General features: G+C 73.3%; 41 protein-coding genes. 19 read left to right on the top strand and 22 right to left on the bottom strand.

Going from position 1 to position 41,411, the window contains the following annotated elements; all coding sequences use genetic code 11:
• A partial coding sequence (locus tag ACTHLI_RS04345; RefSeq protein ID WP_440181747.1) for a cation:proton antiporter occupies positions 1-1,745 on the bottom strand: 1,745 nt, incomplete at its 3' end.
• Between the two features lie 32 nt (positions 1,746-1,777).
• On the bottom strand, positions 1,778-2,344 hold the full coding sequence (locus ACTHLI_RS04340; protein WP_440181745.1) for a TetR/AcrR family transcriptional regulator: 567 nt from the start codon (positions 2,342-2,344) through the stop codon (positions 1,778-1,780).
• Between the two features lie 83 nt (positions 2,345-2,427).
• On the opposite strand from ACTHLI_RS04340, the gene ACTHLI_RS04335 reads away from it, so the two are divergent.
• The 4 genes from ACTHLI_RS04335 (at position 2,428) to ACTHLI_RS04320 (ending at position 5,899) form a co-directional block, all read left to right on the top strand.
• A complete protein-coding gene (locus ACTHLI_RS04335) occupies positions 2,428-3,318 on the top strand; it encodes an NAD-dependent epimerase/dehydratase family protein (protein WP_440181744.1) in 891 nt (296 codons plus the stop codon).
• Between the two features lie 110 nt (positions 3,319-3,428).
• The gene (locus ACTHLI_RS04330; protein WP_440181743.1) at positions 3,429-3,731 is read left to right on the top strand and encodes a chorismate mutase; all 303 of its coding nucleotides are present in this window, start codon (positions 3,429-3,431) and stop codon (positions 3,729-3,731) included.
• Between the two features lie 63 nt (positions 3,732-3,794).
• Complete coding sequence (locus ACTHLI_RS04325) at positions 3,795-4,394, top strand: PadR family transcriptional regulator (RefSeq protein WP_440181742.1); 600 nt, start codon at positions 3,795-3,797, stop codon at positions 4,392-4,394.
• A gap of 56 nt (positions 4,395-4,450) precedes the next feature.
• Positions 4,451-5,899: a DHA2 family efflux MFS transporter permease subunit gene (locus ACTHLI_RS04320; RefSeq protein ID WP_440181748.1), complete on the top strand. Its 1,449-nt coding sequence runs from the start codon at positions 4,451-4,453 to the stop codon at positions 5,897-5,899.
• A 57-nt stretch (positions 5,900-5,956) separates the two neighbouring features.
• On the opposite strand, the gene purL is transcribed toward ACTHLI_RS04320, so the two are convergent.
• A complete protein-coding gene (gene purL / locus ACTHLI_RS04315; protein ID WP_440181741.1) occupies positions 5,957-8,269 on the bottom strand; it encodes a phosphoribosylformylglycinamidine synthase subunit PurL in 2,313 nt (770 codons plus the stop codon).
• Positions 8,270-8,436: 167 nt separating this feature from the next.
• On the opposite strand from purL, the gene ACTHLI_RS04310 reads away from it, so the two are divergent.
• Positions 8,437-8,721: a DUF2316 family protein gene (locus ACTHLI_RS04310; RefSeq protein WP_440181740.1), complete on the top strand. Its 285-nt coding sequence runs from the start codon at positions 8,437-8,439 to the stop codon at positions 8,719-8,721.
• 77 nt (positions 8,722-8,798) lie between these two features.
• Here the strand turns inward: ACTHLI_RS04310 and purQ are convergent, their stop codons facing one another.
• From purQ to purD, 5 genes are all read right to left on the bottom strand, one after another.
• Positions 8,799-9,497 (bottom strand): phosphoribosylformylglycinamidine synthase subunit PurQ, encoded by a 699-nt coding sequence (gene purQ, locus ACTHLI_RS04305; RefSeq protein ID WP_440181739.1) that lies wholly within the window; start codon positions 9,495-9,497, stop codon positions 8,799-8,801.
• Positions 9,494-9,760 carry a phosphoribosylformylglycinamidine synthase subunit PurS gene (gene purS, locus ACTHLI_RS04300; RefSeq protein ID WP_440181738.1) on the bottom strand — a complete coding sequence of 89 codons (267 nt, stop codon included), beginning with the start codon at positions 9,758-9,760 and terminating at the stop codon, positions 9,494-9,496. Before purS ends, purQ begins: the two co-directional genes overlap by 4 nt.
• Positions 9,761-9,769: 9 nt before the next feature.
• Positions 9,770-10,630, bottom strand: a complete 861-nt coding sequence (locus tag ACTHLI_RS04295; RefSeq protein WP_440181737.1) for a VOC family protein — start codon at positions 10,628-10,630, stop codon at positions 9,770-9,772.
• 88 nt (positions 10,631-10,718) lie between these two features.
• On the bottom strand, positions 10,719-11,564 hold the full coding sequence (locus ACTHLI_RS04290) for a phosphoribosylaminoimidazolesuccinocarboxamide synthase (protein ID WP_440181736.1): 846 nt from the start codon (positions 11,562-11,564) through the stop codon (positions 10,719-10,721).
• Positions 11,561-12,826, bottom strand: a complete 1,266-nt coding sequence (purD, locus tag ACTHLI_RS04285; RefSeq protein ID WP_440181735.1) for a phosphoribosylamine--glycine ligase — start codon at positions 12,824-12,826, stop codon at positions 11,561-11,563. The genes ACTHLI_RS04290 and purD overlap by 4 nt, the downstream gene beginning before the upstream one ends.
• A 41-nt stretch (positions 12,827-12,867) precedes the next feature.
• On the opposite strand from purD, the gene ACTHLI_RS04280 reads away from it, so the two are divergent.
• The gene (locus tag ACTHLI_RS04280; protein ID WP_440181734.1) at positions 12,868-13,239 is read left to right on the top strand and encodes a sterol carrier family protein; all 372 of its coding nucleotides are present in this window, start codon (positions 12,868-12,870) and stop codon (positions 13,237-13,239) included.
• Positions 13,236-13,586: a hypothetical protein gene (locus ACTHLI_RS04275; RefSeq protein WP_440181733.1), complete on the top strand. Its 351-nt coding sequence runs from the start codon at positions 13,236-13,238 to the stop codon at positions 13,584-13,586. The genes ACTHLI_RS04280 and ACTHLI_RS04275 overlap by 4 nt, the downstream gene beginning before the upstream one ends.
• 7 nt (positions 13,587-13,593) lie before the next feature.
• On the opposite strand, the gene ACTHLI_RS04270 is transcribed toward ACTHLI_RS04275, so the two are convergent.
• The 3 genes from ACTHLI_RS04270 to purF all read right to left on the bottom strand — a co-directional run bounded on the left by ACTHLI_RS04270 (position 13,594) and on the right by purF (position 17,100).
• Positions 13,594-14,376, bottom strand: a complete 783-nt coding sequence (locus ACTHLI_RS04270; protein ID WP_440181731.1) for an alpha/beta fold hydrolase — start codon at positions 14,374-14,376, stop codon at positions 13,594-13,596.
• 29 nt (positions 14,377-14,405) lie between these two features.
• The gene (locus ACTHLI_RS04265) at positions 14,406-15,320 is read right to left on the bottom strand and encodes a cation diffusion facilitator family transporter (protein WP_440181730.1); all 915 of its coding nucleotides are present in this window, start codon (positions 15,318-15,320) and stop codon (positions 14,406-14,408) included.
• Between the two features lie 310 nt (positions 15,321-15,630).
• Positions 15,631-17,100, bottom strand: a complete 1,470-nt coding sequence (purF, locus tag ACTHLI_RS04260; protein ID WP_440181729.1) for an amidophosphoribosyltransferase — start codon at positions 17,098-17,100, stop codon at positions 15,631-15,633.
• Positions 17,101-17,134: 34 nt separating this feature from the next.
• Between purF and purM the strand changes: the two genes are divergently transcribed.
• On the top strand, positions 17,135-18,277 hold the full coding sequence (gene purM, locus ACTHLI_RS04255) for a phosphoribosylformylglycinamidine cyclo-ligase (RefSeq protein ID WP_440181728.1): 1,143 nt from the start codon (positions 17,135-17,137) through the stop codon (positions 18,275-18,277).
• A gap of 151 nt (positions 18,278-18,428) precedes the next feature.
• Here the strand turns inward: purM and ACTHLI_RS04250 are convergent, their stop codons facing one another.
• Positions 18,429-18,599: a DUF3073 domain-containing protein gene (locus tag ACTHLI_RS04250; RefSeq protein ID WP_440181726.1), complete on the bottom strand. Its 171-nt coding sequence runs from the start codon at positions 18,597-18,599 to the stop codon at positions 18,429-18,431.
• A gap of 132 nt (positions 18,600-18,731) precedes the next feature.
• Between ACTHLI_RS04250 and ACTHLI_RS04245 the strand changes: the two genes are divergently transcribed.
• On the top strand, positions 18,732-19,928 hold the full coding sequence (locus ACTHLI_RS04245; RefSeq protein WP_440181725.1) for an NAD(P)-binding domain-containing protein: 1,197 nt from the start codon (positions 18,732-18,734) through the stop codon (positions 19,926-19,928).
• Between the two features lie 106 nt (positions 19,929-20,034).
• On the opposite strand, the gene ACTHLI_RS04240 is transcribed toward ACTHLI_RS04245, so the two are convergent.
• Together ACTHLI_RS04240 and ACTHLI_RS04235 are read right to left on the bottom strand one after the other, a co-directional pair.
• Complete coding sequence (locus tag ACTHLI_RS04240; RefSeq protein ID WP_440181724.1) at positions 20,035-20,937, bottom strand: hypothetical protein; 903 nt, start codon at positions 20,935-20,937, stop codon at positions 20,035-20,037.
• A gap of 205 nt (positions 20,938-21,142) precedes the next feature.
• On the bottom strand, positions 21,143-23,254 hold the full coding sequence (locus ACTHLI_RS04235) for an APC family permease (protein ID WP_440181723.1): 2,112 nt from the start codon (positions 23,252-23,254) through the stop codon (positions 21,143-21,145).
• 128 nt (positions 23,255-23,382) lie between these two features.
• Between ACTHLI_RS04235 and ACTHLI_RS04230 the strand changes: the two genes are divergently transcribed.
• From ACTHLI_RS04230 to ACTHLI_RS04210, 5 genes are all read left to right on the top strand, one after another.
• Entirely contained in the window at positions 23,383-26,550 is a 3,168-nt protein-coding gene (locus ACTHLI_RS04230; RefSeq protein ID WP_440181722.1) for an efflux RND transporter permease subunit, read from the top strand.
• Positions 26,551-26,771: 221 nt separating this feature from the next.
• Positions 26,772-28,658: a DEAD/DEAH box helicase gene (locus tag ACTHLI_RS04225; protein WP_440181720.1), complete on the top strand. Its 1,887-nt coding sequence runs from the start codon at positions 26,772-26,774 to the stop codon at positions 28,656-28,658.
• A 7-nt stretch (positions 28,659-28,665) separates the two neighbouring features.
• Complete coding sequence (locus ACTHLI_RS04220; RefSeq protein ID WP_440181719.1) at positions 28,666-29,289, top strand: DUF1684 domain-containing protein; 624 nt, start codon at positions 28,666-28,668, stop codon at positions 29,287-29,289.
• Between the two features lie 53 nt (positions 29,290-29,342).
• Positions 29,343-31,187: a DNA helicase RecQ gene (recQ, locus tag ACTHLI_RS04215; protein ID WP_440181718.1), complete on the top strand. Its 1,845-nt coding sequence runs from the start codon at positions 29,343-29,345 to the stop codon at positions 31,185-31,187.
• Positions 31,184-31,726, top strand: a complete 543-nt coding sequence (locus tag ACTHLI_RS04210; protein WP_440181717.1) for a GNAT family N-acetyltransferase — start codon at positions 31,184-31,186, stop codon at positions 31,724-31,726. Before recQ ends, ACTHLI_RS04210 begins: the two co-directional genes overlap by 4 nt.
• Positions 31,727-31,760: 34 nt before the next feature.
• Here ACTHLI_RS04210 and ACTHLI_RS04205 read toward each other — a convergent pair whose 3' ends face one another.
• From ACTHLI_RS04205 to ACTHLI_RS04195, 3 genes are all read right to left on the bottom strand, one after another.
• Positions 31,761-32,567 (bottom strand): aldo/keto reductase, encoded by an 807-nt coding sequence (locus tag ACTHLI_RS04205; RefSeq protein WP_440181716.1) that lies wholly within the window; start codon positions 32,565-32,567, stop codon positions 31,761-31,763.
• Positions 32,568-32,610: 43 nt separating this feature from the next.
• Positions 32,611-33,882 carry a M18 family aminopeptidase gene (locus tag ACTHLI_RS04200; protein ID WP_440181715.1) on the bottom strand — a complete coding sequence of 424 codons (1,272 nt, stop codon included), beginning with the start codon at positions 33,880-33,882 and terminating at the stop codon, positions 32,611-32,613.
• A 97-nt stretch (positions 33,883-33,979) separates the two neighbouring features.
• Positions 33,980-34,600: a PadR family transcriptional regulator gene (locus tag ACTHLI_RS04195; RefSeq protein WP_440181713.1), complete on the bottom strand. Its 621-nt coding sequence runs from the start codon at positions 34,598-34,600 to the stop codon at positions 33,980-33,982.
• 159 nt (positions 34,601-34,759) lie between these two features.
• On the opposite strand from ACTHLI_RS04195, the gene ACTHLI_RS04190 reads away from it, so the two are divergent.
• Positions 34,760-34,930: a CsbD family protein gene (locus ACTHLI_RS04190; RefSeq protein ID WP_440181712.1), complete on the top strand. Its 171-nt coding sequence runs from the start codon at positions 34,760-34,762 to the stop codon at positions 34,928-34,930.
• Between the two features lie 108 nt (positions 34,931-35,038).
• Here ACTHLI_RS04190 and ACTHLI_RS04185 read toward each other — a convergent pair whose 3' ends face one another.
• Entirely contained in the window at positions 35,039-36,289 is a 1,251-nt protein-coding gene (locus ACTHLI_RS04185; RefSeq protein WP_440181711.1) for an alpha-amylase family glycosyl hydrolase, read from the bottom strand.
• Between the two features lie 191 nt (positions 36,290-36,480).
• Between ACTHLI_RS04185 and ACTHLI_RS04180 the strand changes: the two genes are divergently transcribed.
• Entirely contained in the window at positions 36,481-37,086 is a 606-nt protein-coding gene (locus ACTHLI_RS04180) for a lytic transglycosylase domain-containing protein (RefSeq protein WP_440181710.1), read from the top strand.
• Between the two features lie 66 nt (positions 37,087-37,152).
• On the opposite strand, the gene ACTHLI_RS04175 is transcribed toward ACTHLI_RS04180, so the two are convergent.
• From ACTHLI_RS04175 to ACTHLI_RS04160, 4 genes are read right to left on the bottom strand one after another with little or no spacing between them, the layout of a single operon-like run.
• Complete coding sequence (locus tag ACTHLI_RS04175) at positions 37,153-37,380, bottom strand: ferredoxin (RefSeq protein ID WP_440181708.1); 228 nt, start codon at positions 37,378-37,380, stop codon at positions 37,153-37,155.
• Positions 37,377-38,570, bottom strand: coding sequence for an NADH-ubiquinone oxidoreductase-F iron-sulfur binding region domain-containing protein (locus ACTHLI_RS04170; protein ID WP_440181707.1), 1,194 nt, complete (start codon positions 38,568-38,570; stop codon positions 37,377-37,379). The genes ACTHLI_RS04175 and ACTHLI_RS04170 overlap by 4 nt, the downstream gene beginning before the upstream one ends.
• Complete coding sequence (locus ACTHLI_RS04165; protein WP_440181705.1) at positions 38,567-39,124, bottom strand: ferric reductase-like transmembrane domain-containing protein; 558 nt, start codon at positions 39,122-39,124, stop codon at positions 38,567-38,569. The genes ACTHLI_RS04170 and ACTHLI_RS04165 overlap by 4 nt, the downstream gene beginning before the upstream one ends.
• A gap of 1 nt (position 39,125) precedes the next feature.
• Positions 39,126-40,031 carry an FAD:protein FMN transferase gene (locus ACTHLI_RS04160; RefSeq protein WP_440181704.1) on the bottom strand — a complete coding sequence of 302 codons (906 nt, stop codon included), beginning with the start codon at positions 40,029-40,031 and terminating at the stop codon, positions 39,126-39,128.
• A gap of 57 nt (positions 40,032-40,088) precedes the next feature.
• On the opposite strand from ACTHLI_RS04160, the gene ACTHLI_RS04155 reads away from it, so the two are divergent.
• From ACTHLI_RS04155 to ACTHLI_RS04145, 3 genes are all read left to right on the top strand, one after another.
• The gene (locus ACTHLI_RS04155) at positions 40,089-40,328 is read left to right on the top strand and encodes a hypothetical protein (protein ID WP_440181702.1); all 240 of its coding nucleotides are present in this window, start codon (positions 40,089-40,091) and stop codon (positions 40,326-40,328) included.
• Positions 40,329-40,555: 227 nt separating this feature from the next.
• Positions 40,556-41,230: a response regulator transcription factor gene (locus ACTHLI_RS04150; RefSeq protein WP_440181701.1), complete on the top strand. Its 675-nt coding sequence runs from the start codon at positions 40,556-40,558 to the stop codon at positions 41,228-41,230.
• A partial coding sequence (locus ACTHLI_RS04145; RefSeq protein ID WP_440181699.1) for a hypothetical protein occupies positions 41,227-41,411 on the top strand: 185 nt, incomplete at its 3' end. The genes ACTHLI_RS04150 and ACTHLI_RS04145, both read left to right, overlap by 4 nt.

Here is a 41,411-nt window from a genome sequence, read left to right as displayed (position 1 = left end):
GTCTCCTCGAGATCGAGCAGCGCCTGCGCGCGGTCCTCGATGCGCGGCGGGTACACCCCGAGCCGTCTGAGCTCCAGCAGGTGCTCCCGCTCCGCCTCCACGACGGCCAGCCGGAGGCGCCGGAACAGCCGGTGCGGCGTGGCCTCGAGCGGCAGCCCCTCGCTGTGGCCCCGCTCCCACGCGGCCTCGGCCCGCAGGTAGGAGGTCTGCCGCACGCGCTCGATGATCTCCGGGTCCACGTCGGTCATGCCCGCGACGGAGGAGCCGGGGTCGTCGAGCACGGCGAGGCCGTGGAAGCTCAGCTCGTCGAGCAGCGCGGCGAGCTGGCGCTGGTCGGCCGCCTCGTCGATCCCGTCGATGCGCAGCACGCGGATGAGCGCGGGCAGCGTCGCCCCCTGCAGCAGCAGGCTGGCGACGGCGACGATGAAGGCGATCAGCACGAGCTGCGGTCGGTAGGGGACCTGGCTCGGCAGCGACTGCGCCGCCGCGAGCGTCACCACGCCGCGCATGCCGCTCCACCCGAGCACCACCCCGCTGCGCCAGTCCAGGGTCTGGCTGCGCAGCTGCTCGAGGTCCGCGCGGCGCCGGGCGTACCGCCGTCGGAGGAGCGTGATCCTGCGGCGCACCCTGCCGTGCGTCGACTGGGTCAGCCGATGCTGGAGGAAGAGCAGCGCGCGGAGCGTCGACGCCTCGGCGTGCTGCTCCCGAAGCCGGAGCAGCAGGATCAGCGGCCCCACCCAGAGGAAGCGCAGCGCGATGAGCAGCGCGGTGGCGAGCAGCCCGATGACGACCGTCTCCTCGAGGGACATCGAGGGGTCGGCGTTCACCGCCTCCACGAGCCTGCGCACCTGCAGGCCGACGAGCAGGAAGACCGCGTTCTCCAGGATGAACTGGATGGTGCTCCAGTTGATCCGGTCGCTGGTCCGCGTGACGACCGAGAAGGAGCCCGGGTTGGCGTAGCCCGTGTAGAGCCCCGACACCACGACGGCGAGGACACCGGAGGCGCCGGCGGCCTGCGCGGGCGCGAAGGCGAGGAAGGGGACCGCGAGTGAGATCGCTGTCGCGAGCACCGGGTCCTCGAGGCGCGAGCGGACGGCGACGGTGACGAACCCGACGAGGAGCCCGATCCCCACGGCGACCACGACGGCGAAGCCGAAGTCGCCCGCGATCATCAGCGGGTCGCCCTGCTGGGTGCCGATCGCGATCGCGCTCGCGGTGCTGAACAGCACCAGCGCCGTCGCGTCGTTGACGAGCCCCTCGCCCTCGAGCACCGTGAGGATCCTCGGAGGCAGGCCGAGGCGCCGGCCGACGGCGGTGGCGGCGACCGCGTCGGGAGGGCTGAGCACCGCGCCGAGCGCGATGCCGGCCGCGAGGTTGAGGTGGGTGAGCACGTCGTACAGCGCGAACCCCGTGCCGAAGGCCGTCACGACGACGAGGACCACGGACAGGCTGACGATCGTGCCGATGTTGCGGCGGAAGTCGACGAAGGGCAGCCGGATGGCCGCCGCGTAGAGGATCGGCGGCAGCAGCAGGTCGAGCACGAACGCCGGCTGGACCTCGATGGCGGGCAGTCCGGGTAGGTAGGAGAGCCCGACGCCCACGAGGACCAGGAGGATCGGCGCCGCGATGCCGAGGCGGCGCGCGAAGGCGGCGACGGTGACGATCACGGCGATCGCGACCACGCCGACGACCTCGTAGAGGGGGACGACCTCGTGGAGGGGGAGGTCGTGCAGGACGGCCTTCACACCACCAACCTACCGGGGGCACCTCCGCGCGCTCAGGCGGGGACGATCGCCGTGAGCCGGTCCAGCACCTCCTGCTCGACCTCGAGCAGGGTGCGCTCCTCGCCCTCCGCGATCCACTGCGTGAAGGCCGTGTGGAACACCACGACGCCCGTCTCGGCGGCGAGCCGGGCGTCCGGGTCCTGCACGCCGCGGTCGCGCAGCGCCCCGGCGATCGCCTCACCCAGCGCGGCGCGCTTGAGGGACTCGCGTTCGAGCAGCGCCGGATTCGCGTCGATGACCCGCTGCCGCTTGCGCGACCACGGACGGCGCTCGGGCGCGAAGAACCCCGCCGCGGCGGTGAGCGCGGCCCGCACGTAGTCGAACGCGCCGAGCCCATCCGGGGCGTTCAGCACGCCGTCGACGAAGGTCGCCCGGTACTCCGCGCCGCCGGCGAAGAGCACCTCGCGCTTGTCGGCGAAGTGCCGGAAGAAGGTGCGCTCGGTGAGGCCCGCCGCAGCCGCGATGTCCTGGACCGTCGTCTGCTCGTAGCCACCCTCGACGAACAAGTCGAGGGCGGCGACCTGCAGCCGCTCCTTCGCCCCCGGCTCCCAGCGCACCATGCGGCCAAGCGTACTCACGACAGTCCCTGACATCAGGCGTATGGTGATGGCAGTTCCTGACATGGACTGGAGAAGGAGAACTCATGCGCGTGTTCCTCACCGGAGCATCCGGATGGATCGGATCGGCCGCCGTCGACGCCCTGCTCGAGCGGGGGCACGAGGTCGTCGGCCTCGCGCGGTCGGAGGCCGCTGCGGCGTCGATCGAGGCGAAGGGCGCCACCGCGCGCCGCGGCGACCTCGACGACCTCGCTGCGCTGCGGGCCGCGGCCATCGAGGCGGATGCGGTCGTGCATCTCGCCAACAAGCACGACTGGAGCGACCCGGTCGGCACGGCCCGCGCCGAGCGCGCCGCGGTCGAGACGTTCGCGGAGGCGCTGTCGGGCACCGGGAAGCCGTTCCTGCTCGCGTCGGGCGTCGCGGGGCTCGCCGCGGACCGTCCGGCGACGGAGTCCGACCGCTCCCCCTTCCGGGGGCCCGAGTCGCCGCGGGGCGGTACCGAGAACCTCGCGCTCGACGCGGTGCCGGAGCTGGCCGCCGTGAGCCTCCGCTTCGCGCCGACGGTCCACGGCACAGGCGACCACGGCTTCATCGCGGTCATCGCGCAGGCCGCGCGCGAGCACGGCTTCGCCGGGACGATCGGGGACGGGACCAACGCCTGGGCGGCGGTCCACGTCTCGGACGCAGGCCGGGCCGTGGCGCTGGGGCTGGAACGGGCTCCCGCCGGCACCGCGCTGCACATCGTCGCCGAGCTCGGCGTGCCGACCGCCGAGGTCGCCGCGGCGATCGGGCGAGGGCTCGGTGTGCCGGTCCGGCAGGTCGCACCGGAGGACGCCGAGTCGGCGTTCGGCTGGATCGGCCGCTTCTGGGGCCTCGACATGCGCGCGGAGAGCGCGGCGACGCAGCGCCTGCTCGGCTGGACGCCGACGGGGCCGACCCTGCTCGACGACCTGGCGTCCGGCGCGTACACCTCCTGACCGCTCCGGAGGCCCCACGCGGCTGTCGGGGCGGTGCGCGCCGCCCCGACAGCCGCGGAGGGCCCCCGCAGCGTGCATGGCGGCTTCGGGCCTGCCCGTAGGGTCGGAGCATGACCGAGGACGAGGCCGCCGAGCTCCAGTCGCTGCGGGCCAGCATCGACAACATCGACGCGGCGCTCGTGCACCTGCTCGCCGAGCGCTTCAAGTGCACGCAGCGGGTCGGGCACCTGAAGGCGACGGCGGGGCTGCCGCCCGCGGATCCGGCGAGGGAGCGCGAGCAGATCGACCGCCTCCGCGCCCTCGCGGAGGAGTCCCACCTGGACCCGGCGTTCGCGGAGGCGTTCCTCGCGTTCATCGTCGCCGAGGTGATCCATCACCACGAGCGCATCGCGGAGGACGCCGCCCGGCGCTGACGCCCTTGCGGGTCGCGTCCTCATCGGTATTATTCCAGGTGGAATAATCGACGTGGAGGATGTGTGGCGCTCTCGACGCTCGCGGTCGCCGCGCTCGGGTTGCTGACCGAGCGGGCGATGCATCCCTACGAGATGTTCCAGCTGCTCATCGCGCGGGGCGACGACCAACGGGTCAAGGTGCGGCCGGGCACGCTCTACCACACGGTCGATCGCCTCCGAGAGCGGGGGCTCGTCCGCGCGACCGGCACGGAGCGGGCCGGCAACCGCCCCGAGCGCACGACCTACGAGATCACCCAGGACGGCCGGGCCGAGCTGCAGCAGTGGGTGCGCAGCGCCGTCGCGGTGCCCCAGAACGAGTACCCGACGTTCCGCGTCGCGATCGCCGAGATGCACAACCTGCCGGCAGCGGAGGCGATCGCCCTCGTCGAGCGACGGATCGTGCAGCTCCGCGGCGACGAGGCGGCGATGACGGAGGCCCTCGAGCGCACCGCCGCCCGCTCCGTCGCCGAGCGCTTCGTCATCGACCTCGACTACGAGCGCGCGACGCTCGCGGCCGAGCGCAGCTGGCTCGAGGACCTGATCCGCCGCATCCGCGAGCGCGACATCGACTGGCCGGACCCCGCCGGGCCGGCTTCCAACACGGAAGGAACCCCTGCGTCGTGAACGACACCGACGTGAAGCCGTGGCCGGCCCTGTGGTCGCTCATCATCGGCTTCTTCATGATCCTGATCGACAGCACCATCGTGTCGGTCGCCAACCCCGCGATCCTCCGCGGCCTCCACACGGACATCGACTCCGTCATCTGGGCGACGAGCGCCTACCTGCTCGCCTTCGCCGTCCCCCTTCTGATCACCGGGCGGCTCGGCGACCGCTTCGGTCCGAAGCGGCTCTACCTCGCGGGGCTCGTGATCTTCACGCTCGCGTCGTTCTGGTGCGGGTTCGCCGGGTCGATCGGCGCGCTGATCGCGGCGCGCGCGGTGCAGGGCTTCGGCGGCTCGCTCATCTCGCCGCAGAGCATGGCGGTCATCACGCGCATCGTCCCGCCCGAGAAGCGCGGCGCGGCGCTCGGGCTCTGGGGCGCGACGGCCGGTGTGGCCACCCTGGTCGGGCCGATCGCCGGCGGCCTGCTCGTCGACGGGCTCGGCTGGGAGTGGATCTTCTTCGTGAACGTCCCGATCGGCGTGATCGGATTCGTCCTCGCGCTGCGGTTCGTCCCGAACCTGCCGACGCACCCGCATCGGTTCGACCTGCTCGGCGTCCTGCTCTCCGCGGTCGGGCTGTTCCTGCTCGTGTTCGGGCTGCAGGAGGGAGAGACCTACGACTGGGGGGTCATCGCCGGTCCGATCTCCGTCTGGGGCCTGATCGTGACGGGAGCCGTCGTGCTGGTGGCCTTCGTCGTGCAGCAGCGCTTCACGCGGCAGGAGCCGCTCGTGCCGCTCGAGCTCTTCCGGGACCGCAACTTCTCCCTGGCGAACATCGCGATCAGCGCGCTCGGCTTCACCGTGACGACCTTCTCGCTGCCGCTCGTGTTCTTCTTCCAGGTGGTCCGCGGCATGACACCGACGCAGTCCGCGCTGATGCTGGCCCCGATGGCCGTCGTCAACATCGGGCTCGCCCCGGTCGTCGGGCGGCTGGTCGATCGCGTCCACCCGCGCCTGCTCGCCGTGTCGGGGCTCGTGCTCTTCAGCGTGGCGACGTTCCTGTACGCCGCGCTGCTCGACCCGGCGGTGCCGTGGGGCGTCCTCCTCCTGCCCTCCGTCGTGCTCGGGCTCGCGAACGCGCTCACCTGGTCGCCCGTCTCGAGCACCGCCACCCGCGGCCTGCCGCAGCGGCAGGCCGGCGCGGGTTCGGGCATCTACAACACGACCCGTCAGATCGGCGGCGTCATCGGCAGCGCCGCCATCGCGGTCCTCATCCAGGCGCGGCTGGCGGCGGATCTGCCAGGAGGAGAGACCGGCACCGGAGGGCTGTCCTTCGCCGGTCGCCTGCCCTCCGCGCTCCAGGCGGGCTTCACGCACGCGATGGCGCAGTCGCTGCTCCTGCCGGCGATCGTCGTCCTCGTGGGTGCGGTCGCGGTCGCGTTCTTCGTCCGACCCCGGGCAGCCGCCTGGTCGGCGCCGCAGCACCAGGCTCCGGCGGCGCCGACCGGCGTCACCTCGGGCGCCTGAGGTCCCGCCCCGGAGGTGGGAGGCCCCGACGTCCTCCCACCTCCGGAACCCGGCGGATCAGGCGCCGACGCGCGGCCCCAGCGCCGCGGGCAGCGTGCCCTCGTAGGTCTCCCGCAGCTCGGCGATCGGGATCTCGAACTCGTCCTGCACCTCGAGCACGCCGCTCTCCGCGTCGGTGACGCCGATCCGCAGCGCCGGGACGCGACGGCCGGCGCACAGCCCGACGAACTTCACGTCCTCCTCCCGCGGCACGGCGACGAGCACGCGGGCCGTGGACTCGCTGAAGAGCGCGGTCGCGGTGTCCACGCCGTCGCGCTCCTCCACGTCGCCGAGCCAGACCCTGGCGCCCACGCCGAAGCGGAGCACCCCCTCCGCGAGCGTCTGGGCGAGGCCGCCCTCGCCGAGGTCGTGCGCGGCGGAGACGAGCCCCTCCTCGGCTGCGGCGGCGAGCAGCCCGGCGAGGTCGCGCTCGGCCTCGAGCCGCGGGGCAGGGGGCCGGCCGCCCAGGTGCTCGTGCACGACACCGGCCCACGCCGAGCCGTCGAGCTCGAGTGCGGTGACGCCGAGCAGGTACAGGTTCAGGCCGTCGTCCTGCCACCCGGAGGGGATGCGTGCCGCGACGTCGTCGATCGTGCCCAGCACGCCGACGACCGGCGTCGGATGGATCGCGGTCGAGCCGGTCTGGTTGTAGAGCGACACGTTGCCGCCGGTCACGGGCACCTCGAGCGCGAGGCACGCGTCGGCCAGCCCGTCGACCGCCTCCGCGAGCTGCCACATCACCTCGGGGTTCGTCGGTGCGCCGAAGTTGAGGCAGTCGGTCACCGCGAGCGGCGTCGCCCCGGTGACGGCGACGTTGCGGTACGCCTCCGCGAGCGCGAGCTGCGCCCCGACCCGCGGGTCGAGCAGCGCGTACCGGCCGTTCGCGTCGGTGGCGATCGCCACCCCGCGGCCCGTCGTCTCGTCGACGCGGATCATGCCGCCGTCGTCGGGGAAGGACAGCGCGGTGTTGCCGAGCACGTAGCGGTCGTACTGGTCGGTGATCCAGCCGGGCGAGGCGAGGGAGGGGGAGGCGAGGACGGCGAGCAGCTGCTCGCGCAGCTCCGGGCCGTCGTTCGAACGGGCCAGCGCCGCCGCCGTATCGGCCTGCAGCGCGTCGATCCAGGCCGGGCGCTCGACGGGCCGGTCGTACACGGGGCCGTCGACGGCGACCGTCGTGGGGTCGACGTCGACGATGGTCTCGCCGCGCCAGGTGATCTCCAGGCGCCCGGTGTCGGTGACCTCGCCGAGCACGCTCGTCTCGACGTCCCACTTGCCGGTGACGGCGAGGAAGCCCTCCAGCTGCTCGGGGCGGACGATCGCCATCATCCGCTCCTGGCTCTCCGACATGAGGATCTCCTCCGCCGTGAGCGTGGGGTCGCGCAGCAGCACCGCGTCGAGGTCGACGCGCATGCCGCCGTCGCCGTTCGCGGCCAGCTCGCTCGTCGCGCAGCTGATGCCCGCGGCGCCGAGGTCCTGGATGGCCTCCACGAGACCGCCGTGGAAGAGCTCGAGGCAGCACTCGATGAGCACCTTCTCTGCGAACGGGTCGCCGACCTGCACGGCCGGTCGCTTCGTCGGGCCGCCGGCGGAGAAGGTGTCGGAGGCGAGGATGGAGGCGCCGCCGATCCCGTCGCCTCCGGTCCGCGCGCCGAACAGCACGACCTTGTTCCCGGCGCCCGTCGCGTTCGCGAGCCGCAGGTCCTCGTGCTTCAGCACCCCGACCGCGAGCGCGTTCACGAGCGGGTTGCCCTGGTACACCGGGTCGAACACCGTCTCGCCGCCGATGTTCGGCAGGCCCAGGCAGTTGCCGTAGTGGGCGATGCCCGCCACGACCCCGTGGACGACGCGCAGCGTGTCCGCCTCCGCGAGGTCCCCGAAGCGCAGCTGGTCCATCACCGCGACCGGGCGCGCGCCCATCGCGATGATGTCGCGCACGATGCCGCCGACCCCGGTCGCCGCGCCCTGGAAGGGCTCGATGTAGGAGGGGTGGTTGTGGCTCTCGACCTTGAACGTCACCGCCCAGCCGCCGCCGATGTCGACGACGCCGGCGTTCTGGCCCATGCCGACCATGAGGTGCTCGCGCATCTTCGGCGTCACCTTGTCGCCGAAGATGCGGAGGTACTTCTTGCTCGACTTGTACGAGCAGTGCTCGCTCCACATGACCGAGTACATGGCGAGCTCCCCCGACGTGGGGCGCCGGCCGAGCAGCTCCCGGATGCGCGCGTACTCGTCGTCGGTGAGCCCGAGCGCCGCATACGGCTGCTCCCGATCGGGCGTCGCCGCCGCCCGCTCGATCGAATCGACGTGTCCCGCGGGCGCCTCGCTCGTCACGTCCACCGAGCCTACGGGGCCCCGCAGCCCTCCTGTGCGGCCTCCGCCTCGCGCGGCACCCCCGCCGCGCCCCGCGGTGCCTCCACCGGCCCGCGGGAGGTCCGCCCATCCCGGAGGGGTAAGAAGGACCGCGTGACGTCGAGCGACGCCGCAAGGGAGGGACGACGATGTCCTTGAGCGCCGAGCAGCGGCACCGCACCGCGGAGGAGCTGCGCGCGAATCTGCAGCTGGCGGGCGTCACCGAGTCCCACCTGCGCGCCGACACCGACCTCGACGCGCACGAGTTCCGGGAGGCGATGCACGTCTCACCGCGGTCGCGGCCGGAGGACGTCTGGCTCCTCCGCGACCGGCTGGTGGTGCTGGTGCGCGCTGCGGGACGGCAGCCCGTGCCGTTCACGGTCCTGACCGACGAGGCGCGCGCGGCCGCGTCGCCCTGGTTCCCGCTGCCCTGATCCACCGCTCGAGGACTGCTCCACCGGCTCGAGCGGGTGGAGCAGTCGCGCGGGGGTGGACTTCGCGGGAGCGCGGGTCAGGCGGCGAGCACGGACTCCAGCGCGGAGCGGAAGACGCGGAGGCCGTCGACCCCCGAGCGCATCGCCTGGGCCGTGTCCGGGCCGAAGCCCGGCTCGACCGCGTGCTCCGGGTGCGGCATCAGGCCGACGACGTTGCCGCGCTCGTTCGCGATGCCGGCGATGTCGCCGACCGAGCCGTTCGGGTTGACGCCTACGTAGCGGAACACCACCCGACCCTCGCCCTCCAGGCGCTCGACGGTCTGCGCGTCCGCGACGAAACCGCCCTCCCCGTTCTTCAGGGGGACCACGATCTCCTCGCCCGCGGTGAAGGCGCCGGTCCACGCCGTGCCGGTGTGCTCGACGCGGAGGCGCTGATCCCGGCACACGAACGCGCCGTGATCGTTCCGCACCAGGCCGCCCGGCAGCAGGTGCGCCTCGGTGAGCATCTGGAAGCCGTTGCAGATCCCGAGGACCGGCAGACCCGCCTCCGCCGCCTGGACGACCTCCGTCATGATCGGCGAGAGGGCGGCGATCGCACCGCAGCGGAGGTAGTCGCCGTAGCTGAAGCCGCCGGGCAGCACCACGGCGTCGACGTCCTGCAGGTCGTGGTCGCCGTGCCAGAGCCGCACCGGCTCCGCACCGGCCAGCCGCACCGCACGGCGCGCGTCGCCGTCGTCGAGCGAACCGGGGAAGGTGACGACCCCGACCCTGGTCACGCGGGCACCTCCGCGTCCTGCTGCTCGTAGACGGCCACGACGTCCTCGATGACGAGGTTGGCGAGGAGGTGCTCCGCGACGTCGCGGGCGTCCGCGAGCGCGGCCTCGGTCACCGGCCCGTCGACGTGCAGCTCGAAGCGCTTGCCGACGCGCACGCCGGTGAACCCGGTCCTGCCGAGCCGCTGCAGCGCTCCAGCGACCGCCTTCCCCTGGGGGTCCAGCAGTTCGGCTTTGGGCATGACCTCGACGACGATCACCGGCACGCCGCGAGCCTACCGATCGCCTCGGGCGGCCGTGGCGCGGACCGCGTTGCGCCACGGGTCGGCGAAGACGAGCTCCCGGCCGTCGTCCTGCACGGCGATCCCCGCCGTGCGGAGCCGATCGCCGAGGGCGCCGAGCGCATCGGCGTCGGGCAGGCGCATCGCGACCTGGCCCAGGCCGAGCGCGGGCGTCCGGGGGCCCGCGCCGAGGCTCTGCCAGGTGTTCATGCCCACGTGGTGGTGGTACCCGCCCGCCGACACGAACAGCGCCTGCTCGCCGAAGCGGGCCGTCACCGCGAAGCCCACGACGTCGACGTAGAACCGCTTCGCGGTGGCGATGTCGCCCACCTTCAGGTGCACATGGCCCACCTCGGCCGTGCCGGCGGGCGGCGCCTCCTGCTGCAGGTGCTCCCGGAGGAACGCGTTCGGGTCCAGGGGCAGCGTCGCCATCCGCACCGCCCCGCCGTCCCACCGCCACTCGGCGCGGGGCCGGTCCCAGTAGAGCTCGACGCCGTTCCCCTCCGGGTCGTCGAAGTAGAACGCCTGCGAGACGAGGTGGTCGCTCGATCCGGTGAAGGACGCGGGGTACGCGGTCGCGACGGAGGCGACCGCCGCGGCGAGGGCGGACCGCGAGTCGAACAGCACGGCGGTGTGGAACAGGCCCGCTGCGGAGCGCGGTGCATGTCGCAGCGCGGCCGCGTGCCGGAGCACGAGCGACGGCACGCCGCCGCGTCCGACGACCACCTCGCCGGGTCCGGTCGCGATGACCTCGAGCCCGATCCCGTCGACGTAGTAGCGCGTCATCGCGTCGAGGTCCGCGACGTCGAGCGTCACCGCGCCCATCGCGGTCGCGGCCGCGAGCCCATCCGTCATCCCAGAAGTATGACGCATCAACAACCTCCTTCGTCGTTCAGGAGAAACGGCCGCGATCGGCGCGAATCTCCTGAACGACGAAGGGGCGTCAGGGGGAGGTGATGCGGTCGACGAGCTCGCGGTAGCGGTCGGCGGTGCGCTGCACGATCTCGTCCGGCAGGTCGGGCGGCTCGCCGTGCCCGTCCCAGTGGGCGGAGAGCCAGTCGCGGATGATCTGCTTGTCGAAGCTGACGCCCCGGCGGCCCTCCGCGTACGCGGCCGCGTCCCAGTACCGGCTCGAATCCGGCGTCAGGACCTCGTCGGCGAGCGTGAGCCGGCCAGACTCGTCGTCGCCGAACTCGAACTTCGTGTCCGCGAGGAGGACGCCCTTCGCGTCCGCGACGGCGCTCGCCCTGCGGAAGATGTCGAGCGACGTCTCCCGGAGCGCTGCGGCCGTGCCCGCCCCGACGAGCTCCACCACCCGCTCGAACGGGATGTTCTCGTCGTGCGCACCGAGCTCGGCCTTGTACGCGGGCGTGAAGATCGGCTCGGGCAGCCGGTCGCCGTCCTCGAGCCCCGCCGGCAGCGGCACCCCGCTGATGGCGCCGACCCGCCGGTACTCGGCGTAGCCGCTGCCCGTGACGACCTGGCGCACGACGCATTCCACCGGGTGCATGGAGAGCCTGCGGACGAGCATCGCCCGCTCCGCGACCTCCGGAGGCACCGCGACCTCGCCGTCGGCCAGGTGGTTCGGCACGTCGGGCAGCTGCTCGAACCACCACCGGGTGAGCCGCGTGAGCAGCGCGGCGCGGCCAGGGACGGGCCGCGAGAGCACCTGGTCGAACGCGCTGACCCGGTCGTCGGCGACGAGCAGCAGCAGGTCCTCCCGCCCATCCGGCGCGTAGAGGTCGCGGACCTTGCCCGCGGTGACGAAGGTGTAGCCCGGCAGCTTCATGCGATCCCCTCGGCGATGTCGGTCCGCAGCTGCGCGCCCGGGAACCCGATCGCCGCGACGCCCCGGTAGGCGGCCGCCCGCGCAGCGGCGACGTCCTCGCCCGTGCCGACGACGCTGAGCACCCGGCCGCCGGAGGCGACGAGCCGGTCCCCATCGAGCGCGGTCGCCGCGTGGTCGACGTGGACGCCGGGCAGTGACTCCGCCTCGTCGAGCCCCGTGAGGACCGCGCCGGTGGTCGGCTCGTCCGGGTAGCCGGCGCTCGCCAGCACCACGCCGACCGCGGCGTCCGGCAGGAACGCCGGTGCCGGCACGTCGCCGAGCGCCCCGATCGCCGCTCCGCGCAGGAGGGGGGAGAGGGGCGAGGCGAGGCGGGGGAGCACGATCTGCGTCTCGGGGTCCCCGAACCGCGCGTTGAACTCGATGACCTTGACGCTCGTGCCGTCCACCACGAGCCCGCAGTAGAGCAGGCCCTGGAACGGGGTGCCCTCCGCGGCGAGCCGAGCGATCACCGGCTCCGCGACGGTGGCCCGCACCTGCTCGACGAAGGCCGCCTCGGATCCGAACGCCGCCTGCAGCCACGGGAGGGGGGAGTAGGCGCCCATGCCGCCGGTGTTCGGCCCCACGTCGCCGTCCTGCAGGCGCTTGAAGTCCTGCGCCGGGCTGAGCGGCAGCGCGACGGTGCCGTCGCTGATGAAGAAGAGCGAGACCTCGCGCCCCCGGAGGAACTCCTCGAGCAGCACCGGTCCGGTCTCGAGCCACCGGAGCGCGTGCGCGCGGGCGGCGGCCCGGTCCTCGGTGACGAGCACGCCCTTGCCCGCGGCGAGCCCGTCGGCCTTGACCACGTAGGGGGACCCGGTGGCGTCGAGGGCCGCGTCGAGCGCGCCGGCGGTGAGCACGTCGACCGCGCGCCCGGTCGGGACGCCGGCCGCCGCCATCACGCGCTTGGCGAAGGCCTTGCTGCCCTCGAGCGCGGCGGCCGCGCGGTCGGGCCCGAACACCGGGATGCCGCGTTCCCGCAGCGCGTCCGCGACGCCCGCGACGAGCGGAGCCTCCGGGCCGATCACGACGAGCTCGGCGCCGATGCGCTCGGCGAGCGCGACGACCGAGGCGGGCTCGGTCGCGGCGACCGGCTCGAGCCGGGCGATCGCGGCGATGCCCGCGTTGCCGGGGGCGACGACGAGGTCGTGCCCGTCCTCCTCGGACGCGAGGGCGCGAGCGATCGCGTGTTCCCTCGCACCGGAGCCGATGATCAGGATCCGCACGGCGCCGAATCTACCCGTGAGGCCGCGTACCGTTCTCGTCTGTGGCGCGAGCACGGATCCAGGACGGCGAGGGCGACCAGGCGGTCACCGCCGCGGTCGCGGGGGACGCGGACCGCTCGGTGACCGCGACGGCGGTCCGGTACCTGCTGCAGGTGTTCGCGGAGCGGTACCCCGGCGGTGCGGTGGAGGTGCGGGTGCCGCCGTACGGCGCCGTCCAGTGCATCGAGGGGCTGCAGCACACCAGGGGCACGCCGCCGAACGTCGTCGAGATGGCGCCCGCCGTCTGGCTCCAGGTCGCTACCGGACGCCGCGGGTGGTCGGACGCGGTCGCCGCGGGCGCCGTGCAGGCGTCCGGATCCCGCGCCGACCTGTCCGGTCGGCTGCCCGTCTGGCGTTCGAGGGTGGCCCGATGAGCGAGCCGCAGCGTCGTCAGGTCCGGGTGCGCCGCAGCCCGAAGATCGGCGTCTTCCTCCTGCTTGGCGCCGCGCTCGGCGCCATCGCCGCGATCGTCGCGGTGAACGCGACGCCGGCGGACGCGACGATGCCGAAGGCACAGGCGATCGGGTTCCTGATCCTGATCCTGGCCCCGCTCGGTGCGCTCCTCGGCGGCGTCGTGGCCCTGGTGCTCGACCGCGTGTCCGAACGTCGCGCCCGAGTGGTCGACGCCGAGCGGACGGGTTCGGAGCGGCCGCAGGAGGCGCAGGAGCCCGCGCCCGAACCGGACGCCGTCCACCAGCCCACGGAGGACCGCTCCTCCTGAGCGCCGCTCAGCCCGCCCGGAGGAACTCGAGCGCGCGGGTGCGGAACGTGCCCGCCGTCGGGGCGTTGAAGTGGTTCCTGCCCGGGATCGCGAAGAACTCGCCCTGCGGCGCGGCGGCCGCGAGCCGCTCGGAGGCCGGGAGGATCGGGTCCAGGGCGCCGGTCGCGAACAGCACGGGCTGCTGCGGCGGGTTCGCCGGGTCGGGCTGCTCGCCCCCGCGCATCCCCGCCACGAGCGCCACGAGCGCGGTCAGGTCGTTGCCGGGGATCCCCTCCGCCATCGTCAGGTAGGCCCGCGTCAATCGGTCCCGCACCGGCTCGCCGTGCTCCACGTACGCCGTCGCCTCGTCGACCCGGAAGCGGGTCAACGGGTCACCGTCGGGGATGCCGCCGAGCACCGCGCGCGTGATCGTGCGCTCGCCGCCGAGCGCCGCGTGCCAGCCGACGCGGGCGCCGAGCGAGTAGCCGACGTACGCCGCCTCGTCGACCAGGTAGGTGTCGAGCACCGTCTGCACGTCCTGCACCAGCAGGTCCATCGAGTACGCGGCCGCGTCGTGCGGCTTCCCGCTGTCGCCGTGCCCGCGCTGGTCCAGGGCGAGCACCCGGTACCCGGCCCGGTTCAGCTCGCGCACCCACCCCGTCGCGATCCAGTTCGCGTACGCCGACGACGCGAACCCGTGCACCGCCACCACCACCGGCGCGTCCTCCTCGCCCAGGTCGTACGTCGCGATCGGCACGCCGTCGGGCGCGATCACGCGCTTCGGCCTGGCGGCGGGCGGCAGGAGGCTCACAGCGCCCGATCCTCCCTCACCGCCCGCGCTCACGCGTGGGTGTCGGCCTCGTGCTCGGTGTGCGCGGGCGGCTCGAGCTGGAACGTCGAGTGCGTGACGGAGACCGGGAAGTGCGCCGCCACGCAGTGCTGCAGCGCGTCGAGCACCGCGGGTGCCGAGCCGTCGCGGAAGCACCCGGAGTCGACGACCACGTGGGCGGACAGCACCGGCAGGGAGGAGGAGACGCGCGTGACGTGCAGGTCGTGGACGGCGAGCACGTGCTGCTGCTCGAGGAGGTGGGTGCGCAGCTCGTCGAGGTCGAGGCCCCTCGGCACGGACTCGAGCAGGACGTCCACGGCGTCCCTGAGCAGCAGCAGCGTGCGGGGCACGATGAGCGCGCCGATGACGAGCGCGGCGACGCCGTCGGCTCGGGTCCAGCCCGTCAGGGCGATCACGACGCCCGCGACGAGCACGCCGATCGAGCCGAGCGCGTCGTTCAGGACCTCGAGCCGCGCCGCGCGACTGTTCAGGTCGGCGGCGCCCGCGTGGCGGAGCACCAGGAAGGAGGCCGCGTTGCCCGCCAGTCCGATGACGCCGAAGACGAGCAGCGCCGGACCGGGGACCTCCGCCGGTGCGACGAAGCGCTGCACGGCCTCGACGGCCACGAACAGCCCGACGCCGAGCAGGACGGCGGCCTGCGCGGCCGCGCCGAGCACCTCCGCCCTGGCCCAGCCGTAGGTGCGCCGCGGTGTCGCGGCGCGTCCCGCGAGCCGGGCCGCCGTGAGGGCGAGCCCCAGGCCGAGCACGTCGGTCAGCACGTGCGCGGCGTCGACGAGCAGCGCGAGGCTGCCGGTGAGGGTCGCGCCGACGACCTCCGCCACGAGCACGGCGGTCGTGATCCCGAGCACGACCGCGAGCGCCCGGACGCCGGCTCCGGCGCCGTGCGCGTGCTCGTGATCGTGCATCGCCCAAGTCTGCGGCAGCAGGACGGCGATCGGCACCGGTTCAGGAGGCGCGCCCTGCGCGCACGGAAAGACGCCGGGCAGCGTTGCGGGGGAATCGCTGCCCGGCGTCATCATCCGGGAGACCTCGGCGCGGACCCATGCGGGGGAAGTCGGGTCCTGCCGGCCCGCGCGCCCCGGGGGATGGGCGCTCGGACCTGTCGGTCATCGGGTAGTGCGACGGTGGGTACCGCCGCATAGACCATAACACCGGTCGGGGACAGAACGACCTGTCTGTCCCCGTGTTTCCCTCCCCAGAACGGGTGACGGCGCGTCAGGAGAGCTGGTTGGCCTCCACCCAGCGCAGGTACTCGTCGTCGACGGTGCCGGTCACGTACTCGCCCGTGAAGCAGCTCATCTCGAGCTCGGTGAGCCCCGAGCCCTCGAGGATCGCGTCCCGCATGTCGTCGACCTCCGGGTAGATGAGGTGGTCGGCGCCGAGCTCGCGGGCGATCTCCGGGATCCTCCTGCCCGAGGCGATGAGCTCGCGCCGGGTGGGCATGTTGATGCCGTAGACGTGCGGGTAGCGCACCGGAGGGGCGGCGGAGGCGAAGGTGACCTTGTTGGCCCCCGCGGCGCGCGCCATGTCGACGATCTCCTTGCTCGTCGTGCCGCGCACGATCGAGTCGTCGACGATCAGGATGTTCTTGCCCTTGAACTCGGTGCCGAGCGCGTTCAGCTTCTGCCGCACGCTCTTCTTGCGCACGGCCTGTCCGGGCATGATGAACGTCCGGCCGACGTACCGGTTCTTGTAGAACCCCTCCCGGTAGGTGATCCCGAGGCGCTGCGCGAGCTGCATGGCGGAGGGCCTGGCCGAGTCGGGGATCGGCATCACTACGTCGATGTCGCCCATGGGCGTGTACTGCGCGACGGTGTCCGCGAGCCGGTCGCCCAGGCGGAGGCGTGCGTCGTAGACGGAGATGCCGGACATCGTCGAGTCAGGGCGGGCGAGGTACACGTACTCGAACGAGCACGGCACCAGCCGGGGGTGCTCGGCGCACTGCTGCAGGTGCAGCTCGCCGTCGGGCGTGATGAACGCCGCCTCGCCCGGTGCGATGTCGCGCACGATCTCGTACCCGTTGCTCTCGAGCACGAGGGACTCGGAGGAGACCATCCACTCGTCCCGCTGGACCCCCGGCAGGTGGTCCGCACTCCTCCTGCCGAGCGTCAGGGGCCGGATGCCGAACGGGTCGCGGAAGGCGAGCAGGCCGCGGCCGGCGATCAGGGCGATCGCGGCGTAGGAGCCCTCCACCCGCTCGTGCACGCGGCGCACGGCCGTGAAGACCTGCTCGGGGTCGAGCTCGAGGCCCGACAGCTGCGACTGCAGCTCGTTCGCGAGCACGTTCACGAGCAGCTCGGTGTCCGAGTCGCTGTTGAGGTGGCGCCGGTCGACGTGGAACAGGTCCTGCTGCAGCTCCCGCACGTTCGTGAGGTTGCCGTTGTGCACGAGGAGGATCCCGTAGGGGGCGTTCACGTAGAAGGGCTGCGCCTCCTGCTCGCTCGCCGCGGAACCGCGGGTCGCGTAGCGGACGTGCCCGAGCCCGGTGCTGCCGAGGAGGGTGCGCATGTCGCGGGTGCGGTAGGCCTCCCGGACCTGGCCCTTCACCTTGACCATGTGGAAGGAGCCGCCCTCATCGGTCGCGATGCCAGTCGAATCCTGACCGCGGTGCTGCAGCAGCAGCAGCGCGTCGTAGATGAGCTGGTTGACCGGCTGGGCGGCGGAGACGCCGACGATGCCGCACATTCGGGTAGAGATCCCCCTGGCCTAGGCTCGAGTGGTGCAGCCGCCATCCTCCCACCCGGCGGTCGGGCCTCGTGCCGAGACCCACCTCGACCGGTACGCCGCCGCCGGGGTGGACACCCGCGCGGGCGACACCGCCGTCGAGCTGATGAAGCGCTCCGTCGCCGCGACGCACGGTCCGCAGGTGCTCGGCGGGGTCGGCGGGTTCGCCGGCCTCTGGGACGCGTCCGCGCTGCTGCGGTACACGAAACCCGTGCTCGCCACCTCCACCGACGGCGTGGGGACGAAGATCGCGATCGCCCAGGCGCTCGACAAGCACGACACCATCGGGCAGGACCTCGTGGGCATGGTGGTCGACGACATCGTCGTCGTCGGGGCCGCGCCGCTCTTCATGACCGACTACATCGCCTGCGGGCGGGTGGTCCCGGAGCGCATCGCGGCGATCGTCGACGGCATCGCGCGCGCGTGCGCCGCGACGAGGACGGCGCTGGTCGGCGGGGAGACCGCGGAGCACCCCGATCTGATCGCGCCGGACGACTACGACGTCGCGGGCGCGGCCGTGGGCGTCGTCGAGGCGGACCGCCTGCTCGGCGCAGGCCGGGTCCGGGCGGGCGACGCGGTGCTCGCGCTCGCGTCCTCCGGGCTGCACAGCAACGGCTACTCGCTCGTCCGCCGCATCGTGCGGGAGGCGGGGCTCCGCTACGACACCCGGATCGAGGACTACGGCACCTCGCTCGGAGAGGCGCTGCTCGAGCCGACGAGGCTGTACACGGCGGATCTGCTCGACGTGCTCGACGGGCCGCAGGGCGGTGCGGTCCACGCGCTCGGTCACGTGACGGGCGGCGGGCTCGCCGCGAACCTCGCCCGCGTGCTGCCGCAGGGCGTCCGCGTGGACCTCGACCGATCGACGTGGACGCCGCCTCCGGTGTTCTCCGTGCTCGCCGACCTGGGCGGGTTCCCGCTCGGGGACGTGGAGGGCGCCTGGAACCTCGGTATCGGCATGTTCGCCGTCGTCGCGCCGGAGGCCGCCGCCGCGGTCGCCGCGGGCCTGACCGCGGCGGGCGTCCGCACCTGGCAGGTGGGCGAGGTGGGGACCGGCGAGGCCGACGACTCCTACGTGCACGGCGCGAAGGGCGTCGAGGGCGGCGCGGTGCGCCTCGTCGGCGCCTACGCCGCCTGAGTCCAGCACCTCAGCAGGCTGCACTCGCTTCGGCAGGCCATGAGGGCGGCGAGGAGCCTGCCCGAGTGCGATCGGCCTGCCGACGTGCTCTCAACGCACTGGAGCGAGCCGTTCCCGCTGGTCGACGCGCGAACTCGAGGCCGGCCCGCGATCAGCGGTGCGAGTCCTCTTCGGCGAAGTCGTCCTCGGACCAGCCCGAGTGGGCTTCGGAGGAATGTCCGGACAACTCGCGCTCGAGGTCGTTGTAGTTCGTGTCCGGGCTGAAGTACTTCAGCTCCCGGGCGACCTTCGTGTGCTTCGCCTTCTGACGGCCGCGCCCCATGCGTGACCCCCTCACATTGACGTCGCCGCGTCGGGTGAGCTGGCGGCGGAATTGCGAAAACTGGCCATCATCGTAACACGCACCCTTACGGCAGGATGGTGACGGCGCTCGCGCCGGGGGAGGGGGACGACCGTGGTCGCGGTACCCGCTGGGGTCGACGTGGTGGTGATCGGTGGAGGCCAGGCCGGCCTGTCCGTCTCGTACTACCTGCAGCGGCTCGGCGTGCGCAGCGGCGTGGACCAGGTCGTGCTCGACCGCGGGCCCGGCCCTGGCGGCGCCTGGCAGCACCGGTGGGAGGCGCTCCGCCTCGGATCCGCCCATCGGGTGCACGACCTGCCGGGCATGCGGCGCGCGGGCATCACCTTCGAGACCGCCGACCGGAGCCGCCCGGCCCGGGACGTCGTCGCCGAGTACTACGGGCACTACGAGCGGTTCTTCGGTCTGGACGTGCGTCGACCGGTCGCGGTCGCGGCCGTCTACGACCGGGGCGCCGAGCTGGTCGTGCGCACCACCGCGGGTGAGATCGCGACGCGCGTCGTGGTGAACGCGACCGGCACCTGGGGCGCGCCGTTCGTGCCGTACTACCGCGGCATCCGCGACTTCACCGGGCGGCAGGTGCACACCTCCACGTACCGGGACGCGAGCGATTTCGCCGGCCTCCGCGTGCTCGTGGTCGGCGGCGGCACGTCCGCGATCGGCTTCCTCCTCGAGCTCGAGGGCGTCGCCGCCAAGACCTTCTGGGCGACGCGGCGCCCGATCGACTACCTCGACCAGGGCACGCTCGACCTCGAGGCCGCGGTGAACGCGGTCGAGCAGCAGGACGCGGCCGCGCGCACCGGCCGCGCGCTGCCCTCCATCGTGTCCGGCACGGGCGTGCAGAAGACGCGCCGCATCGCGGCGGCGATCGAGCGCGGGGTGCTGGCGCCCCGGCCGATGTTCGACCACCTCGAGCGGGAGGCGGTCGTCTGGCCGGACGGCTCGAGGGAGCGCATCGACGCGATCGTCTGGGCGACCGGGTTCCGCCCCGACATCCGGCATCTCAGCCCCCTCCGCCTCCACGAGAAGACGGGCGGCGTGCAGGTCACGAGCGGTGCGGCGGAGCGCGACCCGCGCATCTTCTTCGCCGGGTACGGCCCGACGGCGAGCACGATCGGCGCGAACCGCGCCGGGCGGACGCTCGCCCGGCAGGTCTTCGCCGCGCTCGGCGAGACGACGATGCCGGTCGAGGCGACCCCCGACTCCGCGCCGACCGTGCTCGAGGTGCCCCGCGAGCCGGACCCGCAGGACCACGTCGCGCAGCTGATGGCCCGCTTCTTCACCGACGCCTGACCTTCGCGGATCCGGTGTCCTCCCGCGGATCCGGAGATCCTCGGCGACACGCCGAGCGCACGCCCCCTCCCGACGGCGTGTCGCGGACTTCTTCCGGATCCGCGAATCATCGACCGCGGCGCCAGACCTGCTCGATCACGTCGCCGACGTAGGCCGTGTCGCGCACGGCGGCGTTGTGCGTGAACCGGAGGGGCGGCGTGCCCAGGTATGCGATGACGGCGTCGCGCTCACGGTCGCGCACGACGGCCTGCCCGGAGTGGTGCTTGACGCCGTCGGACTCGACCGGGAGCCATTCGTCGACGAGACCGTCCGTCCGGTACAGCTGCGTGATCCACGCCTGGCTCCGCCACGGCATGCGCCGGTCCAGGGTCTCGAGGCGGAGGAACGTCTCACCGACGGACTCGGCGAGTGCGTCGCTGCGGTCGACCGCGGCGACCGCGCTCGCCGGCAGCGCCGCGCGGAGGGTCGCGGTCGACGCCGGCGTCATGACGCTCGGACCCCCTGCCGCATTCCGAGCCGAGTCGACCGCCGCGGTGAGCCAGCGGGTCGAGGTGCAGTGGGCCATCTGCCGGATGGCGTCCGCGGGCGACACCCGCCACCCGCGGGTCGGCTCGATCCTGGCCTCCCAGTGCAGTCGCACAGCGGGGTCGTCCCCGGCGTGCACGTGCCGCGAGGCGTCCGTCGAGCGGCGCATCCGGGTGATGTCCGGCGGCAGGCTGACGTGGATGCGCGCCTCCATGCCCTCAGGGATGAAGATGCCGTAGGACTCGGCTGCGGAGACGCAGCCCAGCAGACCGCCGGTCCGGACGGCGAGCACTGCGGTCGCCGGCGCAGCGGGATCCAGGTACCAGCCGATGCGCGGCCGCAGCAGCACGCCGAGGTGCCGGAGCCTCCCGACGTCCGGCCCTGTCAGGCCGGCCGCGACGAACGCGCGGAGCGGGGCCAGCCCGTCGTGCCGGCGCAGCACGTCGTGGGCGATCGCGATGAGGAGGGCGGCGTCTCGGGCCATCGCCGAGGACTCTGGAGCACGCGTCGCGCGCCGGCGCGTGGCTCTCCTGTGGAGGAGCCGCCGATGGCCCGGGAGCTCGCGGATCCGGAAGAAGTCGCCGACACCCCGACGCGAGCCCTTCCGCCGCGGCGTGTCGCGAAGGAACTCCGGATCCGCGAAGGAACTCCGGATCCGCGAACGGCGCGGACGGGAGGGGCGGGCGGGGTCAGCGGGGGGTGAGGTCCTTCTGCTGGTCGAGGGGCTCGGTGTGCAGCTCCTTCGCCGCATCGGCCCCGCCGTGCGCGACACGGCCCTCGGACTCCCGCACGTGCCGCCGCGCCGGCATCCGCGGCCGCACCGGCTCGCCGCGTCGGTCCTGCCCGGGGATGGGGCGGGAGCGGCGGCCGTAGATCAGCTGCGAGGAGTCGAGCAGCCACGGCACGATCGCGAGCGTCACGCCGTGCACGAGCATCAGCTTCTGCCGGATCCGCCTGGCCTTGTGGTTGTGCAGGAGCTGCTCCCACCAGTGGCCGACGACGTAGACCGGGGTGTAGATCGTCACGACCTCGGCGCCGTGGGTCGCGCGGTGCGCCTTCACGTACTTGATCAGCGGCACGCTGATGTCGCGGTACGGGGACGGCACGACCGTGAGCGGCACCGCGATGTTCATCGTCGCCCACTCGTCCTCGAGCCGCTTCGTCGCGGCGTCGTCGATGGAGACGTGGACGGCCTCCAGGGAGTCGTGCTTCGCGGCGATGGCGTAGTCGAGCGCCTTCAGCACGGGCTTCTGCATCCGGCCGACGAGCACGATCGCGTGGTCGCCTTTCGCGCCGAAGGTGGTGTGCGGGTCGACCTCGATCTCCTTCTCGACGTCGCGGTAGTACCGGTTCACGCCGAGCATGAGGAACCACAGGATCGGCATGATCACGAAGACGAGCCACGCGCCGTGCGTGAACTTCGTGATGGTCACGATCACCAGCACCGTCGCCGTCATGGTCGCCCCGACGAGGTTGATGACGAGGCTGCGGATCGTGTTGCTGCGGTCGGGGGCCTTCCTCCGCAGCAGCCCGATCCAGTGCCGCACCATCCCGGTCTGCCCGAGGGTGAACGAGACGAACACGCCGATGATGTAGAGCTGGATGAGGTTGGAGACGCTCGCCCGGTAGATCAGCAGGAGCAGTCCGGCGACGAGCGACAGGACGATCACGCCGTTGCTGAAGATGAGGCGGTCGCCGCGGGTGGACAGCGCCCTCGGCGCGTAGCCGTCGCGGGCGAGCACGCTGCCGAGGAGGGGGAACCCGTTGAAGGCGGTGTTCGCGGCCAGCAGCAGCACGAGCGCGGTCGCCGCCTGCACGAGGTAGAAGAGGGGCGAGGTGGCGCCGAACGTGGCGCCCGCGACCTGCGCCATCAGGCTCGGCTGCGGCGCGCTCGCGCACGCGGTCCAGCCGATGAGCGAGCAGGGCTCCTCCGCGTAGTGCACCCCGGCGATGAGCGCCACGGCGAGCAGGCCGACGAACAGGCAGATGGCGATGAAGCCCATCGCGGTGAGGGTCTTCTGCGCGTTCCTCACCTTCGGGCGGCGGAACGCGGGCACCCCGTTCGCGATCGCCTCGACCCCCGTCAGGGCGGAGCAGCCGCTCGCGAAGGCGCGCAGGACGAGCAGCACCATGCCGACCTGGGTCACCTGGTCCGCGTGCACGGTGTAGCGCGCGCTCTCGGCGACGGGAGGCTGCCCGAGCAGGGTCCTGGCGAGCGCGACGACGACCATGAGCGCGACCGAGGCGATGAACACGTAGGTCGGCAGCGCGAACGCCTTGCTCGACTCCCGCACGCCCCGCAGGTTCACCGCCGCGAGCACCACCACGATCGCGAGCGCCATCTCGACCCGGATCCCGGCGAGCTGCGGCAGGGCGGAGATCACGTTGTCCACACCCGAGGCGACCGACACCGAGACGGTGAGGATGTAGTCGACGAGCAGCGCCGAGGCGACCACGAGCGCGGGGCGCTCCCCGAGGTTCTTCTGCGCGACCTCGTAGTCACCGCCGCCCGACGGGTAGGCCTTGATGAGCTGCCGGTAGGACAGCACCACCACCGTGAGCAGCAGCACCACCACGGCGGCGACCCATGGCGCGAAGGAGAGGAATGCGGTGCCGCCGAGCAGCAGGATGAGCAGCAGCTCCTGCGGTGCGTACGCGACCGACGACAGCGGGTCGGAGGCGAAGATCGGCAGCGCGAGGTGCTTCGGGAGCAGCTGATCCTCGAGCTTGTGCGAGGGCAGTTTCTCGCCCAGGATCAGGCGTTTGACGCCACGACTCTCCCCGTCGGCCGCCGAAGTCACGGGGTGAGAGAGTACTCGCGGGCCCGGGCGTGTCAACACGGGCGCCCGTACCGCCGGAGGTGCCTCCGGGGTCGCTGGGGACCTCGTCCCGCCGCAGCGTTGACCGATCGGTCAGGGATACTGGCTCCGTGCACCTCTTCGCTGCGTTCAGTCTCCGCAACCGCGCGCTGATCGCCCTGGTCACGGTCGTGGCGGCGTTCTTCGGCGTGCTCGCGACGACGGGGCTCAAGCAGGAGCTGATCCCGTCCATCCAGCTGCCCCAGCTCGCCGTGATCTCCACCTACCGGGGCGCCTCGCCGACCATCGTCTCGGAGCGGGTGAGCAAGCCGATCGAGCAGGCCGTGCGCGGCATCCAGGACGTCGACACGACGTCCGCGCGGTCGTCGACGGGCACCTCGACCGTCAGCATCAGCTTCGCGTACGGCACCGACCTGAACTCCGCCGAGCAGAAGGTCAGCGCCGCCATCAACGCGCTGCAGTCCTCCCTCCCCTCCGGCGTCTCGCCGCAGGTCGTCGCCGGGAGCCTCGACGACCTGCCGATCGTCGCCCTGTCCGTCACCGGAGACGCGTCCACGACCGAGCTCGCGACCGCCGTGCAGGACTCGGTGCTCCCGAAGCTCGAGAAGCTCGCCGGGGTCCGCGCGGCGTCACTCTCCGGTGCGCCCGGCACCCGCATCACGATCACGCCGAAGAACGCGCTGAAGGACCACGGGCTGCAGCCGTCGGTCATCTCGCAGACCCTGCAGGCGTCCGGGGCCCTGGTGCCGGGAGGCAGCCTCACGCAGGACGGGCGCACCCGCTCGATCGAGATCGGCACGGAGCTCGGCGGCGCGAGCGACATCGCCGCGCTGCCCCTCGCCGGGGTCACGCAGCAGCAGTGGAACGCGCGGGGCGGTTCGCTCTCCCGCCCGCCGCGCATCGGAGACGTCGCGTCGGTGCAGCAGGAGCACGACCCGGTCACCACGGTCGCGCTCGTGAACGGCAAGCCCGCCCTCACGATCTCGGTGACGAAGCTGCCCGCCGCGAATACCGTCCAGGTCTCGAAGGAGGTGGCGGACGCGCTGCCCGGCCTCCGGGGCGCGCTCGGCCCCGGCGGGACGTTCACGCCGGTGTTCGATCAGGCGCCGTTCATCACCCAGTCGATCGACTCCCTGCTGCAGGAGGGCGGACTCGGGCTGCTGTTCGCCGTCGTCGTGATCCTGCTGTTCCTGCTCAGCGTGCGGGCGACCCTGGTCACCGCGATCAGCATCCCGACCTCGGTGCTGATCACGCTCGTCGGGATGCAGGCGGCGCAGTACTCCCTGAACATCCTCACCCTGGGCGCGATCACGATCGCGATCGGGCGCGTGGTCGACGACTCGATCGTCGTCACGGAGAACATCGCGCGGCACTTCCGGGAGGAGTTCCCCGGGTTCGCGAACAACCGCGAGGACCGGGCGCGGATCGCCCCGGACGCGCGGCGACGCGTCGTCCTCGAGGCGGTGCGGGAGGTCGCCGGCGCGGTCACCGCCTCCACGGCGACCACCGTGGCCGTGTTCCTGCCGATCGCGTTCGTCGGGAGCACCGCGGGCGAGCTGTTCCGGCCGTTCGCGCTCACCGTCACGATCGCGCTCGCGTCCTCGCTGCTGGTGGCGCTGACGATCGTCCCGGTCCTCTCCTACTGGTTCCTCCGGCCGGGACGCAGCAAGCGGGAGTCGGCGAAGCGCCTCCCGCCGCTCCAGCGCGCGTACCGCCCGATCCTCTCGGGCACGCTGCGTCACCCGTGGGTGACCGTGCTCGCGGCGCTCGTCGTGCTCGGGCTCACCGTCCTCCTCCTGCCGCGGCTGCAGACGAACTACCTCGGCTCGACGGGGCAGAACACGCTCACCGTCACGCAGACCGTGGCGGACGGCACGAGCCTCGACGTCCAGACCGCCGATGCGCGCGCGGTGGACCGCACCCTCCGCTCCATCGACGGCGTCCGGGTGGTCAGCGCCACGATCGGCACGAGCGGCAACGCGGCCCGCGACGCGTTCGTCGGCGGCCAGGGCTCCAAGATCACCTACTCCGTGACGACCGACGAGAACCAGGACCAGGACGCGCTGCAGCAGCGGATCCGCACCCGGCTCGGCGGCGCGCAGGGCGAGTACCAGGTGACCTCCGGCCAGGGCTTCGGCGCGTCCAGCGACATCACGGTGGACATCACCGCGGGCAACCCGGACGCCCTGAGCACCGCGGCAGGACGCATCCTCACGAAGGTGCGGAGCCTCTCGTCCGTCTCGCAGGCCACGAGCGACCTGACCGCGACCCAGCAGTACCTCGCCGTCCGCGTGGACGCGGACAAGGCCGCGCAGGCGGGCTACACGGAGGCCTCCCTTGCGCAGTACGTCGCGGCGCAGACCCAGCCGACCGACATCGGCTCGATCACGGTCGGCAACGACAGCATCACCGTCTACCTCCAGGCGCAGGATCCGCCCACCACCCTCGACGCGCTGAAGCGGCTGGACGTGCCGACCCCGACCGGCACGAAGCAGCTGTCGAGCCTCGCGACCGTGTCGCTCAGCACCGAGCCCGCCGCGATCACGAGCACCGACGGCGCCAGGAGCGCGACGGTCACCGCGACGCCGAAGGGCACGAACACGGGCGCCGCGATCGCGCAGGTGCAGCGCGCGATCGACGGCCTGTCGCTGCCGGGCGGGGCCTCGGCGACCCTCGGCGGCGTCGCCTCCGATCAGACGACCGCGTTCCAGCAGCTGTTCCTCGCGCTGCTCGCCGCCATCCTGATCGTCTACACGATCATGGTCGCGACGTTCAGGAGCCTCCGGCAGCCGCTGCTGCTGCTCGTGTCGGTGCCGTTCGCGGCGACCGGCGCGATCCTGCTGCAGCTCGTCTCGGGGATCCCGCTCGGCGTCGCGTCGGTGATCGGCCTGATCATGCTCGTCGGCATCGTCGTGACCAACGCGATCGTCCTCATCGACCTGGTCAGGCAGTACCGGGAGAAGGGCGAGACGGTGCGGAACGCGGTGCTCGACGGCGCGTCCCGCCGGCTGCGCCCGATCCTGATGACCGCGCTCGCCACGATCTTCGCGCTCGTGCCGATGGCCTCCGGGTTGACCGGGCACGGCGGCTTCATCTCGCAGCCGCTCGCGATCGTGGTGATCGGCGGCCTCGTCTCCTCCACGGTGCTGACGCTGATCGTGCTGCCGACCCTGTACTTCCTGGTGGAGGGGCGGCGGGAGCGGCGCGACGAGCGCCGATCCCGGAAGGACGCACCGGCTCCCGCCCGGGACCGCGAACCCCTCCCCGCCGGCCGCTGAGAGCACGTCAGCAGGACTGAGGAGCACGAGCAGGACCCAGGCGGCGATCCTGTCCTGCCGATGCTCGTGGGTCCTGCTGTCGTGCTCGATCGGCGCGGCGGTACCATGGAGGGTCGGCCCGGACCGCTCGTGGTGTCCATCGGCCGAATGTCGCGTCGCACCCGACGCGCTCACCCGGCCCGCCGCCTTCGCGCAGCGCCCTGATCGGACGGATCATCCGCATGCCCGCACGCCCTCGTGACAACCGCACCCCCGACGGCGCGAAGCGCCGCTGGACCCCGGAGGAGCGGGCCGCCCGCGGTCGGTCCTCCGGGTCCCCCCGCGGCGCGAGCGCCGACGGCGGCCGGGCCGCGAAGCGCGCCGAGCGCTTCGGCGAGCAGGGCGAGGAGCGGCGCACCGGCAAGGGCGTCGACTGGTACCCGGGCCCGCGCACGAACCCCAAGCGAGGCGACCAGCGCCCAGGTCGGCGCTTCGGCGACCGCGATGAGCGGCCGCGTCGGGACGATCGGGCGGGGCAGGGACGCTTGGGTGCTCGCGATGAGCGGCCGCGCAGGGACGACCGCGACGCGGGACGGCCGAACCGCCACGCTCGACCCGAGCGCGAGCTCCGGCCGAGCCGCGCGGCGAGCGACCGTCCGTCGCGCCCGGACCGCAGGCCGTCCGACCGCACCGAGCGCCCGCAGCGCCGCGTCGTAGACCGGGCCTCGGGCCGTCCCGTGCGGAACGACCGGAACGACCGGAACGACCGGTTCGACCGGAACGACCGTCGCGCCCCGCGCCAGGACGAGCGGCGCCCGCAGCGCGACGAGCGGCGCGAATCCCGCTTCTTCGGCGGTCAGGATCGGGCGAGCCGGTTCGAGCCCCAGGAGGACGTGGTGCTCGACCGGCTGCAGGGCGAGGTCGTCACCGCCGAGCAGGTCGCAGGGCGCAGCTTCGCCGACCTCGGCCTCGGGGAGCAGATCACGAAGGCGCTCGCCGAGCTCGGCGCGACCGAGCCGTTCCCGATCCAGGCCGCGACGATCCCCGCGGCGCTCGCGGGCCGCAACGTGCTCGGGCGCGGACGCACCGGTTCGGGCAAGACGATCGCGTTCGGCGCCGCGGTGGTCGAGCGGCTGCTGCGCAACTGGGCGGCGGCCGGCCGCACGGGATCGGGGCGCCGCACCGGCCGGCCCCCGCGTGCGCTGATCCTCGCGCCGACCCGGGAGCTCGCGCTGCAGATCGATCGCACCGTGCAGCCGATCGCCCGCGCGGTCGGGCTCTACACGACGCAGATCGTCGGCGGGGTGCCGCAGGCGCGGCAGGTCGGCGCGCTCGCCAAGGGCGTCGACATCGTGATCGGCACGCCGGGACGCATCGAGGACCTGCTGGCGCAGCGGCGCCTCGATCTCGGCGCGATCGAGATCGCCGTGCTCGACGAGGCGGACCACATGGCGGACCTCGGCTTCCTCGAGCCGATCCAGCGCCTCCTGCGGCAGGTGCCGGCGGAGGGGCAGCGCCTGCTCTTCTCCGCGACGCTCGACGCCGCCGTGACCGAGCTCGTCGACGAGTTCCTGCCCGACCCGGACGTGCACGAGGTCGCGGAGGCGGAGGGGTCGACGACCGCCGACCACCGGGTGCTCGTGATCGAGCAGGGCGAGAAGCTGTCCGTGCTGGCCGCGCTCGTCGGCTCGGTCGGGCGATCGCTCGTGTTCGCGCGCACCCGCGCGTTCGCGGAGCAGCTCGCGGACGAGCTCGACGGGGAGGGCGTGCGGGCCGAGAGCCTCCACGGCGACCTCAACCAGGCCAGACGCACCCGGAACCTCGCCCGCTTCAGCGAGGGGAAGGTCGCGGCCCTCGTCGCGACCGACGTCGCGGCCCGCGGCATCCATGTCGACGACGTCGAGCTCGTCGTGCACGCGGACTCGGCGGAGGACTACAAGACCTACCTCCACCGCTCGGGACGCACCGGCAGGGCCGGCGCCTCCGGCACGGTCGTGACCCTCATCACCGCGCGCCGCAGGAGGCGCTTCACCGAGCTGCTCGAGCGCGCCGGGATCGAGGCCGAGTTCACGGTGCTCCGGGCGGGCGAGGACCCGGTCGCCGCGCTCGCGGGCGCCAGGAGGGGATGATCGCCTGATGGTCGACCTCGCAGCTGCCTTGGACGTCGCCGACTGGCGACGCCGCACCCACGCCGAGTACCGGGAGGTGCAGGAGGCGAGGGACCCTGCCGCCGCGTGGTCGGCGTGGCGCGCGAGCCGGGACGGCCTCTTCCGCGCCCACCCCGCCTCCCCGCTCCTGCCGGAGGACCGGGCGACGTTCGACGGCCTGCGATTCCCCGACTACGACCCCGCATGGCGCTTCGAGGCGCGGATCGAGGCGGCGGAGCCCGCGCACCTGGACGTGCCGACCGGCACGGACGGCGTCGTCCCGTTCGACCGGGTCGGTGTGGTGCGGCTCGGTGACGCCGGCACGCTCGACGTGTGGTGGCTCGGCTCCTACGGCGGCGGCCTGTTCATCCCCGTGAAGGACGCCTCCGCCGGCAGACCGGGCGGCACCTACGGCGGGGGCCGCTATCTGATCGACACGGTGAAGGGCGCCGACCTCGGCCGCTCGGCCGCCGGGATCGTGCTCGACCTCAACTTCGCCTACAACCCCTCCTGCGCCTACGACCCGGAGTGGGCGTGCCCGCTCGCCCCGCTCGGCAACACGCTGCGCGTCGAGGTGCCGGTGGGCGAGCGCACCTTCCACGACGAGCCCTGACGGGTGTGGAGGAGGGGGCGGCGGTGTCCGAGCGAGCGACTAGCCTCCCGGCCGTGACCGACGTCCTGCGCGCCCCCGCGAGCCCCGCGCTCGAGGTGCTGCACCGGGTCTTCGGGTACGAGTCGTTCCGTGGGCGGCAGGCGGAGGTGGTCGACGCCGTCGTCGCCGGCGGGGACGCGGTCGTGCTCATGCCCACGGGTGCCGGCAAGTCCCTCTGCTACCAGGTGCCCGCGCTCGTGCGGCGCGGGACCGGGCTCGTCGTCTCGCCGCTGATCGCGCTCATGCACGACCAGGTCGACGCGCTGCGCGCCGCGGGCGTGCGCGCGGAGTTCCTCAACTCGACCCAGTCGCTCCCGGAGCGCGCGGAGGTCGAGCGGGCGCTGCTCGCCGGCGAGGTCGACCTGGTCTACATCGCCCCCGAGCGCCTGTCGTCCGACTCGGTCCGAAACCTGCTCGATCGGGTGGCCGCCGGCCCGGGGCTCTCGGTGTTCGCGATCGACGAGGCGCACTGCGTGTCCCAGTGGGGGCACGACTTCCGGCCCGACTACCTCGCGCTCGCGGACCTGGTGGGCCGGTGGCCCGGCGTGCCGACGATGGCGCTGACCGCGACGGCCACGGAGGCGACGCACCGCGAGCTGACGGCGCGGCTGCACCTCGAGAACGCGCTGCACGTCGTCGCGAGCTTCGACCGGCCGAACATCCAGTACCGCATCGTGCCGAAGGACGACCCGAAGCAGCAGCTCCTGAAGCTCATCCGGGAGGAGCACCGGGGGGACGCGGGCATCGTCTACGCGCTCTCCCGCAACTCGGTCGAGCAGACCGCCACCTGGCTGGCGCAGCACGGCGTCGACGCCATCCCGTACCACGCGGGTCTCGACGCGCGGATCCGGGCCGCGAACCAGTCGCGGTTCCTCCGCGAGGACGGCGTGGTGGTCGTGGCGACGATCGCGTTCGGCATGGGCATCGACAAGCCCGACGTCCGCTTCGTCGCCCACATCGACGTGCCGAAGTCGGTGGAGGGCTACTACCAGGAGACCGGTCGTGCCGGCCGGGACGGGCTGCCGTCCACGGCCTGGCTCGCCTACGGGCTGCAGGACGTCGTGCAGCAGCGCCGGTTCATCGACCAGAGCGTCGGGGACGCCGCGCACAAGCGCAAGCAGTCGGCCAACCTCGACGCGATGCTCGCGCTCTGCGAGACCGTCGGCTGCCGGCGCCGTCAGCTGCTCGCCTACTTCGGGCAACCCACCGACCAGGACTGCGGCAACTGCGACACGTGCCTGAACCCCGTCGACACCTGGGACGGCTCGGTCGCCGCGCAGAAGCTGCTGTCGACGATCGTGCGGCTGAAGCGCGAGCGGAACCAGCAGTTCGGCGCCGGCCACATCATCGACATCCTCCGCGGCAAGCGCACCCCGCGCACCGAGTCGAACCGGCACGACGACCTGAGCGTCTTCGGCGTCGGCGCCGACCTCTCGGAGCGCGCGTGGCGGAGCGTCGTCCGGCAGCTCATCGCGCAGGGGGTCGTCCTGGTCGCCGACGACTACGGCACGCTCGGCCTGGGCCCGCACGGGCCCGCGGTGCTGAAGGGCGAGCAGCCGGTCCGGCTCCGGCACGACCTCGAGCGGGCGTCGACGGGCGGCGGCCCGCGGCGCGCGAAGCCGGTCGCCGCGGACCTCGATGCCGATGCGCAGGAGCTGTTCGAGCAGCTGCGGCAGTGGCGGGCCGATCAGGCGAAGGAGCAGAGCGTGCCGGCCTACGTCGTCTTCGGCGACGCGACCCTCCGGGCGCTGGCGACCGAGCGGCCGCAGACCGAGACGGCCCTCGCCGGCATCAGCGGCATCGGGGCGGCGAAGCTCGAGCGCTACGGCGAGGACGTGCTGGCCATACTGGCGCGGTGACCGAGTTCTGCTCCTCCCGCCTCCTCCTCCGGCACTGGCGGGAGGAGGACCGGGAGCCCTTCGCGGCCATGGGCGCGGACCCCGAGGTGATGGAGCACTTCCCCGCGCGGCTGTCGCACGCGGAGTCGGACGCGTTCATCGACCGGGCCGGCTCGACGCTCGAGGACCGCGGCTGGGGGCTCTGGGCGGTGGAGGAGTTGGCGACGGGGCGCTTCATCGGCTTCACCGGGCTGAACGTCCCGGGTTTCGAGGCGCCCTTCCTCCCGGCCGTCGAGGTCGGCTGGCGGCTGCGCCGCGACGCGTGGGGCCACGGCTACGCCACGGAGGCGGCGCGGGCCGCGCTCGCGGTGGCGTTCGACGACCTCGAGCTGCCCGAGATCGTCTCCTTCACGGCCGTATCGAACATCCGATCGCAGGCGGTCATGCGGCGACTGGGCATGACGACCGACCCGGCGGAGGACTTCGACCATCCGGCCGTGGCCGTGGGCAGCCCGGTGCGCCGCCATGTCCTCTACCGCCTCCGCCGTCTTCACGGATGAGGGCGCGGGCCCTTATCCGTGAAGAGGGGAGCGGCTACAGGGCGTCGAGCCGCGCGACCGTGTCGGCGTCGAGGGTGAAGTCGACCTGCGCGTTCTCTGCGATCCGCTTCGGGGTCACGGACTTCGGGAGGGGCAGCACCCCCTTCTCGAGCAGGGAGCGGATCGCGACCTGCGCGGGCGTGCGGCCGACCCGCTCGGCGATGTCGTCGAGCGTGCCGGCGTCGAGCAGCTCGCCGGTCGCGAGCGGCGAGTACCCCTCGACGAGCACGCCGTGCTGCTGGCACCAGGCGGTGACGTCGGGCTGGGTGTTGCCGACGAACCAGCGGATCTGGTTGGCGTGCGGTACGACGTCCGTCGCGGCCGTGAGCGCCTCGAGGTCGTCGACCGAGAAGTTGGAGACGCCGATGGAGCGCGTCCTGCCCGCGGCGTAGAGCTCCTCGAACACCTTCCAGACCTCGATGTTCCCGGCCGTGTGGTCCGAGCCGATCGCGGTCCAGGGCCAGGGCGCGTGGATGAGGTAGAGGTCCACGACGCCGAGGTCCAGCCCGCGCTGCGACCGGTCGAACGCGGCGCGAGCGCCCTCCGCGTCCTTGATCTCCGCCGGCAGCTTCGTGGTGATGAACAGCTCGTCCCGGTCGATGCCGCTGTCGCGGACGGCGCGCCCGACGCTCGCCTCGTTGCCGTAGGCGAGCGCCGTGTCGATGTGCCGGTAGCCGGCGTCGAGCGCGGCCCGGACGGCGTCGTACGCGTCCGAGCCGTCCGGGATCTGCCACGTGCCGAACCCGATCTTCGGGATGGCGACGTCGCCGGCGATGGTAAAGGTGTCGGTGAGGACGGACATGAGCCCGAACGCTACGGGCCGGCGACGCGTCCCACCTGAGCGCTCACTCCGCGGCGGCGAGGAACACCTCGGCGGCAGCGGCGAGGCGGCCGGGGTCGTCCACGTGCGCCAGCTCGCGCGCGGAGTGCATCGACAGCAGCGGGGTGCCCACGTCGAAGGTGCGGATGCCGAGCCGCGTGGCGGTGATCGGGCCGATCGTGGAACCGCAGGGCACGTCGTTGTTCGAGACGAACTCCTGCCAGGGCACGTCGGCGGCGGCGCAGACCCGCCCCCACAGCGCGGCGCCCGCCGCGTCGGTGGTGTACCGCTGCACGGCGTTGATCTTCAGCAGCGGGCCCCCTCCGGCGACCGGCCGATTGGCGGGGTCGTGCTTCTCGGGGCGGTTGGGGTGCACAGCGTGCCCGGCGTCGGCCGAGCAGCACCAGGAGGCGGCGATCGCGCGGGCGAGGTCCTGGCGCCCGCCGCCGAGCGCGGCGGTCACCCGTTCGAGCACGTCCGTGAGCAGGGGTCCCGCGGCGCCGGAGCGGGTCTCGGAGCCGACCTCCTCGTGGTCGAACGCGGCGAGCACCGCGATCGCGCCGCCCGGGCGGACGGCCTCCATGGCTCGGAGCCCGGCGTGCACCGAGCTGAGGTTGTCGAGGCGGGGGGAGGCGAACAGGTCGCCCGCGACGCCGAACCGCCGCGGGGGCTGCGTGTCGCAGGTGATCAGGTCGTAGCCCGCGACGTCGTCGGCCCGGACGCCGGCGAGCTCGGCGATCGCCCCCACCACGTCACCGTCCGCACCGGCGCCGAGCACCGGCTGCAGGTCGCGCTGGCGGTCGGGGGAGAAGCCGTTGTTGAGCTCGCGGTCGAGATGGATCGCCAGGTGGGGCACGCGGGCCCACGGGCCGGTCCGGACGAGGTGGACGGTCCCGGCCGCGTCGACGACCCGGCCGGCGAGCTCGAGCTCACGGTCGAACCAGGAGGCGAGGATCGGACCGCCGTACACCTCGACGCCGGCCTGGACGAAGCCGCCGGAGCCGAAGGTCGGCTTCGGCTTCAGCTTGAGCCCGGGCGAGTCGGTGTGCGCTCCGAGCACCCGGTACGGCGTGGTCGCGGTGGCGTCCTCCGGGATCGCGAGCGCGACGACGGCGCCGTCCCGCTGCAGCACGACGCGTGCGCCCGGCACGACGGTTTCGGCCCAGTCGTCCGTCTCCTCGAGCAGGGTGAACCCGGCGCCGACCAGCCGTCGGACCACCTCCGCCGCGGCGTGGTAGGAGCTGGGGGAGGCGGTGACGAAGTCCGCGAGGTCGTCGATGTGCGAGGAGCGGTCCACCCGCTCATTCAACGCGATCGAGCCGACCGTGCGATTCGAAGGGGTTCCTGCCCGGCCGAGCCGCGCAGGAACCCCTTCGAAATGCACTGGGCGAGGGTCACTCGCCGAGGATGCGGTACAGCTCCCGGCGCAGCTCGTCGACCTTCTCGGTCGCGCGGGCGCGCTGCTCGGCGGTCACGCCGCCCCGGAACTGCATGGCCGCGCCGGCGAGCTTGCCGAACGCGGTCATCAGCGCGTCGCCGCCGGCGAACCGGTCGCCGGCGCTGCGGAACGCGGCGTCGATCTCCTCCCGGTGCGCCTCGACGTAGGTGCGCCCGGCGTCCGTGAGGTCGTACGCCCCGCGGGGGCCGCCCTCCTGGCTGATCAGGCCCTCGTCGACGAGCTGCGCGAGGGTCGGGTAGACCGAGCCGGGGCTCGGCGTCCACGCGCCCTCCGTCTTCTCGCCGATCGCCTTGATCAGGCCGTAGCCGTTCGACGGGCCGTCGGACAGCAGGCCGAGGATCGCGCTGCGGACGTCGCCGCGGCGGGCGCGGGGTCCGTGCGGGCCGAAGCCCGGGCCGGGGCCGAAGCCCTTGAACGCGCGGAGGGCCTCGGCCGGGCCGTCCCACGGGCCGCCGAAGCCGCCGCGGGGGCCGCGGTGGCCGAAGGGTCCGTCGAAGCGGCCGCGGAAGGCGCCGTGCTGCGGGTGGTGGTCGTGGTGGTCGTGCATGTGCTCCATGAGTGGTGCTCCTTCTTCAGATCCGGTTGTCGTGATGCGTCACGATATATCGGTGAACAGCGAGACGCAAGCGTGCATTCCCGGTTCCGTCCCGGGGTCCGCCCGGACGCCTCGCAGGCGGGCCGGGCACGGTGGAGGTTCCGACGGAAGGAGACGGTCATGGCGATCGACGACAAGGCCTCGAACGCCGCCGAGCAGCTCGGCGGCAAGGCCAAGGAGGCCGCCGGCAAGGCGACGGGCGACGAGCGGCTCGAGGCGGAGGGTCGGGGCGACCAGACCTCGGCCAAGGTGAAGAAGGTCGGCGAGGACGTCAAGGACGTCTTCCGCTGATCCTCCCGCCGAACCCGCGGATCCGCATGGACGCCGCGACACGCCGATCAGCCGCGCTCCGCGGCGGCGTGCCGAGGAGGAACTGCGGATCCGCGGGGCCGGCCGGTGTCACTCCCGGCCGAAGATCGCGGCCTGGTGCGGGCCCACGCCGCCCTCGAGCAGGCGCTCGCCGGGTTCGGGGATGAAGTCCGCGGCCACGTCGCCCACGTTCAGCACCACCGAGACGGCGTCGTCGTCCCCCGTCATCCGGTAGACGAGCACGTCGTTCTCGACGTGGAGCTGCTCGTAGCGCCCGTGCGCCAGCCACCGCTTCCTGCGCCGCAGCGCGATGAGCCGCTGGTGGAGTCGGCGCACGGCCTCGCCGGAGCTCGGCAGCCCGCCCGGGTCGTCGGGGAACCGCGGGCGCACCGCGTCGTCGCCGCCCGCGCGGTCCTCCTTGACGCCGCGGAACCCCTCCTCGTCCCCCGCGTAGACCACCGGGGTGCCGCCGACCGTGAACAGGACGGTGAGCGCGTGGGCGAGATGGCGCTCGTCCTCGAGCCGGCTCGCGATGCGCGTCGTGTCGTGGTTGCCCACGAACGTCGCCGGCAGGAACGACTCGACCATGTCCCGGTGACGCCCGAGCGACCACGCGAGCTCCCACAGGTTCCGCTCGTTCAGGGCGCTCCAGATCGCCTTCCACAGCTCGTACTGGGTCACGCTGTCGAGGCCGGAGTCGCGCACGAACGCCGGGTAGTCGCCGTGGATGACCTCGCCGAGCAGCCAGGCGTCCGGATGGCTCGCATGGACGGCGTCGGCGACCCGGCGCCAGAACCCCGTCGGGACCGCGTAGGCCGCGTCGAGCCGCCACCCGTCGATCCCGGCGTCGAGCCAGTACCGCATCACGCGCACGACGTGCTCGAGCACCGCGGGTTCGTCGTGGTTCAGGGCGACGAGCGCGCTGTGCCCCTCGAAGTCGGCCCAGCCGGCCCCCGACCGGACGAACCAGCGCTCCGCCTCCGGGTCCCCCTCCTCGGCTCGCCGGAACATCGGGAACGACCGTCCGACGTGGTTGAAGACGCCGTCGAGCACGACACGGATCCCGCGGCCGTGCGCGGCCGCGACGAGCGCGCGGAGATCCGCCTCGTCGCCGAGGCGGGGGTCGATCCGGAGATGGTCCCGCGTGTCGTAGCCGTGGGTCTCGGAGTCGAACACCGGCCCCAGCTGCAGGCCGTTCGCGCCGAGTCCGATCACATGGTCCAGCCACGCCGTCAGCTGCGGCAGGCGATGGTGCACCGGGGATCCCTCGGGCCGGTCCCGCTCCGCGCCCGTGAACCCCAGCGGGTACACGTGCCAGAGGATGACGTCTTCGAACCGCATGGCATCCCTCCCGCCGGAGCGCGAGCCTAGGCGCAGGCGCCCGGGCGGACCCGCCGAGGGGCCGGAGCGACGGCGGCCAGCACCTCGTCCGCGGCGGCGGGCATGTCGTCGGAGCAGCGCGATGGGAGCCCGGTACCGTCGGCCTCGCCCGCGTGCGCCCGCACCCGGGACACCGTCGGGGGAGGGGCTTCGTGCGCACCACGCATCGCGCCGCACCCGCCTCGCGCGACCTGCGCGCCCCGTCACCCCTGCGCGTGCGTCGGCGGGTGCTCAGCGTGCTGGCGGCGCTCGTGTGCGTCGGCATCGCGCTCGTGAGCGTGACCGACCCGTACGCGGGCGCGACCGCCGCCCCGTACTACCGCCAGCCCGTCCTCGCGGGTCATCAGGCGGTGCAGCGGTTCGCGATCGCGGGCGGCTACGCCCTCGTCTCCATCCACCGGGACGGGTACACCACGGAGGTCGTGGACTCGGGAGGCTCGGCCGCTCCGAGCGGACCGGTCGCGCCGGCATCGGTCGCGCAGGCGTACGCCGCGGGGCTCGTCGCGTCCCGCGGCTGGGCGGCGAGCGAGTTCGGCTGCCTCGTGAGCCTGTGGAACCGCGAGTCCGGCTGGAACGCGCACGCCGCGAACCCCAGCGGCGCCTACGGCATCCCCCAGGCGCTGCCCGGCAGCAAGATGGGCAGCGGTTGGCAGGACGACTACAGGGTCCAGATCCGGTGGGGGATCGGGTACATCGCCGCGCGGTACGGCAGCCCGTGCGGCGCGTGGGCGCACTCGAACGCGGTCGGCTCCTACTGAACCGCCCGCGCTCGAGCGGTCACCTCGTGCCGGGGAGCTGAGCTCGGCCCGGGACGGGCCGCCGCATCACGAGCGGGTGCGGATGCTCAGCGCGAGGAGCGGGCACAGGTCGACCGCCTCGCGGGCCGCCGTCATCTCGTCCCCGCGCAGCGGCAGATCGGACCCGCCGCCGCGCACGAGCGGGTACCCCCACGGGTCCCGGCCGAGACCGGCGAGCAGCTCGGTGCAGACCCCGCGCCCACGGCACTTGGTCCAGTCGATGTGCAGCGTCGGCGCCGCGGTGCGGGCGCTCATCGCCGGCCCGCCGTGCACGTGCCGCGCAGGTGGGCGCCGACGTCGGCCGCGAAGGCCTGCATCGCGGACGCGATCATCCGAGCGGTGCCGTCCGGGTGGTGGCAGGCGCCGCGGCCGTCCACGAGCCGGATCAGCTTCTGGATCTCCTGCGGGATGCGCGGGTCGCGGTCGCGGCGAGCGAGCATGCTCGTCATCTCAGCGAGCGCCGGCAGGCCATTGACGCACGGGCCGCACTGCCCCGCGGTCTCGGCGGCGAGGTAGCCGGCGATCTCCGAGGTCACGCGCAGGCCGCAGTCGTGCTGGCCGACGACCAGCAGGATGCCCGCGCCGGCGGGGATCGAGCCGCGGCCGCCGCCCGAGCCCACGGGGCGGTCGAGCGCGTCCGGCCCGACCCAGGTGCCGTGGTAGCCGCCGACGAGCACCCCGGCGATCGGCCCGGGCCTGGCCGCGGCGAGCACCGAGCGCAGCGTCGCCCCGCCGGGACCCTCCGTCACCCCCGACCGCTCGACGTCGCCGGCGATGGAGAACAGCCGGGTGCCCGGGTCGGTCTCCGTGCCGATGGACCGGAAGCGGTCGGCGCCGTAGCGCGCGATGAGGGCGACGTGGGCCAGGGTCTCCACGTTCTGCACGAGCGTCGGACGCCCGCGGAGCCCCTTCGTGGTGAGCCGTACCGCGTGGTCGACGGGGAGCGCGTTCCCGGAGGTCAGCAGGTTCACGACCGCCGACGCCTCCCCGCTGACGAACCGGTCCTCGGTGACGGTCACCCGGACGCTCTCCGCGTCGCGCCGCTCGCTGATCGCCCGGCGCACGCTGTCCTCGCTGGAGGGGCCGACGACCAGGTGCGCCTCGCGGGCCCGGACGGCGTGCGCGCTCGCGATGAGCCCGTCGAGCACGAGGTGCGGTCGCTGGTTCAGGAGGAGCTCGTCCTTGACGCTGAGCGGCTCGCCCTCGGAGCCGTTGCCGACGACGATCCCGCGAGGGGCCATGGCACGGAACTTCGTCGCCGTCGGGAACGCGGCGCCGCCGCGTCCGGTCAGGCCGCTCCGCGCGAGCTCGTCGACGAGGTGGCTCGGCGCCCGCAGGGGGCCGAGCGCGGCGACGTGCGCCTGGTAGGAGTGGCCGACGTCCACCAGCAGGCGGGGGAAGCCGAGGGTCGAGGCGGGTCGCTCCGCGACGGGGGTGGAGGTCATCGGACGGGCTCCGTTCGGGCGTGGCGGTACTCGACGAATCCGGTCGTGGCACGCCAGATCGTCGCTGCGGCGACGGTGACCACCGCGACCGCAGTGAAACCGAGGAAGGGGAGGCTGCGGCCGTCGCTGCCGTTGGTGATGCCGTGCAGCACCGCGAACGGCCACATGGCGTACGAGGCCCAGTGCACCGCGCGGAACGCGCGGCGACCGATCCAGCGGCGCAGCAGCGCGGTGATCACGAGCGCGAGGGTCAGGTCGAGGGAGAGCGTCCCGAGACCCACCGCGATCGGGTTCACCTTCGCGATGAAGGGCACGATCAGGTCGACGAACCGCAGCTGCGCGTACGGGTCGAGCAGCAGGGACCCGACGTGCACGCCGAGAAAGACGACCGACAGCAGCGCGATGTTGCGATGCGACAGCAGCACCCCGAACCGGGGCAGGGATGCCAGGGGCCGGCCCGACCTCGTCACGATGCCGAGCAGCATCGACAGCGTCATGAGGGCCAGGAGGACCACGCCGCTCCCGCGCCCGAGGGCCCAGAACGCTTCGCTCATCTCACGCCACCGCCATCGTCTCGGCCGGCCAGCCGTTCAGGAGGACCACGCCGCGGTCCGCGGCCACGAGTCGGGCCGGCAGTCCGCTCGCGAGCAACCCGTCGACCGCCGACTCGCCGGCCACGACCGCCGCGGTCGTCGCCGCGTTCGCGCGGGCCGCCGTCGGCGCGACCACGGAGACCGTGCGCCACACGGCTGCCGCGGGGCGGCCGAGTCGCGGGTCGGTGATGTGGTGCACCTGCTCGTCGCCCCGCCGCCAGGTGCGCTTCAGCGTGCTCGAGGTGGCGAGGGCGTACCCGGCCTGCACGGCGACCTGCGTCTCGGGCTCCCCGGGGGCATCGCGCACGGTCACCTGCCAGCCGCCGTCCGGCGCCGGTCCGGCGGTGGCGAGGTCGCCACCGAGGTTCATGAGCACCCCGCAGCCCAGCTCGGCCGCGATGTCGCGGGCGATGAGGTCGGCCGCGGCGGCCTTCGCGGTCGCGCCCAGGTCGAGCTCCAGCCCCTCCGGCACCGTGAGCCGGTCCCCGTCGAGCTGCACCGCCTGCCAGGTCAGCGGAGGCCGCATCACCACACGGACGGGACGGTCCTCGTCGAGGATCAGCCGGATGTCGCGGTCGTAGCCCGCCGCGTCGAGCACGCGGCCGAGGGTCGGATCGCAGAGACCGTCGGTCTCGGCCGCCGCCTGGAGGGCGGTGTCGACGAGGTGCGCGAGCGTCGGGGAGATGCTGACGGGCCGGCCGGACGGGAGGCGCCGCAGCTCGGAGTCGGGACGGAAGCGGTCGCACGCGTCGCCGACCGCCGTCAGCCAGGCGTCGGCGATCGCCGAGGCCTCATCGACTCGCGACGGGTCCGTGACGAGCAGGTGGGCGTCGCAGCTCCAGATGCGCCATGCGCGCTCGCCGAACATCACGATCCTCCCGACGACGAGCTGCTCTGCCCGGAGCCGGCGCTCACGCCGGAGCCGGTGCTCGAGGACGAGGACGAGGACGACGAGGGCTGCGTCGCGGGCGCCGACGCGGCCGCGCTGGACGGCGTCGACCGGGGGGTCGTCGAGGCGGACGGTGACGAGGTGCGGTGCGCAGCCGGCGAGGACGGCGTCGCGGCCTTGGCCGACTGGATGCCCGTGTACGCGGCGATGCCGAGGCCGCCGAGCACGACGACGCCGGACAGCGCGACGGCGCTGGTGAACGATGCGACGGTCTGACGGCCGTGTTCTCGAGTGTTCATGTGACCTCCTCGGCACCACTGTGCCGGGGGAGAGGCGCCCGGGGGCTTGACGGCACCGGAACATCGGCTATGCCTTCCGACGCCGTGGTGAGAGACCTCACACGTTCGTGAGCGGACTCAGCGGGGAGGGCGACCTTTCGAGGATTCTTGGATCATGTCCCGCAGGATGCTTCGCCGCCGTCCGCGCGGCGCGGGAAGGGACGCATGTCGCGCGTGCTCGTGATCGAGGACGATCCGATGATGGCCCGCCTCCTCGAGGAGGGGCTCCGGGCCGACGGCCACGAGGTCCAGGTCGCGAGCACCGGAGCGGCCGGGATCGTCGCCGCGACGAACGCGCCGTTCGACCTCGTCGCCACCGACGTGATGCTGCCGGACGTCGACGGGTTCGAGATCTGCCGGTTCCTCCGCGCCAGGGGGATGAGCGTCCCGATCCTCCTGCTCACGGCCCGCGACGCCGTCGACGACCGGGTGAAGGGCCTCGACACGGGCGCGGACGACTACCTCGTGAAGCCGTTCGCGTTCGCCGAGTTCGCCGCTCGGGTCCGCGCGCTGCTGCGCAGGCCGGCCGCGATCGGCGCCGCCGACCTGGCGCTCGGGCCCCTGCGGCTCGACCTCGCCCGGTCGGAGATGACGGTCGACGGCCGGACCCTGGCGCTGAGCAAGCGGGAGTTCGCGGTGCTCCGCGCCCTGCTCGAACGCGCAGGCGAGACGGTGACCCGGGAGGTGCTCCTCGAGGATGTGTGGGGGACGACCTTCATCGATCCGACGATCGTCGACCAGTACATCCGGTACGTGCGACGCAAGCTGACGGCCGCGACCGAGCGCGTCGTGGTGGAGACGATCCGGGGCGTCGGGTACCGCCTCACGGAGGCCCCGTGACGGGGTTCGGGCTCCGGGCCCGTCTCGTGCTCGGCGGCGCGCTCATCGCCGGGCTGGTCCTCATGGCGGCGCTGCGCGTGGCGCGCATGGAGATCGCCGCGGCGCGGGCGCGCGCCGACCGCCGGCTCGGCACGGGCGCCAAAGCCCCCTACGTCACAGACCAGGAGGCGCAGCCGGACGG

Origin of the sequence: Amnibacterium sp., assembly GCF_051956055.1 — a bacterium.
Classification (GTDB): domain Bacteria; phylum Actinomycetota; class Actinomycetes; order Actinomycetales; family Microbacteriaceae; genus Amnibacterium.
This window is presented reverse-complemented; position numbering and strand designations above follow the sequence as displayed.

Bases quoted from the DNA above. Each gene is read 5' to 3' on its own strand.
- ACTHLI_RS04340 (WP_440181745.1), bottom strand. From the start codon at position 2,344: ATGGTGCGCTGGGAGCCGGGGGCGAAGGAGCGGCTGCAGGTCGCCGCC.
- ACTHLI_RS04335 (WP_440181744.1), top strand. From the start codon at position 2,428: ATGCGCGTGTTCCTCACCGGAGCATCCGGATGGATCGGATCGGCCGCC.
- ACTHLI_RS04330 (WP_440181743.1), top strand. From the start codon at position 3,429: ATGACCGAGGACGAGGCCGCCGAGCTCCAGTCGCTGCGGGCCAGCATC.
- ACTHLI_RS04320 (WP_440181748.1), top strand. From the start codon at position 4,451: ATGATCCTGATCGACAGCACCATCGTGTCGGTCGCCAACCCCGCGATC.
- ACTHLI_RS04310 (WP_440181740.1), top strand. From the start codon at position 8,437: ATGTCCTTGAGCGCCGAGCAGCGGCACCGCACCGCGGAGGAGCTGCGC.
- ACTHLI_RS04295 (WP_440181737.1), bottom strand. From the start codon at position 10,630: ATGACGGATGGGCTCGCGGCCGCGACCGCGATGGGCGCGGTGACGCTC.
- ACTHLI_RS04290 (WP_440181736.1), bottom strand. From the start codon at position 11,564: ATGAAGCTGCCGGGCTACACCTTCGTCACCGCGGGCAAGGTCCGCGAC.
- ACTHLI_RS04275 (WP_440181733.1), top strand. From the start codon at position 13,236: ATGAGCGAGCCGCAGCGTCGTCAGGTCCGGGTGCGCCGCAGCCCGAAG.
- ACTHLI_RS04265 (WP_440181730.1), bottom strand. From the start codon at position 15,320: ATGCACGATCACGAGCACGCGCACGGCGCCGGAGCCGGCGTCCGGGCG.
- purF (WP_440181729.1), bottom strand. From the start codon at position 17,100: ATGTGCGGCATCGTCGGCGTCTCCGCCGCCCAGCCGGTCAACCAGCTC.
- ACTHLI_RS04250 (WP_440181726.1), bottom strand. From the start codon at position 18,599: ATGGGGCGCGGCCGTCAGAAGGCGAAGCACACGAAGGTCGCCCGGGAG.
- ACTHLI_RS04240 (WP_440181724.1), bottom strand. From the start codon at position 20,937: ATGGCCCGAGACGCCGCCCTCCTCATCGCGATCGCCCACGACGTGCTG.
- ACTHLI_RS04225 (WP_440181720.1), top strand. From the start codon at position 26,772: ATGCCCGCACGCCCTCGTGACAACCGCACCCCCGACGGCGCGAAGCGC.
- ACTHLI_RS04220 (WP_440181719.1), top strand. From the start codon at position 28,666: ATGGTCGACCTCGCAGCTGCCTTGGACGTCGCCGACTGGCGACGCCGC.
- ACTHLI_RS04205 (WP_440181716.1), bottom strand. From the start codon at position 32,567: ATGTCCGTCCTCACCGACACCTTTACCATCGCCGGCGACGTCGCCATC.
- ACTHLI_RS04195 (WP_440181713.1), bottom strand. From the start codon at position 34,600: ATGGAGCACATGCACGACCACCACGACCACCACCCGCAGCACGGCGCC.
- ACTHLI_RS04190 (WP_440181712.1), top strand. From the start codon at position 34,760: ATGGCGATCGACGACAAGGCCTCGAACGCCGCCGAGCAGCTCGGCGGC.
- ACTHLI_RS04185 (WP_440181711.1), bottom strand. From the start codon at position 36,289: ATGCGGTTCGAAGACGTCATCCTCTGGCACGTGTACCCGCTGGGGTTC.
- ACTHLI_RS04175 (WP_440181708.1), bottom strand. From the start codon at position 37,380: ATGAGCGCCCGCACCGCGGCGCCGACGCTGCACATCGACTGGACCAAG.
- ACTHLI_RS04170 (WP_440181707.1), bottom strand. From the start codon at position 38,570: ATGACCTCCACCCCCGTCGCGGAGCGACCCGCCTCGACCCTCGGCTTC.
- ACTHLI_RS04165 (WP_440181705.1), bottom strand. From the start codon at position 39,124: ATGAGCGAAGCGTTCTGGGCCCTCGGGCGCGGGAGCGGCGTGGTCCTC.
- ACTHLI_RS04160 (WP_440181704.1), bottom strand. From the start codon at position 40,031: ATGTTCGGCGAGCGCGCATGGCGCATCTGGAGCTGCGACGCCCACCTG.
- ACTHLI_RS04150 (WP_440181701.1), top strand. From the start codon at position 40,556: ATGTCGCGCGTGCTCGTGATCGAGGACGATCCGATGATGGCCCGCCTC.